Here is a 55,883-nt window from a genome sequence, read left to right on the forward strand (position 1 = left end):
GCAAGAACAGCTCCAGACCCAGCCGCCGCTCCAGCGCGGTGAGGGCGCGCGACACGTTGGACTGCGGCATATCCAGCAGCTGCGCCGCTTTGCTGACGCTCGCCGTTTCGGCAATGATGCGGACAATCCTGAGCTCTTCAATACGGAAGTCTTTCTCTTTCACTGGCTGGCTCGTATGAGTATGTATATCAAAAATGATATACATCTTTGGCGGCATTGTCATATGACTTATCACGGGCGGGTGGGTATCATTCGATTTGATTATTTGCTATCCACAAAAATAAAGAGAAATCCGTCAATGAAAGTAACAAGAACGGTGATTTTACCTGCGCTGTTATTATTGGCCGCGTGCTCGTCCGCCGTGACCGAAAAAGAAAAATATTCGACCTTTCTGACCAATTATAACGATATTAACAAAGGCCAATCCGCGTCCGGTAAAGACGTTTTATATTGGAAAGATCAGAGCGTCGATTTTTCCCGTTATCAATATCTGGTGTATCAACCGATGATCTATTTCCCGCGGCCGAAACCGAGCGAAATGGTCAGCCAACGCGCGCTCGACAATATCCTGAATTACACCAACCAGCAGTTTAAACAGGCGATGGGCACCCACTTTACGCTGGTGGACATGCCGCGCGAGCATACGCTGATCTTCCGCGGCGCCATCACGGCGATCGACACGCAGAAGAAAGGGCTGCAGGTCTATGAAGTCTTGCCAATCACGCTGCTGATCGCCGCCACGCAAAGCGTAACCGGGCACCGCACCATGGAGAGTGCGGTTTATATGGAAGGCGAGTTTATCGATGCCGCGACCAACCAGCCAGTGATTAAAGTGGTGCGTAAGGCTTCGGGAAAAAATCTTAATAATGAGAAAGCACAGCTGAAAGTCACCGACGTGAAGAACGCCATCGATACCATCGCCAACGACATCAGACAATATAACACGCTATAGAGATTATTTATTTCCATTATTCTCAACCAGGACTTTACATGTTTCTTAACTATTTTGCGTTAGGCGTACTGATTGCGGTATTCCTGATATTATTCTACGGCGTCATTATTATTCATGACATTCCTTATTTGCTGGCGAAAAAGCGCCGGCACCCGCATCAGGATGCGATTCACGTTGCCGGTTGGGTCAGCCTGTTTACGCTACACGCCATTTGGCCGCTGCTGTGGATCTGGGCAACGCTCTATCGGCCGGAACGCGGCTGGGGCATGAGTGAAAGGCCGGAACCCTCAACGGATCTGCAGGCGCGCATCGCGCTGCTCGAAACGGAATTACAACGCCTGCAGGAAAAGCCGACGGCGGTTCCCGGCCCCACGGTAAGTTGAGCGTAGCCTATGGATTTGCTCATTATTCTCAGCTACGTGGCGCTGAGCTACGGCGTATTTAAACTGTTCCGCATTCCGGTCAACAAATGGACCGTGCCGACCGCCGTACTCGGCGGGATCGTTATCGTCGGCGCGCTGATTCTGACGATGAACTACAACCATCCGTACAGCGATCGGGCGCAGAAAATTGCCGTGTCGGTGCCGATGGTGCCGCAGGTCTCGGGCATGATCGTTGAAGTGACGCAGAAAACCAACGTGCTTCTGCGCAAAGGCGAGGTGCTGTTCCGGCTCGACGACAGCCGCTACCGCGCGCGGCTCACCAGACTGGAGGCTGACTTGGCCGGAGCAGAGGCAGAGATCAGGACGCGACGGGCGGCGCTCAGCGAGTCCGCCGCCAACGTGCAGCGGGCGAACGCGGAATACGAGCGTGCCCGTAAGGATTACCAGCGCTACGCGAAAGGGGCGGCCATGCCGGTCAACCCATTCTCGGAGCAGGACGTCAGCCATGCGCAGCAGCAGTACCAGGCGCAATCCGCCGCACTGCAGGCGGCGAAAGCCCAGTTCCAACAGGAACAGGCTCGGTTGTCCGGACGCTATGACGGCGAAGACGCCACGATAGCCAGCCTGAAATCGCAAATAGCCGAAGCGCGTTACAACCTGGAACAAACGGTGGTGCGTGCGCCGAGCGATGGCTATGTCACGCAGGTGCTGGCGCGGCCGGGCACGACGGCGGTGCGCTTGCCGTTCAAACCGGTGATGATCTTTATCCCGCAGCAAAAGCGCCAGGTGGTGGCGGTATTCCGCCAGAACGCCATCCTGCGCTTGGCGCAGGGGGATCAGGCTGAGGTGGTGTTTAACGGCTTGCCGGGACAGGTTTATGGCGGCACCGTGAGCCGGGTGTTGCCGGCGATACCGGACGGCAGCTACCAGGCCAGCGGCGCACTGCAGGGCCTGAGCGCCACGCCGGGCCGGGAAGGGGTGTACGTAATGATCGATCTGGCAGCCAACCCGGATCTGGATCATCTGCCCGACGGCGTGAGCGCCCAGGCGGCGGTCTATACCGGGCACTTCGAGCACGTCTCCGTGATGCGCAAAGTGCTGCTGCGCATGACCAGCTGGCTGCATTACCTCTATCTGGATCACTAGCCTGCATCGGCCCGGGGGAACCCGGGCCGTGGTGTAAGTATCCCTGCAAACACCCCGATAAACTGAAGAGATTGAAAATAATTTCAGTATTTTTCAGTTTTTGGATCGCGTAGCGTTATGGTTGAAAATCATATGGAAATGCCGCCAGAACGCAGCGGGCCAGCACCCGCAAAGATCGTAGGGGAAAAGCGTCTGTACAATGCAACTGAAGAATGCGTGAATTGGTAATCGAGCTCTGGTTTGGTTATTCTCTGAGCTGGACACATTTTGCTTAAGGAAAGTGAATGGACGCAAAGCAAGTTGCATATGGAATTTTGGATGGAATTTCGACTATTCCCAGCGGGATGTATCATGGCGTCGTTCGCACTTGGCAGGGGGCTGGATTGGCTGGTAGTAGCCTCAAGACTAGAAACCAAGAAGAAACAGAACGTTTCGCCCGTATGGTCAAGTCGATGGGTAACAGCGAAGAACCCTTGCGACGCCTGATTACTATTGTGATCACTGATTTCTATCAGAAATTAGACGCTAGCGGCAAAGAGTCCATCAATAATAAACTAGCCTATGGTGCCGGTCGTCTTGGTGGACGAACTGGGGGCCAATTTGCATTGGCGCAATTTGCGGCTCACATGATGCTAAGGAAAGCGACCTCTGCATTAGCGTATAAACAATTTGTACGCTTTGGCGCTTCGTTCACTCTCAACCTTGTAATGTTACAGGGACTTATCGAAGAGGCAGCCCAAGCATCCCGACGAATGCAAGTTAAGTTTCCTCAAACATACCGGAAGGTGTCGGCGTTAAATTTAGATATGGCATATTTCTTGGTTGAGGAGCAACTAGAGCCTTATCTCCAATTCATTAACAGCCACCCTATGCTTTGTAAAGGTATTCAGAATGAACTCTGCAAAATCCTCTCTAACCAGAAAACTCACTAAGTACATAGGGTTAGGTGCTTCGCATGCTTTGGAAGCAATAGTAACCGGCGTTTGCGCGATTGCTGCTTTCATGTCGCTGTTCTTACTTGATGGGGCAGTGATGAAGGTTGCTGGCTTTGTTGGGTTCTTCGTTGCTGGCTATCTAATCACCCTGGCGATTGCATGGCTGCGTGGGGAGCGGTAACAAAGTAGCGACGTAATTTTCTTGTCGCCATTACAAAGACTCCACTGCGCCCACCGCTTCACCTACTGCATTCCAAAGCTCTCGTGGGCCTGTTTTTTTACTGGATCTGTGCGGAGCCTTGGCCTGTTCCCTGACCGGCGATGATTTGCCGCCGCCGGAAAAAGTACATATAACCGTTACCGCCGTTATAGCCGAAATCAAACACTTCATTGATTGAGCAGGCCCCGCTGCAATGCTGATTTTGCTGCGGAGCTTTACCGTTTCCCTAAGCCCGAAAACAGCCTTTTTTCTGGCTAGCCTGCCTCAAACTGCGCATGCATGCATAGGGTGCATGATTTTGCATTAATCCCCAGCTTCTCAAAACAGCCGAAACCCCGCGCCACAAGGGCTTACAGGGCCTCTGAGTCATGCATGAAATGTGCATGATAAAGTCAGAGCGCGTAGGCGAGGGAGTATTGCGCGCAGCGGGTAAACCTCTATTCCTTCATATAGCTAATTTTGTTGAGCTAGGGGATGTGTCCAATTGCAAGTAAGAACAGTTGTTGGCCTTTTTAGCGCCAAAAAACAGGGCGTGAACTGTGATGTTTGATGGGGACAATGGGGGGCGAATAACACAGCAATGTGGCCTTAGAGCGGGGTTTCGATGTTGTCGGAATTGATCTTAAGCCGACCACACCTTGCCCGCAGCCTTGATTACGGGGGAGTCTACTATGGTAACTCGATAATATTAGGGGGTGTAATCTACATTAGTATTTCACTGTTAGTTGAGAGTTAGATTAAAAACTTAGTGAGCTTGGGTACTAGGGGGCTAAGAGCCAACGTAAGTAGACGTCGATATTTTTACAGCATCTATAGTTATCATAAATAGTGTTTATTTGTTGACCTGCCATAGAAAATAAAAATCGTTACTTCTAGCTTCTTCTTTTCCCTTTAATGTTTTACTTAAATCAATTGCAGCGCTGACTAAAGCAGCACCTCCTCCTGCCGCAGCAAATAAGTGGCTAAAATCGTGTGGGAGCATTCCTGAGTATAAACCAAAAGATATTGCTCCGGAACCTATTATGATTTTATCTCTTAAACCACTTCTGGTTTTTGTTTTCCAGTCTCTAACTCTCTTTTCGATAATATTTATTTCTGGGAGTATCTGATCCCTGAATAACTCCGATATCTCTCTTTCACTCCAACCACCACCTTTTTTAATTAATGTGTTTATCTTATCTCTATACACATGAAATGCCTCAGCTTCTTTATCTCTTAATGCTAAGATATCGTCCGAGCTTTTACTTTGGATTGTAGGTAAGTAATGATTAACAGCAGAACCAAATGAAGTTGAATTGGCTTTGTATACAGCACTATTTAATTTGCTTGCTATATCCATCTGGATCTGATTATCACATAAATAGGACGTTCCATAAAACGCAGAATGCCACTCTTGATCCGACAGATCTTTTATAATTGGATCTATTACTAACCTCAATATTCTTTCATCTATTACTTCTTTTTTAGTGAATTTGTATGGCATTACTTTTGAACATAAATGCTCTATGTATTCACCAAGTGGTTCTAGCAAGTAAAAATACATAGCTCCATGATTAATGATACTTGTGGAACCTTTTATTTCAAAAAAAGGTTTATTAGTATCTGTCATATCCAACGCAACTTCACAATTTTCAAGTAGAAAGTCATGAAGTAAGTTGTAAAGTTTATTTTCTTTATTCATGATTTTTTCACGTAGCGGTTCAGCTAATGAAATATGATGATCATGGCAAAGTGAAACCATGTTCTGTGCGTATTTTATAATTCCTCTTTTTATTAATGGTTTTAAATATAGGTAGTTATATATTCCTGCAACAAGCTCTTGTCGAGAAGCTAAGCATAAGTTATCGACTCCACTTATGACTATTTCTTCAAATGGATTTTGTATATATACTTCGTCAGAGTATAAAGATGAGAATGATATTAATTGATCGAGTTTGTCTATTCTACATCCTGGAGCTGAACAGGGATGTCGCCCCCCACTTAAAGACGAGTTAGCGACGAATGAAAAGTTCTCATTAGGTTTTCCATCAAAGCGAAAGTGATAGCAAGTTATAAGATATAGAGTTTCTGCAAGTTCGAATACATAATCACTATCCGCATTCAACAACGTACCCTCAATATTCCCTTTAACACCTAGTCTTATTGCAACGTCAAATTCTTCAATAAAGTCCATTAGCAGTCCTTAGAGGATGTATCCCATGTGAATAGTAATTAATTTTATATACTAAAGTAAGTATAGCCAACAAATACTATTTTTTTGAGTAAACTTCGTTTCCCCACCACTCCATCAACTCTTGACGCTGCTCAAGGTATGTTGAACGGTTATAAGCTCGGCGAACCTCATTCTTATCACAGTGTGCAAGCGCAGCTTCAATCACGTCAGCATTAAACTCCGCTTCGTTCATAGCTGTACTTGCGATAGAACGCAGTCCATGAGCAACAAGCTTATCGCCATAACCAATGCGTTTTAACGCCGCATTAGCTGTTTGGCTGTTCATAGGCTTACGCGGATCATTACGGCTAGGGAATACGTGTTCACGTCTACCGCTGATAGGGCGCATGATTTCGAGTATCTCTAATGCCTGGTCTGAGAGCGGAACAATGTGATCGCGCTTTGCTTTCATCCATTCTGCCGGTATGCACCATTCCCTTTTCTCTATATCGATCTCAGCCCAGGCTGTTGCCGAGGCTTCCGCAGGGCGTATCAGCGTGAGCAACTGCCGTTCCAGTAAACAGCGCGTTGGTATCGATAGATTACTCATCGAGATAGTGCGCATCAGCTTAGGCAGTTCTTCGGGGCGTATAGTCGGCATATGCTGCTTTTTAGGGCGTTCAAACGCATTACCAATACCTGAGGCAGGGTTAGCCTCAATCAAGCCGGTGTTGACTGCGTAGATCATGATTTCGTTGATGCGTTGTACTAATCGGCGAACGGTCTCTAATGCACCTCGGGCCTTGGTAGGTTCCAGCACCTGGATCAGCAAACGCGCTTTGATGTCCTGAACAGGAACATTCTCTGTAGATGGAAGTATGTCTTTTTCAAGAGAACGGCAGATGTCTTCCGCATGCTTAGCGCTAACACTGGCCTGCTTCAACACGAACCATTGCTTTGCCACATTTAGGAAAATGCTTTCTTGGGCTATCTGATGCAGCCCGCTGCTGCCGCCTCTTAGCCTGTGGGTCAATGCCTCTGGGCAGTCTCGCGAATTCTTCGGCATGTATTTGCCGGGCATAGGCAAGTGACAGGGCAGGGTCAGCACCGAGACTAACAATTGTTCGTGAACGGATGCCGGGTGGGATAGCGGGAACGACCAAATTTCTTGCCGATGGTTTTAACTAAAAGGAAAAGGCTGTCAACGTTGTGCAGGATGAGGTCTTTCTCTCAGGCTTTGGTTTTTTGTACTTAGCATGAGTATGTGGGAGTACAGACCGCGTCAGATAGGGTTCTTCATTATTGGTGTTCGTTTTATGGCGTACATATTCACGTATACCATAACTAACTGATTTAGCTTGGCATTATTGGTTTTTGCAAAAACAAAAAAGCCCGCAACCGAAGTTGTGGGCTTTTTCGCTATTATCGCCGGGTCTATCTGGTTCACTGGCGACGTATTTGGTGGGCTGGGGGGAATCTGAATGTATTTATTAACTTGCTGTAAATTAAGTAAAAATATGAATTCAAGTTTGTTTTGTATACCTAAGCGTATACCAATGCAGAAAAGTAAGACCGATTTAGAGCGCTATTCTAGAATCTGCCATCACCAGTTAGCGCCTTTTATCCCATGCTTTTTTGATGAGCTGCACATCAGGTTTGAAGCGCGACATGTGGCGGATACCAACCACAGGCACATCGAATTGCTTAAACCGTGCCGTAAAGCAGAACGTGGAGTAGTAGAGGTCTTGGCTTATGTACTCGGGCTCATCGCCATCGCCGAATGCTTTTAAAAGCAAGCGAGCTGCTGAGTGAGAGTTCATTCCGTTACTATAAGCAATAATTAGTTCAGGTTTGCATAGGGGGACGGTAATGTTTTCAAAGAAACCCATCGATTTTTCAATCAGCCGCTCCAAACTGCCAATTGCGCTCTCTTGAGCACTTTTTTTGAGCGACAGGGCATCCTTAGAACACATGAGTAGCGCATTGGTGTAGACGGTATCTTGCCATCTAAAGCCTAGCTGTTCAGGGACGGATTGCAGACGGTTTGCCAAATGTTTGATACCCCATTCACCTTCAGTACCTGCCTGAACATTAGAGAAACAAGGTGAATTAAAACCGTTTATCACTGCTTCAGCATTTGTAAAACCGCCATCTGCTGATGAGCCGTTGAATCCGACCATGATTAAACGCTTTCTTGCTGGTTTAGCTGCTAACAATTCGAAGGAACAATCATAAGGACGGCCGGGTAGTTCGCTTAAATCATGCCGCCCTAAACCTTCCAAAATTATTTTCTTGGTCGTTTCCATCTTAACGGTTATCCCATCAAAGAGTCTTTTTTGGCTCTGCCACATGATAGAGCCAATCTGCCATTTTTCTCAGAAAAAAAAGATTTATAGAAAAACTGTTCATCCTATACACCTTTTTGTTTTATCCTTTTATTTCAATGCATTGATGGGTGCATAGCTACCTTCTCGGTGTACACCCCTGTTCACCTACAGGGTGAACAGCCTGAACCGCAGGCACAAAAAAACCGGCCTGAGCCGGTTTGGGGAGCGCTTGTCGTTATGATATTGGCCATTCAGCGGCCGATAGGATGCCCTGGTGTTGCTGCGTGTATTAAGGTCACTGCCACTATAGGCGGCGTGGCGATTGAGCGTCCAATGGGTTCGGCAGATCAATAATGGTCTATTGATCGGCCCGGCCGATCGACTCGCTCATTGTCACACGGCGCCACACTTCGGCAACCAGTCCGCTTCGCAGTCGTCACTCAATATCAAGTTGGTTTGTATTCCCTGCTTGGTGCGGCGTTTCAGCAGCGTGTGTTCGTACTCTTTCAGCGTCTGCGGCACCGCCTGGCCGAACGCCGTCAAGTTCATCACGTGCTGATAGCCCCGCGCCGCCATAAACGACAGGTAGGCGTGGTACAGGTAGCGGCGCGGGTTCGGCGGGGTGATGTTGGCATTGCCGATCATCATCCCTTCCGGGGTACCCAGCACCGTCAGGTAACCACAAAAATCGACCAGCGGATCGGCATGCCGTTTGATTTCCAGCGCTTCCGCCGAACTTTGCTGCGCCTGGAGCAGTGCGCGGGCGTCATTCGGGTTGGCGAAGCGCTGCATCAGGTGACGCACGATGACCGCCAGCTCTTCGGTGATTTTCGCCAGCAGCAGCGGATCGCGCTCTTCGGGGGCGATAGCCTCCGGGAACGGCAGTATCACCCGGCGGCGCGAGATGCCGCCGCTGCGGTCGCTGAACTGCATGGGGTTGTTGTTGACTGCCAAAATTACCGCCGGGATGTGCGCCGCGTAGGCGTCGCGGTATTTGGGGTCGATGGCGACCGCATCGCCGCCGGTGATGGCCTTGATGCCTGCTCCGTCACCACTCCACTTCTCCTGGTCGGGCAGAATAATCAGCGAGTAACCGACCACGCTGGCACGTTCGCGCGCCGACTCCAGGTTGTCGATGGTGGCGGAGGTGGTGTTGTCGGCCCCGGCCAACAGCCGGGCGATGGCCGCCATGACGCTCTTGCCGCTGCCGCCCGGGCCGGTCACTTCAAGGAACAACTGCCAGTCGTAGCGGTTGGCCAGCACCATAAAGAGCGCCGCGAGGATGCGCTCCTGTTTGTCGTGACTCCCCCCGGCGGCCCGCGTCAGCCACTGCCAGAAGTGCGGAGCATGGTCAGCCAGGTTCTCACCGGCACGCGGCGGCGTGTAGTCCACGCTGTTGACGGTGCGCAGCCAGTGTTCTTGCCGGTGAGCGCTGAACTGGCCGCTGACGGTATCAAACACCCCGTTACGAAAACCTATCAACCGGCGGGCCGGGTCGCCCATCTGCGGCACCATCAGTTTGAGGGTATCCAAAATGCTGTTGATACCGGCAGCGGAGAACGGCGCGCGCACCTTCTGGAACAGCGCGGCAATCTCTCGGCTCAGCTGCCGGTGTGGCAGCACCAGCCAGGCGCCGCGCGTATAGCGGCAGAGCTCTTCCCCCACCGGCGGCACCGCCAGGGTGTTGCCGTAATGCTCGGCCAGCAGTTCGGCTTTCTCACTGGCACTCATGGCTTTCAGGTCAGCATCGCTCAGCGTGTCGAACGGGCTGGGCTGCGGTGGCTGGCTGAGCGCCTGGAGCTGGGCACGCGTGGACTCAGCGCCCTGCTGACAGTAGACATCGTTCCAGTCGCCTTCCGAAGGCGGCAGTGCCGGGATACCGCCGGTGAGTGTGGCCGCCTCGGCGGCGCGGGTCTGCCCGGTGCCGCTGCGGTCATTATCGGCCGCCAGCAGCAGCCGTGCATCCGGGTAGTGGCTGCGCAGTTGCTCCGCCACCGCCGCCAGGTTATTGGCGCTGAGTGCCACGCACACCGCCTCACCGGTCAGGCGGTGCACGGTGAGGCCGGTGGCGTAGCCTTCAGTGAGCCAGATAACCGCGTTGTCCGGGCCGCAGAGGGTGTGGCAGGCGGCTTTCACCTGCCCGCCCGCCAACATGCGCTTGTCACCATTGGCGTTAATCAGCTGCACGTTGACCACTTCGCCCCCGGCATTATGCAGCGGCAACAGCAGGTCGCCGGGCTGGAAAGTGATACCGCCAACGCGCAGCGGTTGGCCGTGCAGAGTCAGGGTTTCTGCCTCCGGCCAGCCTTTGGCGCTTAGGTAGGCGTTGCCCGTCTGAGGCCGGGCAGCGGCCACCAGAGCCTGTGCCTGTCGCGCGGCCTTGCGCTGAGCCTCGGCTTTGTCTTGTGGTGAATGACCGGCCTCAGCGGCCGGTGGTAAAGTGCTGGCATTATCCCCCATTACGGCGGCCACCTGTTCGGCAGCGGCCCGGGCTGACAGTGACAGGGCCTTTTCCACTAGGTTGAGGCCGTCACCGGCCCCGCACTGATTGCAGAACCAGGTGCCGCGCCCGTCCTGGTTGTCGAAACGGAAGCGGTCTTTACCGCCGCAGGTTGGGCACGGCTGCGGCTTGCCGTTCGGCTGCAAGGCAATGCCGAGAGCCGGGAGTATCACCGGCCAGTGGCCGGTGGCGGTGCGTACGGTCTGAGATACGAAGTGGGCGCTCATGGTCTTCTCCTCAGTGTACGGTGGCGTTCTGCGATGCCGACAGGCGCTCGCAGCACAGCTCGTCCATCATCTTTTGCCCGAGCGCGGTCAGGCGCGGTGCGGCCACCAGAACGTCCGGCTGCACCATGTCACTCAACATCGTGCATGCCATGTCCATGCCGTCTTCTGCGCCGTACTGACGCACAAAATGCCCCTCCAGACGCAGGGCAATCGTCATCTGCAGCTCGTCCAGCGTGTACCCCAGGTTCACCCGGTAAAAGGCGCAGGTGTCCAGATAGGCTTGCGCCACGGCGCGGCGGAAAACAGCGGTACGGACTTCAATCGGTAAACAGGATGAGGTATTCATGCGGCGGTGGCCTCCATGCGGGCAAGGATTTGGGTTTCACAGGTGTTGACGACGTGGCCGAGCTGGTCGGTCAGCAAGGCAATGACCGAGGCAAACGACGCCTGTTGCACGGCATCGGGGCGCTGCCCGCCGAGGTCGAGGGTGTCCAGCAGGTCAAGGAACAGCACGCCAGTGGCGTGCGCATGCTGAAGACGCAGAAAATCGGCATGCGGGATAGGGTAATGGGTATCGCGGTAGTAGCGGTCGGCCAGGGTGTTCATGCTGCCGCCTTAACCGGCAGACGCCCGGCAAAGGACAACACGTAATCACGGGCCAGCAGGCGGCGGGCGTTGCGTTCGCTATCTGCCACGGTGCGCACTATGCGCGGCGAAGCCGTCAGCGCAGACCGGCGTACGGCCGCAAACAGGAAGCAGAATGTCGGGTGAGTCGGGGTGAGGGTCGTAGCCATAGCGGCAGCCTCCATAGTTAGCTGATAACAGCTACCACCGGAGTTCCTACACTCAATGGTGGTAGCCCAGACGGGGGTAGGAATACCGGTAACTATGTAAACCGGCCAGCCCGAAGGCTGCCCCGCCTGAGCCACCATTGATTGACTGCTGCGGTAGCATAACATCCACCGCGCAAAAAATGAGCGCACAAAGGCTGCGACATAAAAAAACACGCGTGGCGCGTGTTGTGTCGCCATAGTTAAACACGGGTTCCTACGCCCGGCGGCCGATTTTGCGGCAGCGGGGGGACTATAGCGCAGGGCCGGACGTGGGAGCAAGCCGTAAGACGCCCCCGGACGTTTAATCGATCGCATAGTGATCAACAGTCGGTAAGCTGGTCGTTGCGGGTATCGGCCGCCGCGCAGGTCAGCGGCACCGGCCCGGCACGAAACAGGCGCGGCTCAGCCTGGCGACTCGCCAGACGAATAACGCCGTGTTTTTCACTGCGGTGCTCCGGCAAGACGACGCCAGGCTCTTTACGCTGCAACAGGATAGCTTCCGCCACAAACAGCGCGTCGCGCTCATCGAGGGTGAAATGCTGGCGACCCAAGGTTAACTGCATCATACGGCGGCCCCCTGGTGACGGTTGGCGATACGTTCGTCCATCCACTGCTCGACCTCGGAGGCCAGCCAGGCGACGTTTTTACCGCCGAGGGAGACCTGAGCCGGGAACTGCTGGCGGCTCATCATCTCGTACACGGTGGAGCGGGATAGACCGGTGGTGTAGAGCACTTCCGGCAGACGAATAAAGCGCTCGCGTGGGGTGTAACTGCCAGGAATAACCGGCGACAGGGTGGATGGAGAGGGGGTGGAAACGGTCAACATAAAACGCTACCTCTTTGTGTCCGGCCAACGCTGACCGGGACGGTGTGAACTTCGGTAGCGCCCTATTATGTGAATATTTATCGGGGTGGCAACAAGGTGTTGTTGTGTGGTGAAACGGATTTTATGCTTACTTTTCAATCAATTGGACATATTGGCCTATATTGGCCTTTATTGACCGTTGTTGGCAAACCAGCCGAAAAGCCTGAGCGATGGATGGACGGTTGATTAATAGGGAGAAACCGCCAAACACCGCTAGCCAGGGAAAAGGTCGTTTTGGGCCGGGTGAACAGTAGTGAACACTGAGTGAAGAGTTTATAGAAAACTATTCACCCCCTTATCTACTGATTTATATATATTTTTTATTTGGGTGAACAGTAGTGAATAGTTTTAGGTAAAACTAAAAACGGCCTGATGGTTTTCTCATCAGTGCCCATGGCTGTTGTCCTGGGGACAGTCCAACTGGGATGAATGGCGATGTTGTACGGCGGTCAGCAGAATAGCCTCACATTGACTGACACCGGAGACACGACCATGAGCACCACCGCCTTACCGAAATACATCACCGATAAACTGCAAGCCCTGCGTGACGCTCGCGCGGCCCACGACAAAAACTACCAGGCATTGACCGACGTCGTAACCGGCATTGCCCGCTGCCACCAACAGAAGAAAGACACCGAAGTGCAGAGCCAGGAGGCAGAAAGCCAGTGGCGCACCCTGTTTCGCAAACTGCGCGGAGAAATGACGCCGGAACTGCAAGCGCAGCACCACAGTCGGATTTCCAAGCGGGAGCTGGCGAAAGAGTTCGACGGCCTGATTGAGGAGATGGAGCTGGACAAAATGCAGCTTCACCTCAGCTGCGGCGGCACGGCCCCGAAGGTGGTGAGCGCGCACAAAGACGCCCTCACGACCTTTGCGGCTCATGCGATGCATCAGGCCGTGGATGCGCTGAGCAAGGCGCTTATCAGCCCTGACGTTATCAAGGCGTGCGCACTGGCTTCACGGGCTTACGGCGTCTATGCGGACAATCCGATGAAAATGATTGAGCTACAGGTACTGGGCACGCTACAAGGCCGCATTCGCGCTGCCATGGCTACGCAAAATATCGACCACCCGGTGCTGAATGAGATTGGCCTGACGATACCGCAAGAAACCGGCGCATTGCCGGAACTGCAAAGCAGTCCTGCCAAGCGCATGCGGGCTATCTCAGAACTGAAGGAAAAACGTCAACGCTTGCAGCAGAAGGGGGCCAAATCATGATGCGCTGCCCGCTGTGCACTCATGCGTCCTATACTCGCACCAGTCGCTATATCACGGAGCGGACGAAAGAGGCGTATTACCAATGTCAAAGCCTTACCTGTTCTTGCACATTCAAGACGGTGGAAAGCGTCGATAAAATCCTGTGCCAGCCGATACAGGCGCAACCGGTCGATGAGAACGCCCTGCCACCGCCGGAGAAAAGGACGTTGAACCGCTATCGCCGTTACAGCAGCAATCGTCCAAAGCTTTGAGTCGAGGTCGATCTCTACCCATCGGGCGCCGGAAGCTTCAGAAGGGCGTACTAGGGTTAAGAGCTGCCATTCAATCAGGCAACGAGTCGAAACAGACAGATTCGACATTATCAGCGAACGCATCAATTTTGGTAGCTCTTCTGGTCGTAGCGTCGGCATGTTTTGCTTTTTAGGCCTTTCAAAGGCCATGCCGATTCCCGAGGCTGGGTTTGCATCAATCAGACCAGTATTAACCGCAAATATCAGAATTTCGTTGATGCGCTGTATCAAGCGGCGAACGGTCTCCAACGCACCACGCGCTTTAATGGGTTCCAATGCTTCAATCAGCGTTCGCGCCTTAATTTCCTGAACCGGAGTGCCTCCTATGCTTGGAAAAATATCTTTATCCAAAGAACGCCAGATATCTTTCGCATAATCCTCTGTTACGCTTGTTCGCTTAAGGGCAAACCAATTGGCCGCGACGGTCGAGAAAATGCTGTCTAAGGCTATTTGGTGCTGTTCTGCTGCTTGTTCGGCCTTGGTTTGCGGATCAACGCCCTTAGCTAGCATGGAAAGGTAATCTGCACGAATTGCTCGAGCGTCTGCAAGTGAAAGGGCTGGGTAGGGACCTAGTCCCATCATGGTACGCTGTTTCGTTGCTGGTCGCTGATAACGGAAGCGCCATTGCTTTTTGCCATTAGCTTTTACCAGAAGAAAGAGCCCGTCTCCGTCATGCAGGGTGAGGTCTTTCTCGAGTGCTCTGGTTTTTTGTACTTCAGTGTTAGTGAGGGGGCGTGTAGTCCGCGCCATGTAAGGGATCTTCCGTTTATTGGTATACGTAATTGGCATACATTTTAGCGTATACCTAACCGTATACCAATAATCACCGGATTTAGTCGGATGTACTCGGATGATTACGGATACAAAAAAGCCCGCAAACCTAGGTGGGATGCGGGCTTTCCGTACTTCCCCGGACGTATCCGGAACATAATGTGGTGGAGCTGGCGGGAGTTGAACCCGCGTCCGAAATTACTACACCGTCGGCACTACATGCTTAGTCCAATCTTTACATTCGCCGACCAGCTGCGGATGGACACGCTACTGACAGACTAGCCTGATTGAGTTTAACGCTTCGGCCCCAGGCAGGACGTCCACGCGATCTCTTTTGGGTTTGACCTCTCTTGATCCCCGTCCTAAGAGCGGAGGCTAGGGAGAGAGGGCTCTAAGCAGGGTATTAAGCTGCTAAAGCGTAGTTTTCGTCGTTTGCGACTATTTTTTTGCGGCTTTTTACGAGGCCAACCGCCCCTCGGCATGCTCCTAGGGCTTCGCAAATCCCGTCGAATCCAGAATCAGCCCCAAGTAACTTTGTGCAGTATACCAGAAGTTTACCTCGATAAGCCAGCGGCTTAACGATTGGCGTGCTTCATGATACGGGCTTTCGCCGTCTGCCATTCGCGATCTTTGATGTCATCGCGTTTGTCGTGCTCTTTCTTGCCTTTGGCTACGCCGATCTTGATCTTGCTCCAGGCATTTTTCCAATACAGGGACAAGGCCACCACGGTGTAACCTTCGCGGTTGACGCGGCCGAGCAGGGTGTCCAGCTCGCGCCGGTTCAGCAGCAGTTTACGGGTACGCGTTGGATCGCACACCACATGCGACGAAGCCACGTTGAGCGGGGTGATGGTGGCGCCAAACAGGTAGGCTTCACCGTCACGGAACGTCACGTAGCTGTCGCTGAGGTTGGCTTTGCCTGCACGCAGCGATTTAACTTCCCACCCTTGCAGCGACAGGCCCGCCTCGAACTCTTCTTCAATGAAGTATTCGAAACGCGCGCGCTTGTTTTGGGCAATGGTGGCGGAACCGGGTTTGTGTGCTTTTTTCTTTGTCATAGTGCGTTCATTATACTGGATGCTTCAGCGAAAGAAATCCTTTCCCGTTCAGCACCTGCGCAATTTTTCGCATTTTTGGTGCCCTCATCCCGTAGCAGATTTTTTGTTTGCCGCCAGATAAATGGTATTATCTGTACGTTTTATGTCTTACAGGAAATGATATGCCCCAGATCAGTCGGTCTGCATTAGTGCCGTTCAGCGCCGAGCAGATGTATCAGTTGGTTAACGATGTTCATTCTTACCCCGATTTTCTGCCAGGCTGCACCGGCAGCCGGGTGCTTAACGCTACCTCCAACGAGATGACCGCCGCGGTGGACGTCGCCAAGGCCGGTATCAGCAAGACCTTCACCACCCGCAATACGCTGCTGGATAACCAGAGCATCAATATGCAGCTGGTTGATGGCCCGTTCCGCAAGCTGATGGGCGGCTGGCAGTTCACGCCGCTGAGCGAAGAGGCCTGCAAGGTGGAGCTGCACCTGGACTTCGAGTTCACCAACAAACTGATTGAGCTGGCGTTCGGCAAGGTGTTCAAAGAGCTGGCGGGCAGCATGGTGCAGGCATTCACCCAGCGGGCGAAAGAGGTCTACAGTGTCTGACATCCAGGTCGAGGTGGTGTACGCCTTGCCGGAGCGGCAGTACCTGCGCAAGGTGAAGCTGGCCGAGGGCAGCAGCGTCGAGCAGGCGATCCAGGCTTCGGGCCTGCTGGAGCTGCGCCAGGATATCGATCTCAAGAGCAACAAAATCGGCATCTACAGCCGCCCGGCCAAGCTGGGCGATACGCTGAACGACGGCGACCGGGTGGAGATCTACCGGCCCTTGATAGCCGATCCGAAAGAGCTGCGCCGGCAACGGGCAGAAAAGGCAAAAAAATAAGGCGCTATAAGCGCCTTATTTTTTTATCTGAAGCTGATTTTTCTTCCGCGTTGCAGCCTGCGACTGTCATGAGGAACATCATGCCCCCTCATGGGCCGGAAGAGCGGGCGGCACCGATTACTTGGTCAGCGCCGGTTTGTTCTGGATATCGGTCAACACGCCTGCGCTGTCGAAGGTCAGCGTCAGCGTTTGCTGGGTGATATCTTCATGGCCAGGCTGCTGACGGAACACATAGAACCACGTCTGAGTCCCGAACGGGTCTTGCAGCATTGGGGTGCCCAATGTGTAAGCGACCTGTTGTTGGGTCATCCCTTTCTGGATTTTCGCCACGTCGGTCGACGTCAGGTAGTTCCCCTGGTTGATGTCAGGACGATAAACCACCTTTTCAAAAGTAGAACAGCCTGCAGTCAGCATCACAAGAACTACAGCGGCGGCAGTCAGCGTTTTACAGCGCATAGTAATCACATTCCTTTAGGGCATAGGATGCCGATGATAATAGACCTTGCGGCAGTTGGAAACCTTTATACCCTTCATCTTTCACGTTGCGACGCATTGGCTTTCCTTTAGCACCTCAAGCGCTTGGCCTTTTTCAGGCTGTTGAGATGGCTTCGGATCACCGCCGCGCCGCACTTTAGATATTTCTCGGGCCAACAGCGTCACTGTCAGACCGCAGGAAAGTGAAAAAGTTGAGCTTTTTTATGCGGCCAGCAGTTCTTTGGCGTTCGCCAACGTATTGCGGGTGACTTCGCTGCCGCCGAGCAGGCGCGCCAGCTCCTGCAGCCGGGCGCGTTTATCCAGCGGCGCCATCTGGGTTTCGGTCACCGTGCCGTCGGTCTGCTTGCTGACGAACAGGTGCTGATGCCCGCATCCGGCCACCTGCGGCAGGTGGGTGACGCACATCACCTGGGTGGATTCGCCGAGCTGGCGCAGCAGGCGGCCGACGATGGCGGCGGTTGGGCCGCTGATGCCCACGTCCACCTCATCGAAGATCAGCGCCGGGGTTTCCATCTTACGGGCGGTGATCACCTGAATGGCCAGCGCGATGCGCGACAGCTCGCCGCCGGAGGCGACTTTCGCCAGTGGCTGCAGCGGTTGCCCCGGGTTGGTGGAGACGCAGAACTCGGTACGGCTGGCCCCTTCGGCGCTCAGATGCTGCGGTTCGAAGCGCACGTCGATGTTGAATTTGCCGTGCGGCATGGAGAGCGCCTGCATGCTGTCGGTGATGAGCGTGGTCAGCTCGGCGGCGTAGTGCAGGCGTTTCTGGTGCAGCTCTTCCGCCAGCGCCAGCGCCTGCTGGTGATGCAGGGTGACCGCTTCGTTCAGGTGTTCATGGTCGCTTTCCTGCTGCGACAGCAGCTGCTGTTCATCCAGTAACTGCTGATGCAGCTGCGGCAGCTCCTCCGGCGCGACCTGATGTTTGCGCGCCAGGCTGATTTGGCGCGACAGGCGTTGTTCCAGCTCGTGCAGGCGGTTGGGATCGAGATCCATGCGATCGGCGTAATGGCGCAGCTCGTCGCTGGCTTCGCTGATCTGGATAGAGGCCTCTTCCAGCATGTCCAGCAGGCCGCTGAGCTTATCGTCCAACCCGGCCAGCTCAAGCAGCAGGTGTTTGGCGCTGTAAAGCTGGCTGAGCATGTTGTTCTCGTCGCTGTCGGCCAGCAGCTGCAACGTTTGCTGGCTGAGGGTCAGCAACTGGCCGCTGTTGGCCAGGCGCTTGTACTCGGCGTCGGTCTGCTCGAACTCGCCGGCCTGCGGCGCGAATTCATTCAGCTCTTTCAATTGGTATTGCAGCAGCTGCTTGCGCGCTTCGCGCTCGATGGACTGCTGCTGATGGTGCGCCAGCTCGCGGCAGCTCTGATGCCAGCGTTGGTAGGCCTGGCTCATCGCCGCCAGCAGAGCGGGTTCGTCGGCGTAGGCGTCGAGCAGCGCTTTCTGGTGCTCCGGCTTGAGCAGCAGTTGATGGGCGTGTTGACCGTGGATTTGAATCAGGCGTTGCCCCAGCTCGCGCAGCTGCGACAGCGGCACGGCGGTGCCGTTGATAAAGCCGCGCGAACGGCCGTCGGCGTTGATCACCCGCCGCAGCAGGCATTCGTTGCTGTCGTCCAGCTGGTTCTGCTCCAGCCATTCGCGCGCGGACGGGGTGTCCGCCAGCGAGAAGCGGGCGCAGATGTCGGCGCGGGCGGCTCCCAGGCGCACCACGTTGCCGTCGGCGCGGTTGCCGAGGCACAGCCCCAGCGCATCGATAGCGATGGATTTGCCGGCGCCGGTTTCACCGGTGATCGCCGTCATGCCCGGTTGAAAATCGATTTCCAACTCACGAACGATAGCAAAGTTGCTGATGGTTAATTGCGCCAGCATGGGAACCTTCCTGTGTATAAACACATAACTGTAGTTTCATACAGTATAAACTGGTTTTATATACAGTAAAGTGGCCGACGTAGATTTTAGAACAATTTTTTCGACCAGCCCAACTTGGTGCTTAACGTGTTGAAATAGCTGTAGTCCTTCGGGTGAATCAGGTTCAGATGGAAGTTGCTGCGGCGGATCAGCACTTCTTCGCCTTCCTGGATCGGCAGCGCGATCTGGCTGTCGCAGCTGATCTCCAGATCGCTGCCGATCTGCGAAAACTTCAGGCGGATGGTGCTGTCGCCGTTGATCACCAGCGGCCGGGCGGAGAGGGTGTGCGGGAACATCGGCACCAGCGCGATCGCCTCCAGCGACGGAGTGAGGATCGGCCCGCCGGCGGAGAGCGAGTAGGCGGTGGAACCGGTCGGGGTGGCGATGATCAGGCCGTCGGAGCGCTGTGAGAAGGCGAAGCGATCGTCGATGTACACCTCGAATTCGATCATGTGCGCCACTTTGCCGGGGTGCAGCACCACCTCGTTGATGGCGGTGCTGATGCGGCACTGCTGGTGCTCTTTATGCACGATGGTTTCCAACAGGAAACGCTGTTCGTCGATGTACTCGCCTTCCAGTACGTCCGCCAGCTGCTGCAGAGCGTTGTCGGGATCGAGATCGGTAAGGAAGCCGAGGTTGCCGCGGTTGACTCCGATCACCTTGATGTCGTAGCGTGCCAGCACGCGCGCGGCGCCGAGCATGTTGCCGTCGCCGCCGACCACCACCGCCAGGTCGGCCCGCTGGCCGATATCCGCCAGGCTGCCGGTCACGGCGTCTTTCAGCCCCAAATCATGGGCGATTTGGCGTTCGACCATCACCGAATAGCCGCGGGCGACCAGCCAGTGGAACAGCATCTCGTGGGTTGCCAGCGCTGAAGGGTGACGCGGGTGGCCAACAATGCCAATACAGGCGAATTTTTTATTCATTTGCTGTGATTTTCCTCACCGGGACCCGTTTATGCCCCACATTGTGACCGGTTGACTTGAAACCCCGGTTTTGATCCCCATAATAAGCCAAGTTGCGAGATTAATGCTAAAACGCGGAGATATTCATGAGTAGTAAAGAACAGAAGACGCCAAACGAGCAAGTCTCGGAAGAAATGGAACAACACGCTCATCACGAGGATACGCTGCCGGAAGCGGCGGAAGGCGTCGATCTGCGCGATGCGCGTATCGCCGAACTGGAAGCCCAACTGGCGGAAGCTCAGCAGCAAGAGCGCGACAGCCTGCTGCGCGCCAAAGCGGAAGCGGAAAACATCCGTCGCCGCGCCGAACTGGACGTTGAGAAAGCGCACAAGTTCGCCCTGGAGAAATTCTCTGGCGATCTGCTGCCGGTGATCGACAACCTGGAGCGCGCGCTGGATCTGGCGGATAAAAACAATCCGGAACTGGCCGCGATGATCGAAGGCATCGAGCTGACGCTGAAATCGCTGCTGGACGTGGTGCGCAAGTACGGCATCGAAATCGTCGGCGACGTCAACGTGCCGTTCAACCCGGAAGTGCATCAGGCGATGAGCATGATGGAATCCGCCGATCACCAGCCGAACCACGTGATGATGGTGATGCAGAAAGGCTATACGCTGAACGGCCGCCTGCTGCGCCCGGCGATGGTCGCGGTCTCCAAGGCCAAGGCGTAATCGCCCCGGCAACGATATAAAGAAAGGCACCCAAGGGTGCCTTTTTTGTCTCTGGGCTACGCCTGCGGCAGACGCGGCATCCAGTCGATCGGCGTGAGCCCTTGCTGCTCCAGCAGCTGATTGGCCTGCGAGAAGTGGCGGCAGCCGAGGAAACCGCGGTGGGCGGAAAGCGGCGACGGGTGTGGCGCTTTCAGCACATGGTGGCGGTTGCGGTCGATAAAGTTGCCTTTCTTCTGCGCGTGCGAGCCCCACAGCAGGAACACCACGCCTTCGCGGTTCTCGTTCAGGGCGGCGATCACTTTATCGGTAAAGGTTTCCCAGCCCAAATTGGCGTGCGAGTGCGCGCGGCCGCCTTCCACCGTCAGCACGGTGTTGAGCAGCAGCACCCCCTGTTCGGCCCAGCTTTGCAGGTAACCATGATCCGGGCGTTCGAAACCGGGAATGTCGGTCGCCAGCTCTTTATACATGTTCACCAGCGACGGCGGCGCCGGCACGCCGGGGCGCACCGAGAAAGAGAGACCGTGCGCCTGATTGGGCCCGTGATACGGATCCTGGCCGAGGATGACGACTTTGACGTCCGCCAGTTCGGTAAAGCGGAACGCGTTGAACACGTCTTTCTGCGGTGGATAAATGGTCTTACCGGCCTGGCGCTCAGCGGCAACAAAGGCGAGCGTTTCAACAAAATAGGGCTGCTCTTTCTCTTTGCCGATCACGTCATGCCAGGTGAGGGAGGTGGCCATAAACGCTCTCCTTTGTTTTCTTTAGCAATTCATGGGCTATAGCTTACCGTGTCGGCTCGCGCAGCGAAACCCGCTTTTCATTTCTCGCCGCCGTTTGTAATGCAATTATTTTTGAAAATTTACAAAAATAATTGTTTTTTAGCGCGACGGGAAAATTGATATAAAACATAAATTTGCCCCTTCATGTCTTGTGCCTACCCGGTAAAAATTGACTTTAATCAAAGAACTGACCCGGTCAGGCTGGTATACAGAACAACAAGACAACAATGGTTTTACCAAATGGCCGAAACCAGAATTGGGTTTTCTCACGATGTGAATTTTTACGCCCTTGTACGGAGGCAACATAATGATTACCGGTATTCAAATTACCAAAGCGAACGACCAGGCGCTGGTGAATTCTTTCTGGCTGCTGGACGATGAAAAAGCGGAAGCTCGCTGCGTGTGCGCCAAGGCCAACTACGCGGAAGATCAGGTTGTCGCAGTCAGCGACCTGGGCCAGATCGAATACCGTGAAGTGCCGCTGGAAATGCAGCCGACCGTGCGTGTGGAAGGCGGTCAGCACCTGAACGTCAACGTGCTGCGCCGTGAAACGCTGGAAGACGCGGTCAAGCATCCGGAAAAATACCCGCAGCTGACCATCCGCGTGTCCGGTTATGCGGTGCGTTTCAATTCCCTGACGCCGGAACAACAGCGCGACGTTATCGCCCGCACCTTTACCGAAAGCCTGTAATCGGCGGCGCAATCGTAGTAATGAGGGAGCTTCGGCTCCCTTTTTTGTGTTTGGCGGCCGAAAACCAAACGTGGATCACAATTTGCACAAAGTTAAGCATTCCTGATACAGAACTCATCCGACCTGCCGATAGCTAAGTCAGTACCTATTCAGGTGCTCAATAAAAAGTCTATCGACAAGGAGTCGGCATGAGTATGCCTTTAAGTTTTACCTCTGCAGTATCCCCGGTGGCCGCGATCCCTACACCTCGCGCCATCGCCGAGACGGCACCGGCGGCGCAGCCCGCAGCCGCGCCGGCAAGTCCCGCGCCGGTGGCCTCCCCCTCTCAGAACACGCTCAATGCGCAGAATCTGTTGAATACGCTGGTCGGCGATCTCTCCGCAGCGGCGCCGACGGCGGCGGCAGTGCCGGGCGTGACCCGGGGGCAGCAATCGCAAGAGGGCGATTATGCGTTGGCGCTGTTGGCCAAGGACGTTTACTCGCTGAACGGCCAGGGCGCCGCCGGGTTCAACCGTCTGAGCGACAACGCACTGCTCGGTTTCGGCATCGATCCCGCCAGCCTGCACGACGCGGGCAGCGGTTTCCAGGCCGGGGTTTACAGCAACGACAAGCAGTATGTGTTGGCGTTCGCCGGCACCAACGACTGGCGCGACTGGCTGAGCAACGTGCGGCAGGCGACGGGTTATGATGATGTGCAGTACAATCAGGCGGTTGCCGCCGCCAAAAGCGCCAAGGCGGCCTTCGGCGATGCGCTGGTGATCGCCGGCCATTCGCTCGGCGGCGGTCTGGCGGCCACGGCGGCGCTGGCGACCGGCACCGTCGCGGTCACCTTCAATGCGGCCGGGGTGTCGGATTACACGCTGAATCGCCTGGGTATCGATCCGGCGGTGGCGAAGAAAGATGCTGAAGCCGGCGGCATTCGTCGTTACAGCGAGCAATATGACATGCTGACCAGCACCCAGGAGTCGACTTCGCTGATCCCGGACGCCATTGGCCACAACATCACCCTGGCCAACAGCGATACCCTGACCGGTATCGATGACTGGCGGCCGAGCAAACATCTCGATCGCAGCCTGACGGCGCACGGCATCGACAAGGTGATAAGCTCGATGGCGGAACAAAAGCCGTGGGAGGCGAAGGCCAATGCCTGAAGGGCGTCGCTTGCGGCGGGCGCTGGCGATAGCCTTACTGGCGCTGGTCGCGGTGATCGGTTTACTGATGATGGCTAAGGAGCAACAGATGGGGCAGGAGATTTCACCGTTTGACGGCTGCAGCAATCTGGCGCTGGCTCAGGCGGTGGCGCGCGGCGATACGCAGGGTATCCATGCGCAGGCTACGCAGGATCGTTTGCGCGAACGGGGCGATCGGCAGGTCACGCTGTTGCAGTGGGCGGTGCTTTCTCAGCAGCCGGCCAGCGTGCAGGCGTTGCTGGATCTCGGCGCCGATGCGGCGGCGGCGGGGCTGGACGGCAACAGTGCGCTGCACACCGCAGCGATATTGCACGATGCGCAGTACCTGCGGTTGCTGCTGGCCAAGGTTAAGCAGGTGAACGTGCGTAATGCCGTTACCGGCGCCACACCGCTTGCGGCGGCGGTACTGGCCGGGCGTGAGGAGCAACTGCGGCTGCTGCTGGCGGCCGGGGCGGACACCACCCTGAGCGATCGGCTGGGGGATACCCCGCTGCATCTGGCGGCGAAGATTAATGCGCCGCATCTGGCGCTGTTGCTGTTGCAGGCTGGGGCCGATGCCCGGGCGCGCAATCAGCAGGGTTTTGCGTTCCAGTTTTATTTCTCGCAAACGCCGGCGCATTTGCAGAATGAAGAGCTGAAGGCGCAGTTCCGCGAACTGGATAAATGGCTGCAGGGGCACCGCCTGGCCACGCATTACGCGCAGCAGTAAACGCCCATAAAAAAACCGCCTGCACAGGCGGTTTTTTCTTGAACAGTGGCGGTTATTGCGCGTCGCCGGCCGGTTTGGCCTTCGCCTGACGGCGTTTGCCGACGTTTTTGGCGTCGCGATGGCGCACTTTCACCTTGTTGGCTTTTTCTTTGCTTTTCGCTTTTTCTTCCGCGCGTTTTGCCAGCACTTTCTTCGACGGTTTACCGTTGCTCTTCTCGTTCGGCACCTTGGTTTTCGGCCGCAGTTCGTCGATCACGCGCGCTTTCAGCGGTTCGTTCAGGTAACGGCCCACTTTGCCCAGCAGCAGATGATCGTGCGCTTCCACCAGCGAAATGGCGGTGCCTTTGCGCCCGGCGCGGCCGGTACGGCCGATGCGGTGCAGGTAGGTATCCGCAGTGCGCGGCATGTCGAAGTTGAATACGTGGGTGATATCGAGGATATCCAGGCCGCGCGCGGCAACGTCGGTGGCCACCAGCACGTTAACCCGGCCATCCATCATGCGTTTGACCGCTTCGTTGCGTTTGGCCTGCACCATTTCGCCTTCGAGATAGCAGGTGTTGATGCCCGCTTCGCGCAGCCAGGTGGCCAGTTCGTGCACGCGCTCGCGCTTGCGCACGAAGATCACCGATTTTTGCACGTCCGGCTGTTTCAGCAGGTGGATCAGCAGCGCGGTTTTGTGCTGCACGTCATCTGCGCGGTAGTACCACTGCAGGATCTTTTTGCGTTCGCGGCGCGACGGGTCGGCTTCCACTTCCACCGGCTCTTTCAGGATGCGCTCGGCGAATTCGCGGATCGCTTCGCCTTCCAGCGTGGCGGAGAACAGCAGCGTTTGGTTGCGCCAGCGGGTTTCGGCGGAGATGGTTTCGATGTCCTGCGCGAAGCCCATGTCAAGCATGCGGTCGGCTTCGTCGAGGATCAGGGTTTCCACCGCGCGGCAGTCGAAGTTCTCTTCTTTAATGTATTGCAGCAAGCGGCCGGTGGTGGCGACCACCACGTCCTGGTTTTCGCTGAACACTTCCGCATGGTTCATGTAAGCGACGCCGCCGGTGATGGTGGCGATATCCAGCGAGGTATGAGCAGCCAATTCACGCGCCTGGTCGGCGACCTGCATCGCCAGCTCGCGCGTTGGCGTCAGGATCAGCACGCGCGGCGGGCCGGATTTCTTGCGTGGAAAGTCCAGCAGGTGCTGCAACACGGGCAGCAGGAAGGCGGCGGTTTTGCCGGTGCCGGTCGGAGCCGAACCTAAGACGTCGCGCCCGTCCATCGCCGGCGGGATCGCAGCGGCCTGGATGGCGGTGGGGCGATCGTAGCCTTTGTCGCGCAGCGCGTCGATCAGGCGATCATCGAGTTCGAGTTCGGAAAAAGTGGTTGCTGTCATGGTCTACCTCTACTTGGGGCGCCGATTATAGACGGGTTGGCCGCGATCTTCACCTATTTAAGCGGAAAGCCGCTCTTTTCCCGCCGATCAGATTGCCTTATGCTACGCCAGTTTTATAGCCAGGTGGTGAGTGTGAGCAAGCGATCGAAAGCCGATTTTACCCCGCGCCGCGGGGGATTTACCTTTAAACAATTCTTTGTCGCCCACGATCGTTGCGCCATGAAAGTGGGCACCGACGGGGTGTTGCTCGGCGCCTGGGCGCCGGTGGGGCAGGCGCGCCGGGTGCTGGACATCGGCAGCGGCAGCGGGCTGATCGCGCTGATGCTGGCGCAGCGCAGCGGCGACGAGGTGACCGTCGACGCGGTGGAACTGGACGAAGCCGCCGCCGGCCAGGCGCGCGAAAACGCGGCGGAATCGCCGTGGTCGCAGCGCATCCGCGTGCATGCGCAGGATATTCACCATTATGCGCAGCAGCATGCCGCTGAGTATGATCTGATCGTCAGCAATCCGCCTTATTTTGAGCCGGCGGTGGCCTGCCGCGATCAGGCGCGCCACAACGCGCGCTACACCGAAACCCTGACGCACGACGCGCTGTTGGCCTGCGCGGCGCAGCTGCTGGTGGAGCAAGGAACGTTTTGCGTGGTGCTGCCGCACGACATCGGCGCCGAATTTGAACGCCTGGCGCAGCAAAGCGGCTGGCACACGGCGGCGAAAGTGAACGTCAGCGATCGGGCCGATACGCCGCGGCACCGGGTGCTGCTGGCGCTGATGCGTAAGGAAACGCCGCTGCGGGAGCAGGCGCTGGCGATCAAACAGGCCGACGGCAGCTATACCGACGATTTCCGCCGGTTGATCGCCGACTTCTATCTGTTTTACTGAAAGGAAAAGGGCGCCGATAAGGCGCCCTGTCGCATGGTTTAAGGCTGCAAAATGGTCGGCTGCGCTTCCGGCAGCAAATCCGGGTAGTCCAGCGTGTAGTGCAGGCCGCGGCTCTCTTTGCGCGCCATGGCGCTGCGCACGATAAGTTCGGCCACCTGCACCAGATTGCGCAGCTCCAGCAGGTTGTTGGAGATGCGGAAGTGAGCGTAGTACTCGTCGATTTCCGCCTGCAGCGTATTGATGCGGCGCAGGGCGCGCTCAAGGCGCTTGGTGGTGCGCACGATGCCGACGTAATCCCACATGAACAGCCGCAGCTCGTGCCAGTTGTGCTGGATCACCACCCGTTCGTCCGCATCGTCCACCCGGCTTTCATCCCAGTGCGGCACCTGTTTGGCCTGCTGGATGAACGGCAGGCGCTGCAGAATGTCTTCCGCCGCCGACCAACCGTAAACCAGGCACTCCAGCAGTGAATTCGACGCCATGCGATTGGCACCGTGCAGGCCGGTGTAGCTGACCTCGCCGATGGCGTACAGCCCGTCGAGATCGGTGCGGCCGTGCTGATCGACCATCACGCCGCCGCAGGTGTAGTGCGCCGCCGGGACGATAGGGATCGGTTGCCGAGTCAGATCGAAGCCCAGCGTCAGCAGCTTTTCGTGGATCATCGGGAAGTGCTGGGTGATGAACGCCGCCGGCTTGTGGCTGATGTCCAGGTACATGCAGTCGGCGCCCAGGCGCTTCATTTCATGGTCGATGGCGCGGGCGACGATATCGCGCGGGGCCAGTTCGCCGCGCGGGTCGAAATCCGGCATAAAGCGGCTGCCGTCCGGGCGCTTCAGGTAAGCCCCTTCGCCGCGCAGCGCTTCGGTCAGCAGGAAGTTGCGCGCCTGCGGGTGGAACAGGCAGGTCGGGTGGAACTGGTTGAACTCCAGGTTGGCGACCCGGCAGCCGGCGCGCCAGGCCATGGCGATGCCGTCGCCGGAGGAGATGTCCGGGTTGGTGGTGTATTGGTATACCTTGGCCGCGCCGCCGGTCGCCAGCACCACCGTTTTGGCGCGGTAGGTTTCCACCCGCTCCAGCTCGCGGTTCCAGACGTAAGCGCCCACCACTCGGCGGGTGCCCGGCAGGCCGATTTTGTTCGAGGTAATAAGGTCAACCGCGTTGCGGCGTTCCATCACGCAAATATTGGGGTGAGCGCTTGCTTTCCCTACCAGCGTGGTCTCTACTTCCTTACCGGTAGCGTCTGCGGCGTGCAGGATGCGGCGATGGCTGTGGCCGCCTTCGCGCGTGAGGTGATAATGCTCCTCGCCCTGCGCGTTGACCTCGGTGTCAAACAGCACGCCCTGATCGATCAGCCATTGCACGCAGTGGCGCGCGTTGCCGGCGATGAATTCGACGGCCTCTTTGTCGCACAGACCGGCGCCGGCAATCAAAGTGTCATCAACGTGTGAGGCAATGCTGTCCGTCTCATCGAACACCGCGGCGATCCCGCCCTGGGCGTAAAAGGTGGCTCCCTCGCTGAGCGGCCCCTTGCTGAGAACGGTAACCTTGCAATGCTGCGCCAGGCGCAGCGCCAGTGACAGGCCCGCAGCGCCGCTGCCGACGATCAGTACATCGCTAACATGTTCAGATGATGGTTGCATAACGTATGATGTGTGCAGAAGAAGAGTGAATTTCATGTTAGCCTAACTGTCCTGGCAAAAGCCACGGATAGGGTGACATCAACAGAAAAAACAATGGCGATATGGAACTTCGTGTTCTATATGAACTCCAAGCGAGTGCTTGCTCAGGAAAATAATGTATGGCTGGCAGTACAATTTTACGCGTGGAGACGGATTTGGGGAGAGTTTACCTCGGATGAGCGAGCAGTTAACGGATCAAGTTCTGGTCGAGCGGGTCCAAAAGGGCGACCAGAAGTCGTTTAACCTACTGGTAGTGCGCTATCAGCATAAGGTGGCGAGTCTCGTTTCCCGCTATGTGCCGCAGGGCGATGTGCCCGATGTGGTGCAGGAGTCGTTTATCAAGGCCTATCGCGCACTGGAATCGTTCCGTGGCGACAGCGCTTTTTATACCTGGTTGTATCGAATCGCCGTGAACACGGCAAAGAATTATCTGGTTGCTCAGGGGCGCCGTCCGCCATCCAGTGATGTGGACGCCAACGATGCGGAAAATTACGAAAGTGCGGGCGCACTGAAAGAAATTTCGAACCCTGAGAACTTAATGTTGTCAGAAGAGCTGAGACAGATAGTTTTCCGTACCATTGAGTCTCTCCCTGAGGATCTTCGCATGGCGATTACCCTGCGGGAGTTGGATGGTCTAAGCTACGAAGAAATAGCCGCCATCATGGATTGCCCGGTCGGAACCGTACGTTCGCGTATTTTCCGCGCCCGGGAAGCTATCGATAATAAAGTTCAACCGCTGATCCAGCGTTAGCAATGGCGGGCACAGGAAGGGTACTTAGGCATGCAGAAAGAAAAGCTTTCCGCTCTGATGGATGGTGAATCGTTCGACAGCGAGCTGTTGAGTTCTCTGTCGCAAGATCGAACGCTTCAACAAAGCTGGCAGAGCTATCACCTGATACGTGACACACTGCGAGGTGATGTCGGACAAGTGATGCATCTCGACATCGCCGATCGCGTCGCCGCTGCACTTGAGAAAGAACCCGCCCGGCTGGTGCCTTCCGCCGTTCAGGAATCTCAGCCGCAGCCTCACACCTGGCAGAAAATGCCGTTCTGGGACAAAGTGCGTCCTTGGGCGAGCCAGATTACGCAAATCGGCATGGCGGCCTGCGTGTCGCTGGCGGTGATCGTCGGCGTGCAGCACTACAACCAGCCTTCTGCGACATCGAACGCGTCCGAATCGCCGGCCTTCACCACGCTGCCGATCATGGGGCAGGCCTCGCCGGTCAGCCTGGGCGTTCCTGCCGACAGTTTCTCCACCGGCAGCGGCCAACAGCAGCAGGTGCAGGAACAGCGCAAGCGTATCAACGCCATGCTGCAGGACTATGAACTGCAACGTCGCCTGCATTCGGATCAGCTGCAGCTTGAGCAAGGCAACCCGCAACAGGCTGCCATTCAGGTTCCCGGAACTCAGTCTTTAGGAATGCAACAGCAGTAATGAAGCAAATCTGGTTCTCCGTTTGTTTATTGACGGGCAGCCTGCTCTATTCCAGCATCGCCCCGGCGCAGCCAACTGCGTCCGGGGCGTTATTGCAACAGATGAGCAGCGCCAGCCGTTCTCTCAATTACGAGCTCGCCTACATCAGCGTCAGCAAGCAGGGAATCGAGTCGTTGCGCTATCGCCATGCGGTGATCGGCAACGTGCCGCTCGGCCAGCTGCTGCATATGGATGGCCCGCGCCGCGAAGTGTTGCAGCGCGGCGGCGGGATCAGCTACTTCGAACCCGGTCTGGAGCCGTTCACGCTCACTGGCGATCACATCGTCGATGCGCTGCCGGCGATCGTTTATGCCGATTTCACCCGTCTGGCGAAGTATTACGACTTCATCTCCGTGGGCAGCACCCGCATCGCCGATCGGCCGTGTGAAGTGCTGCGCGTGGTGGCGCGCGACGGTTCCCGCTACAGCTACATCGTCTGGATGGACGAAGACACCAAGCTGCCGCTGCGGGTGGATCTGCTCGATCGCGACGGCGAAACGCTGGAGCAATATCGGGTGATCTCCTTTGCGGTCGGCGCCGAGGTGCAGGGCGCGATGCAGGGGCTGCTCAAGGCCAACCTGCCGCCGCTGCTGTCGCTGCCGGCGGTGGAAAACGTCCAGCTCAGCTGGAGCACCGGCTGGCTGCCGGCCGGCGTGGACGAGGTGGCGCGCAATCGCCGCAAATTGCCGAACGTCGCCGTGCCGGTGGAATCCCGGCTCTACAGCGACGGCCTGTTCAGCTTCTCGGTCAACGTCAGCCCGGCGGGCAGCGGCGCCGGGCAGCAGTACTACCGTCAGGGGCGCCGCACCATTCAGACCGAAGTGCGCGCGGGCAACGAAATCACGATTGTGGGCGAATTGCCGCCGGCGACGGCCAAGCGCATCGCCGACAGCATTTCTTTCAAGGTATCGCCGTAATGATGAAAGAGTGGGCCACGGTGGTTTCGTGGCAACAGGGCGTAGCGCTGCTGCGCTGTGAACCCAAGGCCGGCTGCGGCAGCTGCACTGCGCGCTCCGGCTGTGGCGCGCGTGCGCTGAACGAGCTGGTGCCGGAAACCGAGCATCAGCTGCAGGTACATATCGATCAGCCGCTCGAACCGGGGCAGCGCGTCGAGGTCGGCATCGCGGAAGGCAGCCTGCTGCGCTCCGCCATGCTGGTTTACCTGACGCCGCTGCTGGGTATGATGCTGGGCGGCGCGTTGCTGCAATATTGTTTCGGCAGCGACGCCTCGGCGGCAGTTGGCGCCGTGTTGGGCGGCGGTGCGGCCTTTATGCTGGCTCGCCGCTTGGCCCGACGTCTGGGCGAGCAGGCGGATTACCAGCCGGTGGTGCTGCAAATTGGGTTGCCGCCTACCGCGATGCGCATGCAGGCGGAAAACTCCCCGCTGATTTAAACCGATGGCCGCGTCATCGCCGGGTTGTGATAGGCGGGGATGCGGTTGTGGATCATATGCTCCAACAGCGCGATGAATAGATCGGCGCTGAGCAGCGAATCGTAGTTAATCGCGAACAGCACATTTCCCTGGCCGTCGAATAAGCGGATGCCGCGCTGCGGATGATTTTCCAACGCGCGGATCTGTTCGATAGGCACGTTTCCCCGTTCCGTCGTCAGCAGGGTGGCGCTCAGCCGCAGCGTTTCGGTCGGCGTGCCTTGCTGCTTGCCGAGCAGCAACTGCCACAGCCAGCGCGCGTCGCCCTCTATGGTGTGAAACGATACCGTTCCCCCCTGATAGAGCGCATTCAGCGCCAGCGGCCCGCGCTGCTGCAGCTGTTGGTCGACGATCACGTCCGCCAATCGCCACGAGTGGGCGACGTTGCTGAAAACCGTGCACCAGGGCTGATCTGCACCGGCGCGGAACGCCGTAACGTCAAACAGCCCGCCAAAAGCCTGGCCGCCGCGAAAACGATAGATGTCGCCGATCTTCTCAAACGGGATAAAACGCTCTTTGTGATGGTGGCTGTCAAAGACCCGCACGCCGTGCTCGTACAGACGATAGGTCAGCGTCGGACGCAGATAATGCCGCAGCGCCAGCAGCGTACAGCCGAGTAAAATCGTGCCCGCGCCGGCTTGCAACAGCGTGATGACCTGGCTCTCGTCAATGCTGCTCAGCAGCGGCAGCACCAACAGCGCTGCCCCCACGCTAAACAGCAGCGCCGCCGCCGCCAGTATGCCCCAGTTGACCTTTGAAAAATCGTGCCGGCTCAGCATTTGCCCTTTATCGATCATAATGCACCTTCCAATCAACGTACGCAGATATGCTGGTGAACCCCGGTGGGCTGCCGATGTAGTGCCCTGAATAATGTTTTGTCGCGGAGCTCATGCCCTTTCTATCCGAGGGACGGTGGTGGCGTATATGGGGTTTTTCCTAAAGGAAGTGGGGCAAAATGGAATTCTAAGAGGTTGATCCAAATATTCTTTTTTTATAATTTCGGAGAGGGTTTATTGCGCTGTGGCCGGTTATGTATTAGCGCCGAAGTTTGACGGCCACGAAGCACCGGCAAGCCTTGGGTTCAGGCCGCATCGTCCGCGTTAACATCTGTTTTCACCCGCCGGGGCGCCCTGTAACATTTAGCGGCGCATAATAGAATGCCTTCACTGCACCGATCGCTAGGTTTTCAGTGGTGTGGCATGTAGAATGCAGCGATTCAGGTGCAAGACGGCCTCACCCATTCACTGTCGCTTTAGGTCCATGCGGGTTTCTATAGGCGAGTAATTCAGAAATACCAAGGCAGAAAAACTTTTATAATGAAGCATATACGAAATTTCTCCATTATTGCCCATATTGACCACGGTAAGTCGACGCTGTCTGACCGCATTATCCAAATCTGCGGTGGCTTGACCGACCGTGAAATGGCTGCGCAGGTGCTCGATTCCATGGATCTGGAGCGCGAGCGCGGCATCACCATCAAGGCGCAGAGCGTGACGCTGGATTATAAAGCGCAGGATGGGCAGACCTATCAGCTTAACTTTATCGACACTCCCGGCCACGTCGACTTCTCCTATGAAGTTTCCCGCTCGCTGGCGGCCTGCGAAGGCGCGCTGCTGGTGGTGGACGCCGGCCAGGGCGTAGAAGCCCAGACGCTGGCCAACTGCTACACCGCGATCGAAATGGATCTGGAAGTGGTGCCGGTGTTGAACAAAATCGACCTGCCGGCCGCCGATCCGGATCGCGCCGCGCAGGAAATCGAAGACATCGTCGGTATCGACGCCACCGATGCGGTGCGCTGCTCGGCCAAAACCGGCGTCGGCGTGCCCGACGTGCTGGAGCGCCTGGTGCGCGACATTCCGCCGCCGCAGGGCGATCCGGATGCGCCGCTGCAGGCGCTGATCATCGACTCCTGGTTCGATAACTACCTGGGCGTCGTGTCGCTGGTGCGCGTCAAGAACGGCACGCTGCGCAAGGGCGACAAGATCAAGGTCATGAGCACCGGCCAGGTGTATAACGCCGATCGTTTGGGCATCTTCACGCCGAAGCAGGTCGATCGCGACGTGCTGAACTGCGGCGAAGTGGGCTGGCTGGTCTGTGCGATCAAAGACATCCTCGGCGCGCCGGTGGGCGATACCCTGACGCAGGCGCGTCAGCCGGCGGATAAAGCGTTGCCGGGCTTCAAGAAAGTGAAGCCGCAGGTGTACGCCGGTCTGTTCCCGATCAGCTCCGACGACTATGAATCTTTCCGCGATGCGCTGGGCAAGCTGAGCCTTAACGACGCCTCCCTGTTCTACGAACCGGAAAGCTCCACCGCGTTGGGCTTCGGCTTCCGCTGCGGCTTCCTCGGTCTGCTGCACATGGAGATCATTCAGGAGCGTCTGGAGCGTGAATACGATCTGGATCTGATCACCACCGCGCCGACGGTAGTCTATGAAGTGGAAACCACCGGCAAGGAAGTGATCTACGTCGACAGCCCATCCAAGCTGCCGCCGTTGAACAACATCCAGGAACTGCGCGAGCCGATCGCCGAATGTCACATGCTGATGCCGCAGGAATACCTGGGCAACGTCATCACCCTGTGCGTTGAGAAGCGCGGCGTGCAGACCAACATGGTCTACCACGGCAACCAGGTGGCGCTGACCTATGAAATCCCGATGGCGGAAGTGGTGCTCGACTTCTTCGACCGCCTGAAGTCCACGTCGCGCGGTTATGCGTCGCTGGATTACAACTTCAAGCGCTTCCAGGCCTCTGACATGGTGCGCGTGGACGTGCTGATCAACAACGAGCGCGTGGATGCGCTGGCGCTGATCACTCACCGCGACAACTCGCAGTACCGCGGTCGTGAATTGGTGGAGAAGATGAAAGATCTGATCCCGCGTCAGCAGTTCGACATCGCGATTCAGGCGGCGATCGGCACGCACATCATCGCGCGCTCCACCGTGAAGCAGCTGCGTAAAAACGTGCTGGCGAAATGCTACGGCGGTGACGTCAGCCGTAAGAAAAAGCTGCTGCAGAAACAGAAAGACGGTAAGAAGCGCATGAAGCAGGTCGGCAACGTCGAGCTGCCGCAGGAAGCGTTCCTGGCCATTCTGCACGTCGGTAAAGACGGCAAGTAACCGCGACGAGTTCGCGAAACGAGGGAGTTTGCATGGCGAATATGTTTGCCCTGATCCTGGCGTTGGCCACCCTGGTCACCGGGATCATCTGGTGCTTCGAGCGCTTTAAATGGGCGCCGGCCCGCCGCGCGAAGATTGCGGCGGTCAACGCACAGACCGCGGGCGCCGTAGACGATAAAACGCTGGCGAAAGTGGCGAAGCAGCCAGGCTGGGTGGAGACCGGCGCATCGGTCTTCCCGGTGTTGCTGCTGGTGTTTGTGGTGCGTTCGTTTATTTACGAACCGTTCCAGATCCCGTCCGGCTCAATGATGCCGACGCTGTTGATTGGCGATTTCATTCTGGTGGAGAAATATGCCTACGGCATTAAAGATCCGATTACCCAGACGACGCTCATTGAAACCGGCCATCCGAAGCGTGGTGATATTGCGGTATTTAAATATCCGCTGGATCCGAAACTGGATTATATCAAGCGCGTGATTGGCCTGCCGGGCGACCGTATTACCTACGATCCGGTGAATAAGCGCGTCACGGTGCAGCCGTCCTGCAACAGCGGGCAGCCCTGTGATACCGCGCTGGCCGTGACCTACGCCGATGCGCAGCCGAGCGACTTCGTGCAGCTGTTCAGCCGCAGCGGCATGGGCGAGGCCAGCAACGGCTTCTACCAGATCCCGCTGAACGATAACGTGCCGTCGGGCGGCATTCGCATGCGTGAGCGCCAGGAAAGCCTCGGCAACGTCACGCACCGCATCCTGACCGTGCCGGACGCGCAGGATCGGGTGGGCGCTTACTACCAACAGCCGGGCAAACCGTTGGCGGAGTGGGTGGTGCCGGCCGGGCATTACTTCATGATGGGCGACAACCGTGACAACAGCGCGGACAGCCGTTACTGGGGCTTTGTGCCGGAGAAGAATCTGGTGGGCAAAGCCACGGCCATCTGGATGAGCTTTGAAAAACAGGAAGGCGAGTGGCCTACCGGCGTGCGTTTCAGCCGGATCGGCGGCATTCATTAATCGCTGATTTATTCCCTGTCAATTTCACGCCGCAGCCTACTGCGGCGTGAAAGATTAAGAGGATATAAACACAGCATTATGTTTCCACTCGTTGTAGAATACCTTCTCGAGCGATAAAAGTTGGCTCCTGCTGGGAGCCACTGCAAACGAAACAGCTTTGGATCGGCTTTCGGCGAAGCAGGCCTGTTCCGTGTGCTGCAAGTTTTTGACGCATTCTTGATCTATTGGTAACTCATGAACCCCATCGTAATAAACAGGCTGCAGCGGAAGCTGGGCTACACTTTTCAACAGCAGGAGCTTTTACTGCAGGCTTTGACTCACCGCAGCGCCAGCAGTAAACACAATGAACGTCTTGAGTTTCTGGGTGACTCGATTCTGAGCTTTGTCATCGCCAATGCGCTCTATCACCGTTTTCCTCGCGTAGACGAGGGCGACATGAGCCGCATGCGCGCTACGCTGGTGCGCGGCAACACGCTGGCGGAGATGGCGCGCGAGTTTGACCTGGGCGAATGTCTGCGGCTTGGGCCGGGCGAATTGAAAAGTGGTGGGTTCCGCCGCGAATCAATCCTGGCGGATACGGTGGAGGCATTGATCGGCGGCGTGTTCCTGGACAGCGACATCCAGACCGTCGAGCGTCTGATTTTGGACTGGTATCGCAGCCGGTTGGACGAAATCAGCCCCGGCGATAAGCAGAAAGACCCGAAAACCCGTTTGCAGGAATTTTTGCAGGGGCGTCATCTGCCGTTGCCTTCTTATTTGGTGGTGCAGGTTCGCGGTGAAGCGCACGACCAGGAGTTTACCATCCACTGCCAGGTGAGTGGTTTGAGCGAGCCCGTGGTGGGCACCGGCTCGAGCCGCCGTAAAGCCGAGCAGGCGGCAGCGGAACAAGCGCTGAAAAAGCTGGAGCTTGAATGAGCGAAGTAAAACAACACTGCGGGTTTATCGCCATCGTCGGCCGCCCGAACGTGGGCAAATCGACGTTGCTGAACCAACTGCTGGGGCAGAAGGTTTCCATTACGTCGCGTAAGCCGCAGACGACCCGTCACCGCATCATGGGCATCGACACCGATGGCGCCTATCAGGCGATCTACGTCGATACCCCCGGGCTGCACATCGAAGAAAAACGCGCCATCAACCGTTTGATGAACCGCGCGGCCAGCAGCTCGATCGGCGACGTTGAGCTGGTGATCTTCGTGGTCGAAGGCACCAACTGGACCGCCGACGACGAAATGGTGGTCAACAAGCTGCGCAGCCTGCGCTGCCCGGTATTGCTGGCGATCAACAAGGTCGATAACGTTACCGACAAATCCAAGCTGTTGCCGCACATCGCGTTCCTCAGCCAGCAGATGAACTTCCTCGACGTGGTGCCTATCTCCGCCGAGAAAGGGATGAACGTCGACACCATCGCCGGCATCGTGCGCAAGCTGCTGCCGGAAGCTGAACACCACTTCCCGGAAGATTACATCACCGATCGCTCTCAGCGCTTTATGGCGTCCGAGATCATTCGCGAGAAGTTGATGCGTTTCCTGGGCGAAGAGCTGCCGTACTCGGTGACGGTAGAAATCGAACAGTTCGTGGCTAACGATCGCGGCGGCTACGATGTGCACGGCCTGATCCTGGTTGAGCGCGAAGGCCAGAAGAAAATGGTCATCGGCAACAAGGGCGCCAAGATCAAAACCATCGGCATCGAAGCGCGTCAGGACATGGAACAGATGTTCGACGCCAAAGTGCATCTCGAGCTGTGGGTGAAAGTGAAATCCGGTTGGGCGGACGACGAACGTGCGCTGCGCAGCCTGGGCTATGTTGACGATCTGAAGTAACGATCCGTGGACGGCTGGGAGCGCGCTTTCGTCCTGCATGGGCGGCCGTACAGTGAAACCAGTCTGATGCTGGATCTGTTTACCGAAGGTCATGGGCGGGTGCGCTTGCTGGCGAAAGGCGCGCGCAGCCGCCGCTCCAATCTGAAGGGTTGCTTGCAACCCTTTACCCCCCTGTTAGTGCGCTGGGGCGGCCGCGGCGAAGTGAAAACGCTGCGCAACGCCGAAGCGGTCTCTCTCGGTTTACCCCTCAGCGGCATGATGCTTTACAGCGGCCTGTACGTGAACGAACTGCTGGCGCGCGTGCTGGAGCAGGAAACCAACTACTCGGTGCTGTTCTTCGACTACTTGCAATGCCTGCAGGCGCTGGCGGCGGAAGACAGTTCACCGGAACAGGCGCTGCGCCAGTTCGAGCTGGCCTTGTTGCATCATCTCGGCTACGGCCTCGATTTTCTGCACTGCGCCGGCAGCGGCCTGCCGGTGGATGACGCCATGACCTACCGTTACCGCGAAGAGAAAGGCTTTATCGCCAGCCTGGTGGTGGATCACTACAGCTTCACCGGGCGTGAACTGCGCGCGCTGGCGGAGCGGCAGTTTCCCGATGCCGAGACGCTGCGCGCCGCCAAGCGTTTCACCCGCATGGCGCTGAAACCCTACCTCGGCGGCAAACCGTTGAAGAGCCGCGAACTGTTCCGCCAGTTCGTGCGCAAACAGCCGAATACGCCGGTTGACGACGCCTGACCTTTTCCCCTTTTTCCGCCCTGCGCCCGCGTGTAAACTGCTGGCACTGAAAATCGTATTTAGAGGTTGTCATGGCTGATTTGCTGCTGGGCGTCAATATCGATCACATCGCCACGTTACGTAACGCGCGCGGAACCCAATACCCGGATCCGGTTCAGGCGGCATTCATTGCCGAACAGGCGGGGGCCGACGGCATTACCGTGCATCTGCGCGAAGATCGCCGCCACATCACCGACCGCGACGTGCGCTTGCTGCGCCAGACCATCCAGACGCGCATGAACCTGGAGATGGCGGTGACCGACGAGATGCTGGACATCGCCATTGAGCTGCAGCCGCATTTCTGTTGCCTGGTGCCTGAAAAACGCGAGGAAGTGACCACCGAAGGCGGCCTGGACGTCGCCGGCCAGCTGGACAAAATGAGCGTGGCGGTCGAGCGCCTGGCTCAGGCGGGCATTCTGGTTTCGCTGTTCATCGATCCCGATCATCGCCAGATTGACGCGGCGGTGGCGGTGGGCGCCCCCTATATCGAAATCCACACCGGCGCCTACGCGGAAGCGCAGGGCGAGCTGGCGGTACAGGCCGAGCTGCGCCGCATCGCGGTCGCCGCCGCCTACGCGGCCGAGAAGGGGCTGAAGGTCAACGCCGGCCACGGCCTGACCTACCATAACGTGCAGCCGATCGCCGCGCTGCCGGAAATGCACGAGCTGAACATCGGCCATGCGATTATCGGCCAGGCGGTGATGAGCGGGCTGCCGGCCGCGGTTGCCGACATGAAAGTGCTGATGCGGGAAGCGCGTCGGTAATGGCGGTGCTCGGGCTGGGTACCGACATCGTCGAGATGGCGCGTATCGAAGCGGTGGTGGAGCGCAGCGGCGATCGTCTGGCGCGCCGGGTGCTGAGCGACGCCGAGTGGGCGCTGTACCAGCAGCACCAGCAGCCGATTCGCTTTCTGGCCAAGCGTTTCGCGGTGAAAGAGGCCGCCGCCAAGGCGTTCGGCACCGGCATTCGCAACGGCCTGGCGTTCAACCAGTTCGAGGTGTTCAACGATGCGTTGGGCAAACCGAATATTCGTTTGCACGGCCGCGCCGCCGAGCTGGCGGGGGAGATGGGGGTCACCGCGATCCACGTTTCGCTGGCCGATGAAAGGCGCTATGCCTGCGCGACGGTGATCGTCGAAAGCTGAAAATAGAAAGGGCGCCCTGCGGCGCCCTTGTCAGTCCTGCGGCGGGTTAAATGCGATCGGCGTGGTGCAACACCACGAACTTATCCCACAGCTGCTCATTAGTCTCGCGATGCTGCGGATCGGTAATGATGGTGTTGTCGATGGGGCAGACCTGCTGACAGGTTGGCGTATCGTAATGGCCAACGCACTCGGTGCAGCGGTCGGTATCGATTTGGTAGATCTCATCGCCCATCGAAATCGCCTGGTTCGGGCATTCCGGCTCGCACATGTCGCAGTTGATGCATTTGCGTGTGATTAGCAGGGCCATGGCGTATCTCTCATTATTAACAGGGGTATTTTCGCAGCGGCGATTATACCGGTTAAACCAACTTTTTCATTAACTGTTCGCTGTGTTTGATGCGATCGCGGGCATGATCGAGGTCGTGCTGGATCAGCGCCATAAACAGCAGGTCGGTGAGGGCGAACTGGGCCGTGCTGGAGGAGATGGCCGCGCTGCGGGTGTGGGGTTCTTCGGCGATGGTATAGAGGCAGTGGTCCGCGCGTTGCTGCAGGCCGTTGGGCGAGAAGCTGGTCAGCGCCAGCACCCTGGCGCCGGCCTGGCGCGCTTCTTCCGCCGCCAGATTGATTTCACGCCGCTCGCCGCTGAAGGAGATAGCCAGCAGCAGATCGCGTTTGTCCAGCGCCTGCACCGCCGCCAGTTGGACGTGCATATCCGCTTCGGCCACCGCCATCACGCCAATTTTCAGCAGCTTGAAGGAAAAATCCTTGGCCACCAGCCCGGAGGCACCGATGCCGATCAGCATCACCCGGCGCGCCTGGCGCAGCATGTCCAGCGCCTGATGCAGCCGCTCTTCGCTGTTGATGTCGAGCGTCGCGCGCAGCGCCGCCTGCTTTTCCGCCAGCAGCTTTTCACCGACGGTTTTCAGCGTATCGCTGCTGAGGATGTGGTTGTGAACGGTCACCACCGGCTCGGCCTGCGGTTGGGCCAGCGTCTCGCTCAGCGCCAGCTTCAGCGCCGGGAAACCTTTATAGCCCAGTTTTTGGGCGAACTTCACCACGCTCGACTGGCTGATGCCGGCCAACTGAGCCAGCTTTTGCGAGCTGAGATGGCGCGCCTGCTCGGCGTTATTCAGCAGAAAGTCCGCCAGCTTGCGGTCGTTTTGCGCCAGTGTCGGATACATCTGGCGAATGCGCAGAAGGGTACTCATTGTTCTTTCCCTGGAAACCAGCGGCCATTTTGCCATGCAGAGGGCGAAAACGCGCGGTGAAAATTTTTGTGAGCTCACCGTTAAAATAGCAAATAGCGCTCGCTTTGTTGAATAAAATATTCAAATATTGATTTAATTTTGTGAATTAAAAATTCAAAGGTGAACAGATGAACTTAGGCGCACTGGTATCGGAAACCCGCAACCCAGCCACCATGGGGCTGGATGAAATGTCGACGCTAGACATGGTTCGTTGCTTTAACCAGGAGGATCGCAAAGTGCCGGAGGCGATCGAAAAGGTGTTGCCGGCGATTGCACAGGCAGTCGATTTGGCCGCGGCGGCGTTGAAGGCCGGCGGCCGGTTGATTTATTTGGGCGCCGGCACCAGCGGTCGCCTGGGCGTATTGGACGCCTCCGAGTGCCCGCCGACCTTCGGCGTGCCGCACGGCGTGGTAGTGGGGCTAATCGCCGGCGGGCCGGGCGCGCTGCTCAAAGCGGTGGAGGGGGCGGAAGATGACGAGGCCCTGGGTGAAGCCGATCTCCGGGCGCTGAACCTCACCGCCGTCGATATGGTGGTGGGGTTGGCGGCCTCGGGGCGTACGCCCTACGTGATCGGCGCACTGCGCTATGCGCGCGGGCTGGGCTGCCCGACGGCGGCCATCTCCTGCAACCCGGATTCGCCGATTGCGCACGAAGCACAGGTGGCGATTTCGCCGGTGGTGGGGCCGGAGGCGCTGACCGGCTCAACGCGCCTGAAATCCGGCACCGCGCAGAAACTGGTACTCAACATGCTGTCGACCGGTGCGATGGTCAAACTGGGCAAGGTCTACCAGAACCTGATGGTGGACGTGAAGGCTACCAACGTCAAACTGGTGGATCGCGCCTGCCGCATCGTGATGGAGGCCACCGGCGCCGAACGCGCTCAGGCTGAGGCGGCGCTGGCGCAGACCGCCTTTGAGGTCAAACCGGCGATCCTGATGATTTTAGCTGGCGTCAGCGCCGATGAGGCGCAGCAGCGGCTGCAGCGGCACAATGGCTACCTGCGCGCGGCGCTGGCGCGTTAATTCACGGTGGGGGCGGCGATGGACAAGACAACGGCATTGGCGACACAGATCCTGGCGGGCGTAGGGGGCGAGGGCAATATCCTCAAACTGGAAAACTGCATGACGCGGGTGCGCGTCGAGGTCAGCGATGAGCAGCGGCTGGATCTGGCCGCCCTCAAGCAGCTGCCGGGGGTGAAGGGCTATATCAAGCAGGGTGAACAGCATCAGTTTATCGTCGGTCCGGGCGCCGCCGCCAAGGTGGTGGACGCCATGCGCGGGCTGCTGAGCGGTGATGCGCAGCCCGTTGCCGCCGTCGGTGACGCCGCCCGCACCAAGGCGCAGGCCAAGCAAAAATACGCTGCGCCGATGAGCGGCGCGCTGAAAAAGCTGGCCGATGTCTTTATTCCGCTGATCCCGGCGTTTATCGCCTCGGGCCTGATCACCGGCATCATCAACCTGCTGAAACGGCCCGACATCGCCGGCCAGCTGGCGGTGGACTACCCGAACGCGCTGGGGCTGCTGGCGATCTTCGGCAGCGCGGTGTTCGCCATCATGAACATTCTGGTCGGGGTCAACGCCGCGCGGGTGTTTGGCGGTTCGCAGGCGATGGGCGGCGTGATGGCCGGCATTCTCTCCAGTCCGGCGCTGGCGCAGATCACCCTGTTCGGGGAGGCGCTGCAGCCGGGGCGCGGCGGGGTGATCGCCGTATTGTTGGTGGTGGCGTTGATGTGCTGGGTGGAGAAGCGCCTGCGCACGCTGTTGCCGGAGTCGGTCGAACTGATCCTTAACCCATTGCTGACCACGCTGGTCACCGCCTCATTGGCGATCCTGATCCTGCAGCCGCTCGGGGGGGGTATTTCCGATGCCATCGCCCACGGCGCCAATCTGGCGATCGACAAGGGCGGGCTGCTGGTGGGGGCGTTGCTCTCGGGGCTGTTCCTGCCGCTGGTGCTCTCCGGCCTGCATCAGGGGCTGGTGCCGATCCACGTCGAGCTGGTGCAGGCGCACGGTTCCAACCCGCTGCTGCCGATCCTGGCGATGGCCGGCGTCGGTCAGGTGGGGGCGGCGCTGGCGGTGCTGCTGAAAACCCGCAACGCGCGGCTGAAGAAGGTGATCAAAGGGGCGTTGCCGGTCGGCATTCTCGGCATCGGCGAGCCGCTGATCTTCGGGGTGACGCTGCCGCTGGGCCGGCCGTTTATCGGCGCCTGCCTTGGCGGGGCGGTCGGCGGTGCGCTGATCAGCTACTGGAAGGTGGCGACGGTCATCACCTTCGGCATTTCGGGGCTGCCTTTGGCGTTGACCATCGTCTCAGGTAAGGTGATGTTGTATCTGGCGGGGATGCTGATTACGATTATCGCCGGTTTTCTCTTCACCTGGATGATGGGGTTCGACGATCCCGAGGAGTAGCGTTTGAGCGACAAGCAGCAACAACCGGCCGCAGAGGGGCGCCGCGTGGTCTTTTTCGATCTGGACGGCACCCTGCATCAGGAGGATATGTTCGGCAGTTTTTTGCGCTTTCTGCTGCGCCGCCTACCGCTGAACCTGCTGCTGGTAATACCACTGCTGCCGCCGATCGGGTTGGCGCTGCTGCTGCTGGGGCGCGCAGCGCGCTGGCCGATGAGCCTGCTGCTGTGGGCGATTACTTTCGGGCGTTCTGAAGCGACGCTGAAGGCGCTGGAGCGGCAGTTTATCGAGGCTTTCCGCCAGAAGGTGACCGCGTTTCCGGTGGTGCAAATGCGGCTGCGGCAGTATCTGGAGGAGCACGATGCCGAAGTGTGGCTGATTACCGGCTCGCCGGAACGGCTGGTGGAGCAGGTGTATCACGATTCGGCGTTTCTGCCGCGGGTGCGGTTGATCGGCAGCCGCATCACGCGCCGCTGCGGCGGTTGGGTCTTGACCCTGCGCTGCCTGGGGGCGCAGAAAGTGGTGCAGCTGGAACAGCGGCTCGGCGCGCCGCTGCAGCTGTACAGCGGTTACAGCGACAGCAAGCAGGATAATCCGCTGCTGTTCTTTTGCGAGCACCGCTGGCGGGTGAGCAAGCAGGGCGAGCTGCAGCAGCTGGAATAAACCAAGGGCGGAGAATTCCGCCCTTGGTTGCTTTTATCGGTACCGCGATCAGTCGTCGCTCACGTCGTGCGGCTTGCGCCCCAGCTGCCAAATCTTTTCTGCATAGTGCCCCAACGCCCACAGGCTCAGCCCGAGCAGCGCGAAGAAAATCGTCTTCGGCATGCTGTCCCAGAAAAACTCGAACAAACGGGTATACAGGTTGATGCCGAGGAAGGTCAGCCCGAAACCGCGCAGCATGGCGTCGTCATGCTTCAGCCCCAGCCAGATGGCGGCGAGGGCGGCCAGCCCGAACAGCAGGCTCCAGTGGAATAGCTCGATCTGGCGCGCGCGGTACCAGCTGTCGAGATCGCCGTAGTTGCCGAAGATAGACAGCAGCCACAGGGCGATGAACAGGTACAGCAGCCCCATCGCCAGCGACACCCGCTGCAGGCCGCGCTGCGCCAACAGCGGCCGCAGCAGTAATGCGGCGGCGATCAGCACCGCGCCAAAGGCGATAAAGCGAATCGGGTAACTCATGCCGAGCCAGTAGGCGCCCCAGCCGGACAGGTAGCCGGTCTCGGCGCCGAAGGCATTGCCGAGCGACAGCAGGGCGAACCACCACACCAGCCCGGAGCGGCTGAGCCAGCCGATCGCGCCGTACAGCAGCGCGGCGACCAGCAGCAGTACGGAAACCCGGCCGCTGCCGTTATCCAGCCAGACCCCCAGTTGCCATAAGGCGCAGGCGGTAAGTAACACGGCGACAAACAATGCCGCTTCGTTGCCGTAACGTTTTTCCGGGTGCCGTTGGCGGCGGCGCAGCGCCCAGACATAGGCCAGCGCCGCGAGTACGCCGGCGATCGCCATGCGCACCGGCGCGTCGAAGCGGAACAGTCCGCTCAGCCATGCAAGCAGTTCGCTGTCGGCGAACAGGCTGGTGACGGCGATCAGCAGCGAGGCCAGCGCGGCGAGAAACGCATAGCGCGCCAGCCGCCGCCAGTCGAAAGGTTGCACGTCCACATGCTGCAGCAGTTGCTGCCGTTGTTCGGGCGTCATGGCGCCTTCCCCAACCCAGCCGTCCAGCGCCTTGCGCACCACGACGGCGTACTTTTTACTGAGTTTCATGCTTCTTGTCCCTGAATCACCTGCCGATTCGGCCAGTATAGCCATTGGCGGGCGGCTACGACAAAGGAGGGCTAGTGTGTATAATGCCCGCCGCAAAAGCGCACGAGGAATTATGCGATGACTGAATATAACGATGAGTACTGGATGCGTCAGGCATTGCAGCTGGCCCTGCGCGCGCAGGAAGAGGGCGAGGTGCCGGTGGGTGCGCTGCTGGTGCTGGACAATCAGGTCATCGGCGAGGGCTGGAACCGGCCGATCGGCCGCCACGATCCTACCGCACACGCCGAGATCATGGCGCTGCGCCAGGGCGGCGCGGTGCTGCAAAACTATCGCCTGCTGAACGCCACGCTGTACGTCACGCTGGAGCCCTGCGTGATGTGCGCCGGCGCGATGGTGCACAGCCGCATCCGCCGGTTGGTGTATGGCGCCGCCGACGAGAAAACCGGCGCGGCCGGTTCGCTGGTGGACATTTTGCGCCATCCGGGCATGAATCATCAGGTGGAGATCGTCTCAGGCGTGCTGGCGGACGAATGCGCCGCCACCCTGAGCAATTTCTTCCGCCTGCGCCGCGAACAGAAAAAAGCGCTCAGGCTGGCGCAGCGGGCGGCGGATAAGCCGGAATAATCAGTAGTTGAGCGCCAGTTCCGGCATCACCGTCGGGTAGCCTTTCCCCAACGCCTCCTGCTCGGCGGCCGCCTGCGCCGCCTTTCTCTCTTTTTCCTGCAGATAGCCCACCAGGCTGACCTGATAGCGGCGGATGTTTTCTACATAGTTGTAGGCTTCACGCCCGCGCGCATAGCCGTAGGTCAGCTGCGGGTAGTAGCGCTTTTGGCTGAGCATCGGCAGGCGCTGTTTGACGTCGACCCAGCTGTCCGGGTTGCCTTTTTGCGTCTTGGTCAGCTTGCGCGCGTCCAGCATATGGCCCCAACCCATGTTGTAGGCCGCCAGCGAGAACCAGATGCGCTCGTCTTCCGGCACGCTGTCCGGCACCTTGGCCATCAGCCGCTGCAGGTACAGGGCGCCGCCCTGAATGCTCTCTTCCGGATCGAGGCGATCGTTGACCCCCAGGCCGTCGGCGGTGGCGCGGGTCAGCATCATCAGGCCGCGCACGCCGGTGGGAGAGGTGGCCTGCGGATTCCAGTGCGATTCCTGATAGGCGATGGCCGCCAGCAGCTTCCAGTCGATCTCGTTGGCGTGCTTCTCGAACAGCGGGCGGAAGTTGGGCAGCACCGAATCGATGGCCGACAGGAAGGTTTTGGTGTCCACATAGTCGAAGCTGCCGACGTGGCCGAGGTATTTCTCTTCCAGCCGCGCCAGGGTGCCGTCGTCCACCATCTGGCTGTAGAAGTCCAGCATCGCCGCGTACAGGCTGTCGTCGCCGTCGCGTTTCAGGTACCAGGTGACCGGTTCTTCGTCGGTGACGTCGAACGCCACCGCCAGCTGCGGATGGATGCGCTGCAGCAGCGCGATGGTCACCGAATCGCCGAGGGTGTAATCCAGCTTGCCGTCGGCCACCCGTTCCAGCAGCTCTTTGGAGGTGAGATCGCTGGAGGACTCCCAGGCGAGATCCGGGTATTTATCCTGCTTGAGCTGTTTTAGCGTGCTGACGTGCGCGGAACCGGAGGCGACTGCCAGCTTGCCTTTGATGTCGGCGAAGCTTTTCGGCCGCGCGGTGCCCAGCCGGTACACCAGCTGTTGGGAAACGGAGTAGTAGGCCGGGCCGGTGCGCGCGCGGCTGAGGCGCTCCTGATTGTAGATCAGGCCCGCCGCCAGCAGGTCGGCGTCGTCGTCGTCCAGATCGTCGAACAGGTCATTGATGTTCTGATGGGGGATCACCACCAGCTTCACCCCGAGGTAGTTGGCGAAGCGCTTGGCCAGTTCGTAGTCGAGCCCACCCGGCCCTTGCTTGGTGTTGAAATAGGTCAGCGGTGAATTCAGCGTGCTGATACGCAACTCGCCGCGGGAAATGATCTCCTGGAGTTGCCCGCCCTGGCCGCTGCGCCAGGTGATGTTGGGCCACAGCGCGAGAGCCAGAAGCAGAGTGACAACGCCGATGAGGATGTAGTTTATTTTAAGACGTTTCAAATAGTTATCCAGTGGTGGCACAGGTACGCCGGCGACGACAACCGCGACTTTTCTCATGGTTAAATCACCAGTGCGGGGGGCATTTTGCGCAACAAAACGCCAGTGTGCAACTTTATTGACACGTTATGACAATTCGACGGTGCGGCATGCTTTTATCAATAATCCCTACGCAAACGGTTTCGTCGGCGCCGAGGATTCTCTATAATGACGCGCGTTTTCCCCTGTTGCGCCCAATGAAGCGTCTTATCCTTCGCTTCGAAGACGAGAGAACTTTGATTATGGAAATTCTGCGTGGTTCGCCCGCTTTATCGGCTTTTCGCATTACCAAACTGCTGTCCCGCTGCCAGGACGCTCACCTGCCCGTCAGTGATATCTACGCCGAGTACGTCCACTTTGCCGATGTCAGCGCACCGCTAAGTGCCGAAGAACACGCCAAGCTTCAGCGTCTGCTCAAGTACGGTCCTTCTCTCGCCGAACACGCTCCCGAAGGCCGGTTGTTGCTGGTTACGCCGCGTCCGGGCACCATTTCTCCCTGGTCTTCCAAAGCCACCGACATCGCCCACAACTGCGGCTTGCAACAGGTGCTGCGCCTGGAGCGCGGCCTGGCGTTCTACGTCAAGGCGCCCGAGCTGACGGAAACCCAGTGGCGCCAGCTCGCCGCGCTGTTGCACGATCGCATGATGGAAACCGTCTTCAGCGAGCTGCAACAGGCCGAACAGCTGTTCGCGCACCATCAGCCGGCGCCGTATCAGTCGGTCGACGTGCTGGGCGCAGGGCGCGCCGCGCTGGAGCAAGCCAACGTCCGGCTCGGCCTGGCGCTGGCGCAGGACGAGATCGACTACCTGCTGAATGCCTTTACCGGTTTGGGGCGCAACCCGACGGATATCGAACTCTATATGTTCGCGCAGGCCAACTCTGAGCACTGCCGCCACAAGATTTTCAACGCCGACTGGATCATTGACGGCGAGCAGCAGCCTAAATCGCTGTTCAAGATGATCAAAAACACCTATGAGCAGACGCCGGACTACGTGCTGTCGGCGTATAAAGACAACGCCGCCGTGATGGAAGGTTCGCAGGTCGGCCGCTTCTTCGCCGCGCCGGAGAACGGCACGTACGATTATCATCAGGAAGACGCGCACATCCTGATGAAGGTGGAAACTCACAACCACCCGACGGCGATTTCGCCGTGGCCGGGCGCCGCGACCGGCTCCGGCGGCGAGATCCGCGACGAGGGCGCCACCGGCCGCGGCGCCAAGCCGAAGGCCGGCCTGGTGGGCTTCTCGGTGTCCAACCTGCGCATTCCCGGCTTTGAACAGCCGTGGGAGCAGGACTTCGGCAAACCGGAACGCATCGTCACCGCGCTGGACATCATGACCGAAGGCCCGCTGGGCGGCGCGGCGTTCAACAACGAATTCGGCCGTCCGGCGCTGCTGGGCTACTTCCGCACCTATGAAGAGCGCGTCAACAGCCATAACGGCGTCGAGCTGCGCGGCTACCATAAACCGATCATGCTGGCGGGCGGCATCGGCAACATCCGCGCCGATCACGTGCAGAAAGGGGAAATCACCGTCGGCGCCAAGCTGGTGGTGCTGGGCGGCCCGGCGATGAATATCGGCCTGGGCGGCGGCGCGGCGTCCTCGATGGCGTCCGGCCAGTCCGATGCCGATCTGGACTTCGCTTCGGTGCAGCGCGACAACCCGGAAATGGAACGCCGCTGTCAGGAAGTGATCGACCGCTGCTGGCAGCTGGGCGACCAGAACCCGATCCTGTTTATCCATGACGTCGGCGCAGGCGGCCTGTCCAACGCCATGCCGGAGCTGGTGAGCGACGGCGGCCGCGGTGGGCGCTTCGAGCTGCGTGATATCCTCAACGACGAGCCGGGCATGAGCCCGCTGGAAGTGTGGTGCAACGAATCGCAGGAACGTTACGTGATGGCGATCGCCCCGGCGCAGATGGCGCAGTTCGACGAGATCTGCCGCCGCGAGCGCGCGCCTTATGCGGTGATCGGTGAAGCGACCGAAGAGCAACATCTGACGCTGAACGACCGCCACTTCGACAACCAACCGATCGACATGCCGCTGGACGTGCTGCTCGGCAAAACGCCGAAGATGACCCGCGATGTCACCCGTCTGCAGGCGCAGGGCCAGGCGGTGCAGCGTGGGGACATCACGCTGGCCGACGCGGTGAAGCGCGTGCTGCATCTGCCGGCCGTCGCGGAGAAAACCTTCCTGATCACCATCGGCGACCGCACCGTCACCGGTATGGTGGCGCGTGACCAAATGGTCGGCCCTTGGCAGATCCCGGTGGCCGACTGCGCGGTCACCACCGCCAGCCTGGACAGCTATTACGGCGAGGCGATGTCGATCGGCGAACGCGCGCCGGTGGCGCTGCTGGACTTCGCCGCCTCCGGCCGCCTGGCGGTCGGGGAAGCGCTGACCAACCTGGCTGCCACGGAAATCGGCAGCCTGAAGCGCGTGAAGCTGTCCGCCAACTGGATGGCCGCCGCCGGCCACCCGGGTGAAGACGCCGGCCTGTACGAAGCGGTGAAAGCGGTGGGCGAAGAGCTGTGCCCGGCGCTGGGCATCACCATTCCGGTGGGCAAAGACTCCATGTCGATGAAAACCCGCTGGCAGGAAGGCGACGAACAGCGCGAAATGACCTCGCCGCTGTCGCTGGTCATCACCGCCTTCGCCCGCGTGGAAGACGTGCGCCACACCGTGACGCCGCAATTGCGCACCGATAAGGGCGACAGCGCGCTGCTGTTGATCGACCTGGGCAACGGCCATAACGCGCTGGGCGCCACCGCGCTGGCGCAGGTTTATCGCCAACTGGGCGACAAACCGGCCGATGTGCGCGATGTCGCGCAGCTGGCGGGCTTCTTCAACGCCATGCAGCAGCTGGTGGCCGATCGCGCGCTGCTGGCTTATCACGACCGCGCCGACGGCGGCCTGCTGGTGACGCTGGCGGAGATGGCCTTCGCCGGTCACTGCGGCGTAGAGGTTAACCTCGATGGCCTCGGCGACGATGCGCTGGCGGTGCTGTTCAACGAAGAGCTGGGCGCGGTGATCCAAGTGAGCGCCGAACGTCTCGACGAGGTGAAGCAGGCGTTCGCTCAGCATGGGCTGACCGACAACGTGCATCAGATCGGCAGCGCGCAGGCCGGCGATCGTTTCGTCATCAACCAACATGGCAAGGCGTTGTACAGCGAAAGCCGCAATACGCTGCGCACCTGGTGGGCGGAAACCACCTGGCAGATGCAGCGCCTGCGCGACAACCCGGCGTGCGCCGATCAGGAACATCAGGCCAAGCAGGATGAACAAGATCCCGGCCTGAACGTGAAGCTGACCTTCGCACCCGAGGAAGACATCGCCGCGCCGTACATCGCCAAGGGCGCTCGCCCGAAAGTGGCGGTGTTGCGCGAGCAGGGGGTGAACTCCCACGTTGAAATGGCGGCGGCGTTCCACCGCGCCGGCTTTGACGCCGTGGACGTGCACATGAGCGATCTGCTGGCCGGGCGCCGCGATCTGCAGGACTTCCACACGCTGGTGGCCTGCGGCGGCTTCTCTTACGGCGACGTCCTGGGCGCCGGTGAAGGCTGGGCGAAGTCTATCCTGTTCAATGAGCGGGTGCGCGACGAGTTTGAAGCGTTCTTCCACCGTCCGCAGACGCTGGCGCTGGGCGTATGCAACGGCTGCCAGATGATGTCCAACCTGCGTGAGCTGATCCCGGGGGCCGAACACTGGCCGCGCTTCGTGCGCAACCTGTCGGATCGCTTCGAGGCGCGCTTCAGCCTGGTGGAAGTGGCGGCCAGCCCGTCGCTGTTCCTGCAGGGCATGACCGGTTCGCGCATGCCGATCGCCGTTTCCCACGGTGAAGGGCACGTCGAAGTGCGCGATGCGGCGCATCTGGCGGCGCTGGAAAGCCATGGTCTGGTGGCGCTGCGTTTCGTCAACAACGCCGGTCAGGTGACGGAAGCTTACCCGGCTAACCCGAACGGTTCGCCGAATGGCATCACCGCCGTGACCAGCGCCAACGGGCGCGCCACGGTGATGATGCCGCACCCGGAGCGCGTGTTCCGCACCGTCAGCAACTCCTGGCACCCGGAAGAGTGGGGCGAGGACAGCCCGTGGATGCGTATGTTCCGCAACGCCCGTAAGCAGCTGGGCTAAAAACGGTCACCACCGTACAGAGGGCGCAAGCAATTGCGCCCTTTTTTATGGCCGGCGTTCGCCGTCTGGCGGCAGTGTCTGCATTTTGCGACAAGCGCCATTTTCCCTGTCGCCAAATGGAGACGTTTAACTTGTTGATTTTATTGTTGGTAAGCAGGTTTGACTTTAGTTGTCTGCATTTGGCGACAGCACGGCGTTTTTTTCATCGCTCATCAGTGCGTAATGGGTGGGTGAATTTGCTTGTGTAATTTTATTTTCAAATAAAATCATTGTGTTATTATTTTTATTGCAAAATTGGCACGCTACGTGCATTATTCTCAGCGGCTGCTCATTCACCTTTTTATGACGGCGCCGTAATTAGACGGCAAATCGCCTCATAAGCCTCCGAATGATGCCAAAGAAATGGTGCCTATCGTCCAACCAAACCGATAACAGACCGCGCAAGCGGCTTTATCAAGCATCGGGCGACACGTGGAGTGAGGCACCGCCTGTATCCAACTGTGATGAAGGGTTCATCAATCCTGGATACTTACGGATGCTATTCGTCCTGTTCGATGCCAGCCGCTGCGCTACATCACCCTGGGGACGAGGTTTAAGGGCATCCACACTTTCCTTGCGTTGGGGCAAGTTTCTTGCCCCGGCGTCAATTCTCAACGCTGCGCTTATGCCCGTTTCGTTGCCTATGCCCTCGAACGCAGACGCTATCCCCACACGCTCGTTTTCGCACCGGTTGATGTTACCGGGGCCGCATGCCGTCGGCAGGCCAGGCCTATGGGCGCGCTTCGCCGATCCCGCGGCTTTTTCCTTGCGCGTTCAGGATTCTCCCCTGCCGGGCTTTTCTCTTTCCGGCGAGTCAGTTAGCATCGTGACAGAGCTGAGAGAATGAGATGATTTCGTTGAAAAAATGGCGTTTATTCCCCCGTTCGCTGCGGCAATTGGTGCTGCTGGCCTTCCTGTTGGTGCTGCTGCCGCTGTTGGTGCTGGCCTATCAAGCCTACCAGAGCCTGGATCACCTCAGCGCGCAGGCGGCGGACATCAACCGCACCACGCTGGTGGACGCGCGGCGCAGCGAGGCGATGACCAGCGTGGCGCTGGAGATGGAGCGCAGCTATCGTCAGTACTGCGTGCTGGTCGATCCTACGCTGCAGAAGCTGTACCAGAACCAGCGCAAACAGTATTCGCAGATGCTGGACGCCCACGCGCCGATCCTGCCGGACGAACGTTATTACCAAACGCTGCGTCAGTTGCTGACCCAGTTGGCGGCGATCAAATGCCATAACAGCGGGCCGGACCAAGAGGCCTCGGCCCTGCTCGAGTCGTTCTCGCGATCCAATGCCGAAATGGTGCAGGCCACGCGCGCGGTGGTGTTTTCACGCGGCCAGCAGCTGCAGCAGGCCATCGCCGAGCGCGGTCAGTTCTTCGGCTGGCAGGCGCTGCTGTTGTTCCTGGTCAGCGTGCTGCTGGTGGTGCTGTTCACCCGCATGATCATCGGGCCGGTCAAGGCCGTGGAACGGATGATCAATCGCCTGGGGGAAGGGCGCGCGCTGGGCAGCACCGCGTCGTTTAAAGGGCCGCGCGAGCTGCGTTCGCTGGCGCAGCGCATCATCTGGCTGAGCGAACGGTTGGCGTGGCTGGAGTCGCAGCGCCACGAGTTCTTGCGCCATATCTCGCACGAGTTGAAAACGCCGCTGGCCAGCATGCGTGAAGGCACCGAACTGCTGGCCGACGAGGTGGCGGGGCCGCTGACCTCCGATCAAAAAGAGGTGGTGGCGATCCTCGACAACAGCAGCCGCCACCTGCAGCAGCTGATTGAACAACTGCTGGATTACAACCGCAAACTGGCCGACGGCCCGGCGGAACACGAGAACGTCGAGCTGCGCGAGATGGTCGATTTGGTGGTCGCCGCGCACAGTTTGCCGGCGCGGGCGAAGATGATTTCCACCGAAATCGCGCTGGAGGCGGAAATCTGCTGGGCAGAGCCTACGCTATTAATGCGCGTGCTGGATAATCTCTACTCCAATGCGGTGCACTACGGCAAGGAATCCGGTAACATTTGGATCCGCAGCCGTCAGGTTGGACAACGGGTGCAAATCGACGTCGCCAATACCGGCACGCCGATCCCCGAGGCTGAAAGAGCCATGATTTTCGAGCCTTTTTTCCAGGGTAGTCACCAGCGAAAAGGGGCGGTAAAAGGAAGCGGACTGGGGTTGAGCATCGCTCAGGACTGTATCCGTCGCATGCGCGGTGAGCTGCAACTGGCGACGGTCGCCGGTGCAGACGTCTGCTTCCGCATTGAACTGCCGTTAACCGCCGAGAATGAATAAATAATGTACACATGGTCTAAACGCCTTCGTCTTTCACAGACCGAACGTTCACCGCGTGCCACGCACAGAGCGCCGCTCGGCAAACGCCCGATCAGCTGGTTGGGCGCCGTTTTCTTTATGCCGCTGTTGCTGGCGGGCTGCGTCGATCGCGCGGTCAGCGGCGGCCTGAGCGCTCAGCAGCAAGAGGCGATCCCGGATACCAAGGTGATCGATTACCGCACCGCGGCCTGCGATACCCTGTGGCAGTTGGACGACAAGGACGCGCTGGATAACGCGCTCTACTGGCTGCGCGCGATGGACTGCGCCGATCGCCTCGGCTCAACCCAGGCGCGCGCGCTGGCGAAAACGGTGCCTGGCGACAGCTGGTCCGGCGTTTTCAAACAGAGCATTCTGCTGGGGAGCGCACAGCCGACCTCCGGCGAACGCCGCCAGATGATCGACAGGATCAACAGCTACCGGATGGAGTTTCCCGGTTCGCTGCGTCCACTGACGCAGCTGTGGCGCCAGCAGCAGATGCTGCAGATCACGCTGTTCGATGAGAAAGCGCGTTATCAGCATCTGCAGGAAAGCAGCGACAGCCAGATCGATTCACTGCGCCAGAGCCAGGCGCGCTTGCAATCGCAGCTGCAGGACACCTCGCGCAAGCTGGAAAACCTGACCGACATCGAGCGCCAGCTCTCATCGCGCAAGCAGTTGCAAGGGGAAATACCGGACAGCGGCGCGGGCTCGCAAAAGGGCGAAGCCGCCGGTAAAAACGGCGCGGCCGCGAAAGGGGCTGAGCCGCAGGACGAACCGGAAAAGGGCACTGCGCTGCCGGTTGAACCGGAAGACACCTATACGCCGCACCCTGCCAATAAGGAGTCCCACGCGCAATGACCGCACGCAAACCGGCCAACCTGTTATTGGTTGACGACGATCCCAGCCTGCTGAAGCTGCTGGGCATGCGCCTGACCAGCGAAGGTTTTCACGTCACCACCGCCGAAAGCGGCCAGGAAGCGCTGCGCCTGCTGGCGCGCGAACAGATCGATCTGGTGATCAGCGATCTGCGCATGGATGAGATGGACGGCATGGCGCTGTTCGCCGAGATCCAAAAACATCAGCCGGGCATGCCGGTGATCATTCTCACCGCGCACGGTTCGATTCCCGATGCGGTGGCCGCTACCCAACAGGGGGTGTTCAGCTTTCTCACCAAACCGGTGGATCGCGATGCGCTGTACAAGGCCATCGACGAGGCGCTCGCGCTGTCGGCCAGCCCGGCCGGCGACGATGCCTGGCGGGAAGACATCGTCACCCGCAGCCCGTTGATGCTGCGCCTGCTGGAGCAGGTGAAAATGGTGGCGCAGTCGGACGTCAGCGTATTGATCAACGGCCAGAGCGGCACCGGTAAAGAGGTGGTGGCGCAGGCGATCCACGCGGCCAGCCCGCGCGCCAGCAAGGCGTTCATCGCCATCAACTGCGGCGCGCTGCCGGAGCAGCTGCTGGAGTCCGAACTGTTCGGCCACGCCAAGGGCGCCTTTACCGGCGCGGTCAGCAGCCGCGAAGGGCTGTTCCAGGCGGCGGCGGGCGGCACGCTGTTCCTCGACGAGATCGGCGATATGCCGCTGTCGCTGCAGGTGAAGCTGCTGCGCGTGCTGCAGGAACGCAAGGTGCGGCCGCTCGGCAGCAATCGCGATCTGGACATTGACGTGCGCATCATCTCCGCCACCCACCGCGATCTGCAAAAGGCGATGGCGAAGAACGAGTTCCGCGAGGATCTCTACTACCGACTCAACGTGGTGAACCTGAAGATCCCGGCGCTCAACGAGCGCGCCGAAGATATCCCGCTGCTGGCCAATCACCTGTTGCGCGAAGCGGCTCAGCGGCACAAGCCGTTCGTGCGCAGCTTCTCGACCGACGCCATGAAGCGGCTGATGACCGCCAGCTGGCCGGGCAACGTGCGTCAGCTGGTCAACGTCATCGAGCAGTGCGTGGCGCTGACCTCGGCGCCGGTGATCAGCGAAGCGTTGGTGGAGCAGGCGCTGGAAGGGGAAAACACCGCGCTGCCGACTTTCGCCGAAGCGCGCAACCAGTTTGAGTTGCACTATCTGCGCAAGCTGCTGCAGATCACCAAGGGCAACGTGACCCAGGCCGCGCGCATGGCGGGCCGCAACCGCACCGAGTTTTACAAATTGCTGTCGCGCCACGAGCTGGACGCCAACGATTTTAAAGAATGACAGTTTCCCGCCGGCGCCTGCCACGCAGGTTCTCAACAAATCCGGCGGAATGATTTACACTCCGTTCTCTTTGCCGCGGCGCGCCCCGGCGTAGAGCACCATGGAACGTATTAAGCGGGATCGTACACAAATGAGCAGATCACTTTCCATCGCCCTGGCCCAGTTGAACCTGCTGGTCGGCGACATTGAAGGCAACACCGAACGCATGTTGCAAATCGTGCAGGAGCAGCAGAAGGCGGGAGCCGATCTGGTCATGTTCAGCGAACTGGCGCTGTCCGGCTATCCGCCGGAAGATCTGCTGTATCGCAATGATTTCTATGAGCGCTGTGATGCGCAGCTGCTGCGCCTGCAGCAGGCTTCCGCCGAGACGGCGATCCTGGTCGGCCACCCGTGGCGCGAAGGCGACAAGCTGTACAACGCGCTGTCGCTGTTCGCCGAAGGCCGCCTGCTGACCCGCTACTTCAAGCAGCAGCTGCCGAACTACGGCGTGTTCGATGAGAAGCGCTATTTCCACGCCGGCAACGACACCTGCGTGGTGCAATTGAAAGGCTACCGTCTGGGGCTGCTGATCTGCGAAGATCTGTGGTTCCCTGAGCCGATCGACGCCGCCAAGGCGGCCGGCGCGGAGATTATCCTGTCGATCAACGCCTCGCCGTATAATCGCGAAAAACCGTATATCCGCAAAACGCTGATGGCCGGCCACTGCCAGCGCACTCAGCTGCCGCTGGTGTACCTCAACCAGGTCGGCGGCCAGGATGAGCTGATCTTCGACGGCTGCTCCAAGGTCTTCGACGCCGCCGGCACCATGACTCACCGTC

The 55,883-nt window shown here is 58.6% G+C and carries 55 protein-coding genes, 1 other RNA gene and 2 pseudogenes (2 of these 58 running past the window's edge); 34 read left to right on the forward strand and 24 right to left on the reverse strand.

Translation table 11 applies throughout. The features are described from left to right. Positions 1-163, reverse strand: partial view of a LysR family transcriptional regulator gene (locus JL05_RS09710; protein ID WP_033633595.1) — the 5' portion only. Its footprint begins 773 nt before the window's first position; the window shows 163 of its 936 coding nt (coding positions 1-163); its start codon is at positions 161-163; the stop codon falls past the left edge of the window. Positions 164-298: 135 nt separating this feature from the next. On the opposite strand from JL05_RS09710, the gene JL05_RS09715 reads away from it, so the two are divergent. From JL05_RS09715 to JL05_RS25330, 5 genes are all read left to right on the forward strand, one after another. After that, a complete protein-coding gene (locus JL05_RS09715) occupies positions 299-952 on the forward strand; it encodes a DUF3313 domain-containing protein (protein ID WP_033632296.1) in 654 nt (217 codons plus the stop codon). A 38-nt stretch (positions 953-990) separates the two neighbouring features. After that, the gene (locus JL05_RS09720) at positions 991-1,335 is read left to right on the forward strand and encodes a DUF3302 domain-containing protein (RefSeq protein WP_033632297.1); all 345 of its coding nucleotides are present in this window, start codon (positions 991-993) and stop codon (positions 1,333-1,335) included. Positions 1,336-1,344: 9 nt separating this feature from the next. Beyond that, complete coding sequence (locus JL05_RS09725; RefSeq protein WP_033632298.1) at positions 1,345-2,481, forward strand: HlyD family secretion protein; 1,137 nt, start codon at positions 1,345-1,347, stop codon at positions 2,479-2,481. A 284-nt stretch (positions 2,482-2,765) separates the two neighbouring features. After that, positions 2,766-3,413, forward strand: a complete 648-nt coding sequence (locus JL05_RS25640; RefSeq protein ID WP_064581110.1) for a hypothetical protein — start codon at positions 2,766-2,768, stop codon at positions 3,411-3,413. Beyond that, positions 3,373-3,597, forward strand: a complete 225-nt coding sequence (locus tag JL05_RS25330; protein WP_055317294.1) for a hypothetical protein — start codon at positions 3,373-3,375, stop codon at positions 3,595-3,597. The genes JL05_RS25640 and JL05_RS25330 overlap by 41 nt, the downstream gene beginning before the upstream one ends. 871 nt (positions 3,598-4,468) lie before the next feature. On the opposite strand, the gene JL05_RS25335 is transcribed toward JL05_RS25330, so the two are convergent. From JL05_RS25335 to JL05_RS09770, 9 genes and pseudogenes are all read right to left on the reverse strand, one after another. Next, complete coding sequence (locus JL05_RS25335; protein WP_072010091.1) at positions 4,469-5,809, reverse strand: hypothetical protein; 1,341 nt, start codon at positions 5,807-5,809, stop codon at positions 4,469-4,471. A gap of 76 nt (positions 5,810-5,885) precedes the next feature. Continuing rightward, positions 5,886-7,074: pseudogene (locus tag JL05_RS09735) on the reverse strand (integrase domain-containing protein). Positions 7,075-7,398: 324 nt separating this feature from the next. Beyond that, the gene (locus JL05_RS09740) at positions 7,399-8,094 is read right to left on the reverse strand and encodes a hypothetical protein (RefSeq protein WP_033633597.1); all 696 of its coding nucleotides are present in this window, start codon (positions 8,092-8,094) and stop codon (positions 7,399-7,401) included. Positions 8,095-8,508: 414 nt separating this feature from the next. After that, positions 8,509-10,842, reverse strand: a complete 2,334-nt coding sequence (locus JL05_RS09745; protein ID WP_033632299.1) for a primase-helicase zinc-binding domain-containing protein — start codon at positions 10,840-10,842, stop codon at positions 8,509-8,511. 10 nt (positions 10,843-10,852) lie between these two features. After that, positions 10,853-11,188, reverse strand: coding sequence for a DUF5375 family protein (locus JL05_RS09750; RefSeq protein ID WP_033632300.1), 336 nt, complete (start codon positions 11,186-11,188; stop codon positions 10,853-10,855). Continuing rightward, positions 11,185-11,448, reverse strand: coding sequence for a hypothetical protein (locus tag JL05_RS09755; protein ID WP_016928972.1), 264 nt, complete (start codon positions 11,446-11,448; stop codon positions 11,185-11,187). The genes JL05_RS09750 and JL05_RS09755 overlap by 4 nt, the downstream gene beginning before the upstream one ends. Beyond that, positions 11,445-11,990 (reverse strand): host cell division inhibitor Icd-like protein, encoded by a 546-nt coding sequence (locus tag JL05_RS09760; RefSeq protein ID WP_050501277.1) that lies wholly within the window; start codon positions 11,988-11,990, stop codon positions 11,445-11,447. Before JL05_RS09760 ends, JL05_RS09755 begins: the two co-directional genes overlap by 4 nt. 5 nt (positions 11,991-11,995) lie before the next feature. Beyond that, complete coding sequence (locus tag JL05_RS09765) at positions 11,996-12,241, reverse strand: hypothetical protein (protein WP_016929809.1); 246 nt, start codon at positions 12,239-12,241, stop codon at positions 11,996-11,998. Then, positions 12,238-12,501, reverse strand: coding sequence for a helix-turn-helix transcriptional regulator (locus tag JL05_RS09770; protein WP_033632301.1), 264 nt, complete (start codon positions 12,499-12,501; stop codon positions 12,238-12,240). The genes JL05_RS09765 and JL05_RS09770 overlap by 4 nt, the downstream gene beginning before the upstream one ends. Before the next feature lie 531 nt (positions 12,502-13,032). Here JL05_RS09770 and JL05_RS09775 point away from each other — a divergent pair. Together JL05_RS09775 and JL05_RS24810 are read left to right on the forward strand one after the other, a co-directional pair. Continuing rightward, the gene (locus JL05_RS09775) at positions 13,033-13,758 is read left to right on the forward strand and encodes a hypothetical protein (protein ID WP_033632302.1); all 726 of its coding nucleotides are present in this window, start codon (positions 13,033-13,035) and stop codon (positions 13,756-13,758) included. After that, positions 13,755-14,009 (forward strand): ogr/Delta-like zinc finger family protein, encoded by a 255-nt coding sequence (locus tag JL05_RS24810; RefSeq protein ID WP_072010119.1) that lies wholly within the window; start codon positions 13,755-13,757, stop codon positions 14,007-14,009. The genes JL05_RS09775 and JL05_RS24810 overlap by 4 nt, the downstream gene beginning before the upstream one ends. Here the strand turns inward: JL05_RS24810 and JL05_RS09780 are convergent. The 3 genes and pseudogenes from JL05_RS09780 to smpB form a co-directional block, all read right to left on the reverse strand. Then, positions 13,986-14,798 (reverse strand): annotated as a pseudogene (locus JL05_RS09780) (phage integrase central domain-containing protein); the annotation flags it as partial. The gene JL05_RS24810 and the pseudogene JL05_RS09780 overlap by 24 nt on opposite strands. 183 nt (positions 14,799-14,981) lie before the next feature. After that, positions 14,982-15,345: a transfer-messenger RNA gene (gene ssrA / locus JL05_RS24435) on the reverse strand. Positions 15,346-15,394: 49 nt separating this feature from the next. Further along, a complete protein-coding gene (smpB, locus tag JL05_RS09790) occupies positions 15,395-15,877 on the reverse strand; it encodes an SsrA-binding protein SmpB (protein ID WP_004929094.1) in 483 nt (160 codons plus the stop codon). A gap of 161 nt (positions 15,878-16,038) precedes the next feature. On the opposite strand from smpB, the gene JL05_RS09795 reads away from it, so the two are divergent. Both JL05_RS09795 and JL05_RS09800 read left to right on the forward strand, forming a co-directional pair. Continuing rightward, positions 16,039-16,473 carry a type II toxin-antitoxin system RatA family toxin gene (locus JL05_RS09795; RefSeq protein ID WP_004929096.1) on the forward strand — a complete coding sequence of 145 codons (435 nt, stop codon included), beginning with the start codon at positions 16,039-16,041 and terminating at the stop codon, positions 16,471-16,473. Continuing rightward, on the forward strand, positions 16,466-16,750 hold the full coding sequence (locus JL05_RS09800) for an RnfH family protein (protein ID WP_004929098.1): 285 nt from the start codon (positions 16,466-16,468) through the stop codon (positions 16,748-16,750). The genes JL05_RS09795 and JL05_RS09800 overlap by 8 nt, the downstream gene beginning before the upstream one ends. Positions 16,751-16,867: 117 nt before the next feature. On the opposite strand, the gene bamE is transcribed toward JL05_RS09800, so the two are convergent. The 3 genes from bamE to nadK all read right to left on the reverse strand — a co-directional run bounded on the left by bamE (position 16,868) and on the right by nadK (position 20,073). Continuing rightward, the gene (bamE, locus tag JL05_RS09805) at positions 16,868-17,206 is read right to left on the reverse strand and encodes an outer membrane protein assembly factor BamE (protein ID WP_004929101.1); all 339 of its coding nucleotides are present in this window, start codon (positions 17,204-17,206) and stop codon (positions 16,868-16,870) included. 240 nt (positions 17,207-17,446) lie between these two features. Next, on the reverse strand, positions 17,447-19,108 hold the full coding sequence (gene recN / locus JL05_RS09810; RefSeq protein WP_004929104.1) for a DNA repair protein RecN: 1,662 nt from the start codon (positions 19,106-19,108) through the stop codon (positions 17,447-17,449). Positions 19,109-19,194: 86 nt separating this feature from the next. Beyond that, positions 19,195-20,073: an NAD(+) kinase gene (nadK, locus tag JL05_RS09815; protein ID WP_004929107.1), complete on the reverse strand. Its 879-nt coding sequence runs from the start codon at positions 20,071-20,073 to the stop codon at positions 19,195-19,197. Positions 20,074-20,198: 125 nt separating this feature from the next. On the opposite strand from nadK, the gene grpE reads away from it, so the two are divergent. Continuing rightward, positions 20,199-20,783, forward strand: a complete 585-nt coding sequence (grpE, locus tag JL05_RS09820) for a nucleotide exchange factor GrpE (protein WP_016929801.1) — start codon at positions 20,199-20,201, stop codon at positions 20,781-20,783. Between the two features lie 56 nt (positions 20,784-20,839). Here the strand turns inward: grpE and ung are convergent, their stop codons facing one another. Beyond that, complete coding sequence (ung, locus tag JL05_RS09825) at positions 20,840-21,523, reverse strand: uracil-DNA glycosylase (protein ID WP_004929112.1); 684 nt, start codon at positions 21,521-21,523, stop codon at positions 20,840-20,842. A gap of 346 nt (positions 21,524-21,869) precedes the next feature. Here ung and grcA point away from each other — a divergent pair, with 346 nt between their 5' ends. From grcA to JL05_RS09840, 3 genes are all read left to right on the forward strand, one after another. Continuing rightward, on the forward strand, positions 21,870-22,253 hold the full coding sequence (gene grcA, locus JL05_RS09830; protein WP_004929114.1) for an autonomous glycyl radical cofactor GrcA: 384 nt from the start codon (positions 21,870-21,872) through the stop codon (positions 22,251-22,253). A gap of 188 nt (positions 22,254-22,441) precedes the next feature. Further along, a complete protein-coding gene (locus tag JL05_RS09835; RefSeq protein WP_033632303.1) occupies positions 22,442-23,404 on the forward strand; it encodes a Tle-like phospholipase domain-containing protein in 963 nt (320 codons plus the stop codon). Beyond that, positions 23,397-24,152 (forward strand): ankyrin repeat domain-containing protein, encoded by a 756-nt coding sequence (locus tag JL05_RS09840; protein WP_033632304.1) that lies wholly within the window; start codon positions 23,397-23,399, stop codon positions 24,150-24,152. The genes JL05_RS09835 and JL05_RS09840 overlap by 8 nt, the downstream gene beginning before the upstream one ends. Before the next feature lie 52 nt (positions 24,153-24,204). On the opposite strand, the gene srmB is transcribed toward JL05_RS09840, so the two are convergent. Beyond that, positions 24,205-25,530 (reverse strand): ATP-dependent RNA helicase SrmB, encoded by a 1,326-nt coding sequence (gene srmB, locus JL05_RS09845; protein ID WP_015378813.1) that lies wholly within the window; start codon positions 25,528-25,530, stop codon positions 24,205-24,207. A 132-nt stretch (positions 25,531-25,662) separates the two neighbouring features. On the opposite strand from srmB, the gene trmN reads away from it, so the two are divergent. Then, positions 25,663-26,409: a tRNA(1)(Val) (adenine(37)-N(6))-methyltransferase TrmN gene (gene trmN, locus JL05_RS09850; protein ID WP_172402677.1), complete on the forward strand. Its 747-nt coding sequence runs from the start codon at positions 25,663-25,665 to the stop codon at positions 26,407-26,409. A 38-nt stretch (positions 26,410-26,447) separates the two neighbouring features. Here the strand turns inward: trmN and nadB are convergent, their stop codons facing one another. Then, positions 26,448-28,049 carry an L-aspartate oxidase gene (gene nadB / locus JL05_RS09855; protein WP_172402678.1) on the reverse strand — a complete coding sequence of 534 codons (1,602 nt, stop codon included), beginning with the start codon at positions 28,047-28,049 and terminating at the stop codon, positions 26,448-26,450. A 214-nt stretch (positions 28,050-28,263) separates the two neighbouring features. On the opposite strand from nadB, the gene rpoE reads away from it, so the two are divergent. Genes rpoE through rseC form a run of 4 tightly spaced genes read left to right on the forward strand, consistent with a single transcriptional unit; the run spans position 28,264 to position 30,955 of the window. Further along, complete coding sequence (gene rpoE, locus JL05_RS09860; RefSeq protein WP_004929136.1) at positions 28,264-28,839, forward strand: RNA polymerase sigma factor RpoE; 576 nt, start codon at positions 28,264-28,266, stop codon at positions 28,837-28,839. A 30-nt stretch (positions 28,840-28,869) separates the two neighbouring features. Next, the gene (gene rseA / locus JL05_RS09865) at positions 28,870-29,523 is read left to right on the forward strand and encodes an anti-sigma-E factor RseA (protein ID WP_015378809.1); all 654 of its coding nucleotides are present in this window, start codon (positions 28,870-28,872) and stop codon (positions 29,521-29,523) included. Further along, positions 29,523-30,479, forward strand: a complete 957-nt coding sequence (rseB, locus tag JL05_RS09870; RefSeq protein ID WP_004929141.1) for a sigma-E factor regulatory protein RseB — start codon at positions 29,523-29,525, stop codon at positions 30,477-30,479. Before rseA ends, rseB begins: the two co-directional genes overlap by 1 nt. Beyond that, the gene (rseC, locus tag JL05_RS09875; protein ID WP_033632307.1) at positions 30,479-30,955 is read left to right on the forward strand and encodes a SoxR-reducing system protein RseC; all 477 of its coding nucleotides are present in this window, start codon (positions 30,479-30,481) and stop codon (positions 30,953-30,955) included. Before rseB ends, rseC begins: the two co-directional genes overlap by 1 nt. Here the strand turns inward: rseC and JL05_RS09880 are convergent. Continuing rightward, positions 30,952-31,788: a hypothetical protein gene (locus JL05_RS09880; protein ID WP_015378807.1), complete on the reverse strand. Its 837-nt coding sequence runs from the start codon at positions 31,786-31,788 to the stop codon at positions 30,952-30,954. The genes rseC and JL05_RS09880 overlap by 4 nt on opposite strands. Positions 31,789-32,307: 519 nt before the next feature. On the opposite strand from JL05_RS09880, the gene lepA reads away from it, so the two are divergent. The 7 genes from lepA to acpS all read left to right on the forward strand — a co-directional run bounded on the left by lepA (position 32,308) and on the right by acpS (position 38,858). Then, on the forward strand, positions 32,308-34,107 hold the full coding sequence (lepA, locus tag JL05_RS09885) for a translation elongation factor 4 (RefSeq protein ID WP_004929150.1): 1,800 nt from the start codon (positions 32,308-32,310) through the stop codon (positions 34,105-34,107). Positions 34,108-34,139: 32 nt separating this feature from the next. Continuing rightward, entirely contained in the window at positions 34,140-35,117 is a 978-nt protein-coding gene (gene lepB, locus JL05_RS09890) for a signal peptidase I (protein WP_033632308.1), read from the forward strand. Positions 35,118-35,351: 234 nt separating this feature from the next. Continuing rightward, complete coding sequence (gene rnc / locus JL05_RS09895; RefSeq protein WP_004929158.1) at positions 35,352-36,032, forward strand: ribonuclease III; 681 nt, start codon at positions 35,352-35,354, stop codon at positions 36,030-36,032. After that, positions 36,029-36,937 (forward strand): GTPase Era, encoded by a 909-nt coding sequence (gene era, locus JL05_RS09900; protein ID WP_004929162.1) that lies wholly within the window; start codon positions 36,029-36,031, stop codon positions 36,935-36,937. Before rnc ends, era begins: the two co-directional genes overlap by 4 nt. Before the next feature lie 6 nt (positions 36,938-36,943). Beyond that, a complete protein-coding gene (gene recO / locus JL05_RS09905; RefSeq protein WP_004929165.1) occupies positions 36,944-37,675 on the forward strand; it encodes a DNA repair protein RecO in 732 nt (243 codons plus the stop codon). A 71-nt stretch (positions 37,676-37,746) separates the two neighbouring features. After that, positions 37,747-38,478: a pyridoxine 5'-phosphate synthase gene (pdxJ, locus tag JL05_RS09910; protein WP_016929790.1), complete on the forward strand. Its 732-nt coding sequence runs from the start codon at positions 37,747-37,749 to the stop codon at positions 38,476-38,478. Then, positions 38,478-38,858 (forward strand): holo-ACP synthase, encoded by a 381-nt coding sequence (acpS, locus tag JL05_RS09915; protein ID WP_004929169.1) that lies wholly within the window; start codon positions 38,478-38,480, stop codon positions 38,856-38,858. The genes pdxJ and acpS overlap by 1 nt, the downstream gene beginning before the upstream one ends. A gap of 46 nt (positions 38,859-38,904) precedes the next feature. Here the strand turns inward: acpS and JL05_RS09920 are convergent, their stop codons facing one another. Both JL05_RS09920 and JL05_RS09925 read right to left on the reverse strand, forming a co-directional pair. Further along, positions 38,905-39,165: a YfhL family 4Fe-4S dicluster ferredoxin gene (locus JL05_RS09920; protein ID WP_033632309.1), complete on the reverse strand. Its 261-nt coding sequence runs from the start codon at positions 39,163-39,165 to the stop codon at positions 38,905-38,907. A gap of 52 nt (positions 39,166-39,217) precedes the next feature. After that, positions 39,218-40,066 carry a MurR/RpiR family transcriptional regulator gene (locus JL05_RS09925; protein WP_016929788.1) on the reverse strand — a complete coding sequence of 283 codons (849 nt, stop codon included), beginning with the start codon at positions 40,064-40,066 and terminating at the stop codon, positions 39,218-39,220. A gap of 167 nt (positions 40,067-40,233) precedes the next feature. Here JL05_RS09925 and murQ point away from each other — a divergent pair, with 167 nt between their 5' ends. Genes murQ through yfhb form a run of 3 tightly spaced genes read left to right on the forward strand, consistent with a single transcriptional unit; the run spans position 40,234 to position 43,173 of the window. Next, the gene (gene murQ / locus JL05_RS09930; protein WP_033632310.1) at positions 40,234-41,127 is read left to right on the forward strand and encodes an N-acetylmuramic acid 6-phosphate etherase; all 894 of its coding nucleotides are present in this window, start codon (positions 40,234-40,236) and stop codon (positions 41,125-41,127) included. An 18-nt stretch (positions 41,128-41,145) separates the two neighbouring features. Further along, complete coding sequence (locus JL05_RS09935; RefSeq protein WP_033632311.1) at positions 41,146-42,513, forward strand: PTS transporter subunit EIIC; 1,368 nt, start codon at positions 41,146-41,148, stop codon at positions 42,511-42,513. Positions 42,514-42,516: 3 nt separating this feature from the next. Continuing rightward, positions 42,517-43,173 (forward strand): phosphatidylglycerophosphatase C, encoded by a 657-nt coding sequence (yfhb, locus tag JL05_RS09940; protein ID WP_033632312.1) that lies wholly within the window; start codon positions 42,517-42,519, stop codon positions 43,171-43,173. A gap of 48 nt (positions 43,174-43,221) precedes the next feature. Here yfhb and JL05_RS09945 read toward each other — a convergent pair whose 3' ends face one another. Beyond that, complete coding sequence (locus JL05_RS09945) at positions 43,222-44,274, reverse strand: DUF2157 domain-containing protein (protein WP_033632313.1); 1,053 nt, start codon at positions 44,272-44,274, stop codon at positions 43,222-43,224. 117 nt (positions 44,275-44,391) lie between these two features. Here JL05_RS09945 and tadA point away from each other — a divergent pair, with 117 nt between their 5' ends. Continuing rightward, positions 44,392-44,898, forward strand: coding sequence for a tRNA adenosine(34) deaminase TadA (tadA, locus tag JL05_RS09950; protein WP_015378796.1), 507 nt, complete (start codon positions 44,392-44,394; stop codon positions 44,896-44,898). Here tadA and mltF read toward each other — a convergent pair whose 3' ends face one another. Continuing rightward, complete coding sequence (mltF, locus tag JL05_RS09955; protein WP_019452327.1) at positions 44,899-46,359, reverse strand: membrane-bound lytic murein transglycosylase MltF; 1,461 nt, start codon at positions 46,357-46,359, stop codon at positions 44,899-44,901. Positions 46,360-46,637: 278 nt separating this feature from the next. On the opposite strand from mltF, the gene purL reads away from it, so the two are divergent. The 5 genes from purL to JL05_RS09980 form a co-directional block, all read left to right on the forward strand. Then, positions 46,638-50,528 (forward strand): phosphoribosylformylglycinamidine synthase, encoded by a 3,891-nt coding sequence (gene purL, locus JL05_RS09960; RefSeq protein ID WP_033633600.1) that lies wholly within the window; start codon positions 46,638-46,640, stop codon positions 50,526-50,528. 887 nt (positions 50,529-51,415) lie between these two features. After that, a complete protein-coding gene (locus tag JL05_RS09965) occupies positions 51,416-52,852 on the forward strand; it encodes a sensor histidine kinase (protein WP_004941357.1) in 1,437 nt (478 codons plus the stop codon). Between the two features lie 3 nt (positions 52,853-52,855). After that, a complete protein-coding gene (gene qseG, locus JL05_RS09970; RefSeq protein WP_050501233.1) occupies positions 52,856-53,728 on the forward strand; it encodes a two-component system QseEF-associated lipoprotein QseG in 873 nt (290 codons plus the stop codon). After that, complete coding sequence (gene glrR, locus JL05_RS09975; RefSeq protein ID WP_004941361.1) at positions 53,725-55,065, forward strand: two-component system response regulator GlrR; 1,341 nt, start codon at positions 53,725-53,727, stop codon at positions 55,063-55,065. The genes qseG and glrR overlap by 4 nt, the downstream gene beginning before the upstream one ends. 130 nt (positions 55,066-55,195) lie before the next feature. Next, on the forward strand, positions 55,196-55,883 hold the 5' portion of the coding sequence (locus JL05_RS09980; protein ID WP_033632314.1) for an NAD+ synthase. It continues 935 nt past the right edge of the window; the window shows 688 of its 1,623 coding nt (coding positions 1-688); the start codon lies at positions 55,196-55,198; its stop codon lies off the right edge, out of view.

The organism is Serratia nematodiphila DZ0503SBS1, assembly GCF_000738675.1.
Taxonomy (GTDB): Bacteria; Pseudomonadota; Gammaproteobacteria; order Enterobacterales; family Enterobacteriaceae; genus Serratia; species Serratia nematodiphila.

Excerpts from the sequence above, each read along its gene's own strand:
- JL05_RS09715 (WP_033632296.1), top strand. The coding sequence starts at position 299 with ATGAAAGTAACAAGAACGGTGATTTTACCTGCGCTGTTATTATTGGCC.
- JL05_RS09720 (WP_033632297.1), top strand. The coding sequence starts at position 991 with ATGTTTCTTAACTATTTTGCGTTAGGCGTACTGATTGCGGTATTCCTG.
- JL05_RS09725 (WP_033632298.1), top strand. The coding sequence starts at position 1,345 with ATGGATTTGCTCATTATTCTCAGCTACGTGGCGCTGAGCTACGGCGTA.
- JL05_RS25640 (WP_064581110.1), top strand. The coding sequence starts at position 2,766 with ATGGACGCAAAGCAAGTTGCATATGGAATTTTGGATGGAATTTCGACT.
- JL05_RS25330 (WP_055317294.1), top strand. The coding sequence starts at position 3,373 with ATGAACTCTGCAAAATCCTCTCTAACCAGAAAACTCACTAAGTACATA.
- JL05_RS25335 (WP_072010091.1), bottom strand. The coding sequence starts at position 5,809 with ATGGACTTTATTGAAGAATTTGACGTTGCAATAAGACTAGGTGTTAAA.
- JL05_RS09740 (WP_033633597.1), bottom strand. The coding sequence starts at position 8,094 with ATGGAAACGACCAAGAAAATAATTTTGGAAGGTTTAGGGCGGCATGAT.
- JL05_RS09745 (WP_033632299.1), bottom strand. The coding sequence starts at position 10,842 with ATGAGCGCCCACTTCGTATCTCAGACCGTACGCACCGCCACCGGCCAC.
- JL05_RS09750 (WP_033632300.1), bottom strand. The coding sequence starts at position 11,188 with ATGAATACCTCATCCTGTTTACCGATTGAAGTCCGTACCGCTGTTTTC.
- JL05_RS09755 (WP_016928972.1), bottom strand. The coding sequence starts at position 11,448 with ATGAACACCCTGGCCGACCGCTACTACCGCGATACCCATTACCCTATC.
- JL05_RS09760 (WP_050501277.1), bottom strand. The coding sequence starts at position 11,990 with ATGCGATCGATTAAACGTCCGGGGGCGTCTTACGGCTTGCTCCCACGT.
- JL05_RS09765 (WP_016929809.1), bottom strand. The coding sequence starts at position 12,241 with ATGATGCAGTTAACCTTGGGTCGCCAGCATTTCACCCTCGATGAGCGC.
- JL05_RS09770 (WP_033632301.1), bottom strand. The coding sequence starts at position 12,501 with ATGTTGACCGTTTCCACCCCCTCTCCATCCACCCTGTCGCCGGTTATT.
- JL05_RS09775 (WP_033632302.1), top strand. The coding sequence starts at position 13,033 with ATGAGCACCACCGCCTTACCGAAATACATCACCGATAAACTGCAAGCC.
- JL05_RS24810 (WP_072010119.1), top strand. The coding sequence starts at position 13,755 with ATGATGCGCTGCCCGCTGTGCACTCATGCGTCCTATACTCGCACCAGT.
- smpB (WP_004929094.1), bottom strand. The coding sequence starts at position 15,877 with ATGACAAAGAAAAAAGCACACAAACCCGGTTCCGCCACCATTGCCCAA.
- JL05_RS09795 (WP_004929096.1), top strand. The coding sequence starts at position 16,039 with ATGCCCCAGATCAGTCGGTCTGCATTAGTGCCGTTCAGCGCCGAGCAG.
- bamE (WP_004929101.1), bottom strand. The coding sequence starts at position 17,206 with ATGCGCTGTAAAACGCTGACTGCCGCCGCTGTAGTTCTTGTGATGCTG.
- recN (WP_004929104.1), bottom strand. The coding sequence starts at position 19,108 with ATGCTGGCGCAATTAACCATCAGCAACTTTGCTATCGTTCGTGAGTTG.
- nadK (WP_004929107.1), bottom strand. The coding sequence starts at position 20,073 with ATGAATAAAAAATTCGCCTGTATTGGCATTGTTGGCCACCCGCGTCAC.
- grpE (WP_016929801.1), top strand. The coding sequence starts at position 20,199 with ATGAGTAGTAAAGAACAGAAGACGCCAAACGAGCAAGTCTCGGAAGAA.
- ung (WP_004929112.1), bottom strand. The coding sequence starts at position 21,523 with ATGGCCACCTCCCTCACCTGGCATGACGTGATCGGCAAAGAGAAAGAG.
- grcA (WP_004929114.1), top strand. The coding sequence starts at position 21,870 with ATGATTACCGGTATTCAAATTACCAAAGCGAACGACCAGGCGCTGGTG.
- JL05_RS09835 (WP_033632303.1), top strand. The coding sequence starts at position 22,442 with ATGAGTATGCCTTTAAGTTTTACCTCTGCAGTATCCCCGGTGGCCGCG.
- JL05_RS09840 (WP_033632304.1), top strand. The coding sequence starts at position 23,397 with ATGCCTGAAGGGCGTCGCTTGCGGCGGGCGCTGGCGATAGCCTTACTG.
- srmB (WP_015378813.1), bottom strand. The coding sequence starts at position 25,530 with ATGACAGCAACCACTTTTTCCGAACTCGAACTCGATGATCGCCTGATC.
- nadB (WP_172402678.1), bottom strand. The coding sequence starts at position 28,049 with ATGCAACCATCATCTGAACATGTTAGCGATGTACTGATCGTCGGCAGC.
- rpoE (WP_004929136.1), top strand. The coding sequence starts at position 28,264 with ATGAGCGAGCAGTTAACGGATCAAGTTCTGGTCGAGCGGGTCCAAAAG.
- rseA (WP_015378809.1), top strand. The coding sequence starts at position 28,870 with ATGCAGAAAGAAAAGCTTTCCGCTCTGATGGATGGTGAATCGTTCGAC.
- rseB (WP_004929141.1), top strand. The coding sequence starts at position 29,523 with ATGAAGCAAATCTGGTTCTCCGTTTGTTTATTGACGGGCAGCCTGCTC.
- rseC (WP_033632307.1), top strand. The coding sequence starts at position 30,479 with ATGATGAAAGAGTGGGCCACGGTGGTTTCGTGGCAACAGGGCGTAGCG.
- JL05_RS09880 (WP_015378807.1), bottom strand. The coding sequence starts at position 31,788 with ATGATCGATAAAGGGCAAATGCTGAGCCGGCACGATTTTTCAAAGGTC.
- lepA (WP_004929150.1), top strand. The coding sequence starts at position 32,308 with ATGAAGCATATACGAAATTTCTCCATTATTGCCCATATTGACCACGGT.
- lepB (WP_033632308.1), top strand. The coding sequence starts at position 34,140 with ATGGCGAATATGTTTGCCCTGATCCTGGCGTTGGCCACCCTGGTCACC.
- rnc (WP_004929158.1), top strand. The coding sequence starts at position 35,352 with ATGAACCCCATCGTAATAAACAGGCTGCAGCGGAAGCTGGGCTACACT.
- era (WP_004929162.1), top strand. The coding sequence starts at position 36,029 with ATGAGCGAAGTAAAACAACACTGCGGGTTTATCGCCATCGTCGGCCGC.
- pdxJ (WP_016929790.1), top strand. The coding sequence starts at position 37,747 with ATGGCTGATTTGCTGCTGGGCGTCAATATCGATCACATCGCCACGTTA.
- acpS (WP_004929169.1), top strand. The coding sequence starts at position 38,478 with ATGGCGGTGCTCGGGCTGGGTACCGACATCGTCGAGATGGCGCGTATC.
- JL05_RS09920 (WP_033632309.1), bottom strand. The coding sequence starts at position 39,165 with ATGGCCCTGCTAATCACACGCAAATGCATCAACTGCGACATGTGCGAG.
- JL05_RS09925 (WP_016929788.1), bottom strand. The coding sequence starts at position 40,066 with ATGAGTACCCTTCTGCGCATTCGCCAGATGTATCCGACACTGGCGCAA.
- murQ (WP_033632310.1), top strand. The coding sequence starts at position 40,234 with ATGAACTTAGGCGCACTGGTATCGGAAACCCGCAACCCAGCCACCATG.
- JL05_RS09935 (WP_033632311.1), top strand. The coding sequence starts at position 41,146 with ATGGACAAGACAACGGCATTGGCGACACAGATCCTGGCGGGCGTAGGG.
- JL05_RS09945 (WP_033632313.1), bottom strand. The coding sequence starts at position 44,274 with ATGAAACTCAGTAAAAAGTACGCCGTCGTGGTGCGCAAGGCGCTGGAC.
- tadA (WP_015378796.1), top strand. The coding sequence starts at position 44,392 with ATGACTGAATATAACGATGAGTACTGGATGCGTCAGGCATTGCAGCTG.
- purL (WP_033633600.1), top strand. The coding sequence starts at position 46,638 with ATGGAAATTCTGCGTGGTTCGCCCGCTTTATCGGCTTTTCGCATTACC.
- JL05_RS09965 (WP_004941357.1), top strand. The coding sequence starts at position 51,416 with ATGATTTCGTTGAAAAAATGGCGTTTATTCCCCCGTTCGCTGCGGCAA.
- qseG (WP_050501233.1), top strand. The coding sequence starts at position 52,856 with ATGTACACATGGTCTAAACGCCTTCGTCTTTCACAGACCGAACGTTCA.
- glrR (WP_004941361.1), top strand. The coding sequence starts at position 53,725 with ATGACCGCACGCAAACCGGCCAACCTGTTATTGGTTGACGACGATCCC.